General features: G+C 71.2%; 40 protein-coding genes (1 of these 40 running past the window's edge). 28 read left to right on the forward strand and 12 right to left on the reverse strand.

Going from position 1 to position 50,426, the window contains the following annotated elements; all coding sequences use genetic code 11:
- The 3 genes in view from DEJ02_RS10750 to DEJ02_RS10760 are tightly spaced (at most 24 nt apart) and all read left to right on the forward strand, a layout consistent with a single transcriptional unit that may run on beyond the window.
- Nucleotides 1-1,361, forward strand: partial view of an ABC transporter ATP-binding protein gene (locus DEJ02_RS10750; protein WP_111022714.1) — the 3' portion only. 436 nt of this gene lie to the left of the window's left edge; only the last 1,361 of its 1,797 coding nucleotides appear in the window; its start codon lies off the left edge, out of view; the stop codon is at nucleotides 1,359-1,361.
- Nucleotides 1,358-2,230 (forward strand): alpha/beta fold hydrolase, encoded by an 873-nt coding sequence (locus DEJ02_RS10755; RefSeq protein ID WP_111033060.1) that lies wholly within the window; start codon nucleotides 1,358-1,360, stop codon nucleotides 2,228-2,230. Before DEJ02_RS10750 ends, DEJ02_RS10755 begins: the two co-directional genes overlap by 4 nt.
- Nucleotides 2,231-2,254: 24 nt before the next feature.
- Entirely contained in the window at nucleotides 2,255-3,451 is a 1,197-nt protein-coding gene (locus tag DEJ02_RS10760; protein ID WP_111033061.1) for a glycoside hydrolase family 1 protein, read from the forward strand.
- A 107-nt stretch (nucleotides 3,452-3,558) separates the two neighbouring features.
- On the opposite strand, the gene DEJ02_RS10765 is transcribed toward DEJ02_RS10760, so the two are convergent.
- The gene (locus tag DEJ02_RS10765) at nucleotides 3,559-4,746 is read right to left on the reverse strand and encodes an ankyrin repeat domain-containing protein (protein WP_146249265.1); all 1,188 of its coding nucleotides are present in this window, start codon (nucleotides 4,744-4,746) and stop codon (nucleotides 3,559-3,561) included.
- Between the two features lie 144 nt (nucleotides 4,747-4,890).
- Here DEJ02_RS10765 and DEJ02_RS10770 point away from each other — a divergent pair, with 144 nt between their 5' ends.
- From DEJ02_RS10770 to DEJ02_RS10800, 7 genes are all read left to right on the forward strand, one after another.
- On the forward strand, nucleotides 4,891-5,511 hold the full coding sequence (locus DEJ02_RS10770; protein WP_111033063.1) for an acyltransferase: 621 nt from the start codon (nucleotides 4,891-4,893) through the stop codon (nucleotides 5,509-5,511).
- The gene (locus DEJ02_RS10775) at nucleotides 5,508-6,605 is read left to right on the forward strand and encodes a DegT/DnrJ/EryC1/StrS aminotransferase family protein (RefSeq protein ID WP_111033064.1); all 1,098 of its coding nucleotides are present in this window, start codon (nucleotides 5,508-5,510) and stop codon (nucleotides 6,603-6,605) included. Before DEJ02_RS10770 ends, DEJ02_RS10775 begins: the two co-directional genes overlap by 4 nt.
- Entirely contained in the window at nucleotides 6,602-7,618 is a 1,017-nt protein-coding gene (locus tag DEJ02_RS10780) for a Gfo/Idh/MocA family protein (RefSeq protein WP_111033065.1), read from the forward strand. Before DEJ02_RS10775 ends, DEJ02_RS10780 begins: the two co-directional genes overlap by 4 nt.
- Nucleotides 7,615-8,922 carry a nucleotide sugar dehydrogenase gene (locus DEJ02_RS10785; RefSeq protein WP_111033066.1) on the forward strand — a complete coding sequence of 436 codons (1,308 nt, stop codon included), beginning with the start codon at nucleotides 7,615-7,617 and terminating at the stop codon, nucleotides 8,920-8,922. Before DEJ02_RS10780 ends, DEJ02_RS10785 begins: the two co-directional genes overlap by 4 nt.
- A 4-nt stretch (nucleotides 8,923-8,926) precedes the next feature.
- Nucleotides 8,927-10,192, forward strand: a complete 1,266-nt coding sequence (locus DEJ02_RS10790; RefSeq protein ID WP_181440326.1) for a lipopolysaccharide biosynthesis protein — start codon at nucleotides 8,927-8,929, stop codon at nucleotides 10,190-10,192.
- A gap of 72 nt (nucleotides 10,193-10,264) precedes the next feature.
- On the forward strand, nucleotides 10,265-11,443 hold the full coding sequence (locus DEJ02_RS10795; protein ID WP_111033068.1) for a glycosyltransferase: 1,179 nt from the start codon (nucleotides 10,265-10,267) through the stop codon (nucleotides 11,441-11,443).
- Between the two features lie 26 nt (nucleotides 11,444-11,469).
- Nucleotides 11,470-12,849, forward strand: coding sequence for a right-handed parallel beta-helix repeat-containing protein (locus DEJ02_RS10800; RefSeq protein ID WP_146249266.1), 1,380 nt, complete (start codon nucleotides 11,470-11,472; stop codon nucleotides 12,847-12,849).
- Nucleotides 12,850-14,416: 1,567 nt separating this feature from the next.
- Here DEJ02_RS10800 and DEJ02_RS10805 read toward each other — a convergent pair.
- The 6 genes from DEJ02_RS10805 to DEJ02_RS10830 all read right to left on the reverse strand — a co-directional run bounded on the left by DEJ02_RS10805 (nucleotide 14,417) and on the right by DEJ02_RS10830 (nucleotide 21,710).
- A complete protein-coding gene (locus DEJ02_RS10805) occupies nucleotides 14,417-15,559 on the reverse strand; it encodes a glycosyltransferase (RefSeq protein ID WP_111033070.1) in 1,143 nt (380 codons plus the stop codon).
- Nucleotides 15,560-15,601: 42 nt separating this feature from the next.
- Nucleotides 15,602-16,915: a glycosyltransferase family 4 protein gene (locus tag DEJ02_RS10810; RefSeq protein ID WP_181440327.1), complete on the reverse strand. Its 1,314-nt coding sequence runs from the start codon at nucleotides 16,913-16,915 to the stop codon at nucleotides 15,602-15,604.
- The gene (locus tag DEJ02_RS10815) at nucleotides 16,912-17,553 is read right to left on the reverse strand and encodes a sugar transferase (protein WP_111033072.1); all 642 of its coding nucleotides are present in this window, start codon (nucleotides 17,551-17,553) and stop codon (nucleotides 16,912-16,914) included. Before DEJ02_RS10815 ends, DEJ02_RS10810 begins: the two co-directional genes overlap by 4 nt.
- 14 nt (nucleotides 17,554-17,567) lie before the next feature.
- Nucleotides 17,568-18,932, reverse strand: coding sequence for a polysaccharide biosynthesis tyrosine autokinase (locus tag DEJ02_RS10820; protein ID WP_111033073.1), 1,365 nt, complete (start codon nucleotides 18,930-18,932; stop codon nucleotides 17,568-17,570).
- Between the two features lie 124 nt (nucleotides 18,933-19,056).
- A complete protein-coding gene (locus DEJ02_RS10825; protein WP_111033074.1) occupies nucleotides 19,057-19,485 on the reverse strand; it encodes a DUF3060 domain-containing protein in 429 nt (142 codons plus the stop codon).
- A 92-nt stretch (nucleotides 19,486-19,577) separates the two neighbouring features.
- Nucleotides 19,578-21,710 (reverse strand): hypothetical protein, encoded by a 2,133-nt coding sequence (locus tag DEJ02_RS10830; RefSeq protein WP_146249267.1) that lies wholly within the window; start codon nucleotides 21,708-21,710, stop codon nucleotides 19,578-19,580.
- Between the two features lie 675 nt (nucleotides 21,711-22,385).
- On the opposite strand from DEJ02_RS10830, the gene dnaK reads away from it, so the two are divergent.
- The 4 genes from dnaK to DEJ02_RS10850 all read left to right on the forward strand — a co-directional run bounded on the left by dnaK (nucleotide 22,386) and on the right by DEJ02_RS10850 (nucleotide 26,496).
- Entirely contained in the window at nucleotides 22,386-24,251 is a 1,866-nt protein-coding gene (gene dnaK, locus DEJ02_RS10835) for a molecular chaperone DnaK (RefSeq protein ID WP_071246129.1), read from the forward strand.
- A 2-nt stretch (nucleotides 24,252-24,253) separates the two neighbouring features.
- The gene (locus tag DEJ02_RS10840) at nucleotides 24,254-24,913 is read left to right on the forward strand and encodes a nucleotide exchange factor GrpE (RefSeq protein WP_111033076.1); all 660 of its coding nucleotides are present in this window, start codon (nucleotides 24,254-24,256) and stop codon (nucleotides 24,911-24,913) included.
- A gap of 41 nt (nucleotides 24,914-24,954) precedes the next feature.
- On the forward strand, nucleotides 24,955-25,959 hold the full coding sequence (locus DEJ02_RS10845) for a DnaJ C-terminal domain-containing protein (protein WP_017886377.1): 1,005 nt from the start codon (nucleotides 24,955-24,957) through the stop codon (nucleotides 25,957-25,959).
- Nucleotides 25,960-26,085: 126 nt separating this feature from the next.
- Nucleotides 26,086-26,496 carry a heat shock protein transcriptional repressor HspR gene (locus tag DEJ02_RS10850; protein ID WP_027464889.1) on the forward strand — a complete coding sequence of 137 codons (411 nt, stop codon included), beginning with the start codon at nucleotides 26,086-26,088 and terminating at the stop codon, nucleotides 26,494-26,496.
- A 75-nt stretch (nucleotides 26,497-26,571) separates the two neighbouring features.
- Here the strand turns inward: DEJ02_RS10850 and DEJ02_RS10855 are convergent, their stop codons facing one another.
- Both DEJ02_RS10855 and DEJ02_RS10860 read right to left on the reverse strand, forming a co-directional pair.
- A complete protein-coding gene (locus tag DEJ02_RS10855) occupies nucleotides 26,572-27,096 on the reverse strand; it encodes a hypothetical protein (protein WP_111033077.1) in 525 nt (174 codons plus the stop codon).
- A gap of 80 nt (nucleotides 27,097-27,176) precedes the next feature.
- Nucleotides 27,177-29,054, reverse strand: coding sequence for a hypothetical protein (locus DEJ02_RS10860; protein WP_111033078.1), 1,878 nt, complete (start codon nucleotides 29,052-29,054; stop codon nucleotides 27,177-27,179).
- 270 nt (nucleotides 29,055-29,324) lie between these two features.
- Between DEJ02_RS10860 and DEJ02_RS10865 the strand changes: the two genes are divergently transcribed.
- Nucleotides 29,325-30,683, forward strand: coding sequence for a right-handed parallel beta-helix repeat-containing protein (locus DEJ02_RS10865; RefSeq protein ID WP_111033079.1), 1,359 nt, complete (start codon nucleotides 29,325-29,327; stop codon nucleotides 30,681-30,683).
- Nucleotides 30,684-30,761: 78 nt separating this feature from the next.
- Here the strand turns inward: DEJ02_RS10865 and DEJ02_RS18755 are convergent, their stop codons facing one another.
- The gene (locus tag DEJ02_RS18755) at nucleotides 30,762-32,813 is read right to left on the reverse strand and encodes a hypothetical protein (protein WP_309147168.1); all 2,052 of its coding nucleotides are present in this window, start codon (nucleotides 32,811-32,813) and stop codon (nucleotides 30,762-30,764) included.
- A 122-nt stretch (nucleotides 32,814-32,935) separates the two neighbouring features.
- On the opposite strand from DEJ02_RS18755, the gene DEJ02_RS10870 reads away from it, so the two are divergent.
- On the forward strand, nucleotides 32,936-34,081 hold the full coding sequence (locus DEJ02_RS10870; RefSeq protein ID WP_071404391.1) for a class I SAM-dependent methyltransferase: 1,146 nt from the start codon (nucleotides 32,936-32,938) through the stop codon (nucleotides 34,079-34,081).
- A 61-nt stretch (nucleotides 34,082-34,142) separates the two neighbouring features.
- Here DEJ02_RS10870 and DEJ02_RS10875 read toward each other — a convergent pair whose 3' ends face one another.
- Complete coding sequence (locus tag DEJ02_RS10875) at nucleotides 34,143-34,973, reverse strand: aldo/keto reductase (RefSeq protein WP_111033081.1); 831 nt, start codon at nucleotides 34,971-34,973, stop codon at nucleotides 34,143-34,145.
- Nucleotides 34,974-35,046: 73 nt separating this feature from the next.
- Entirely contained in the window at nucleotides 35,047-35,466 is a 420-nt protein-coding gene (locus DEJ02_RS10880) for a hypothetical protein (RefSeq protein ID WP_027464885.1), read from the reverse strand.
- A 238-nt stretch (nucleotides 35,467-35,704) separates the two neighbouring features.
- Between DEJ02_RS10880 and DEJ02_RS10885 the strand changes: the two genes are divergently transcribed.
- The 12 genes from DEJ02_RS10885 to DEJ02_RS10940 all read left to right on the forward strand — a co-directional run bounded on the left by DEJ02_RS10885 (nucleotide 35,705) and on the right by DEJ02_RS10940 (nucleotide 50,339).
- Nucleotides 35,705-38,419 carry a glycoside hydrolase family 2 protein gene (locus DEJ02_RS10885; protein ID WP_111033082.1) on the forward strand — a complete coding sequence of 905 codons (2,715 nt, stop codon included), beginning with the start codon at nucleotides 35,705-35,707 and terminating at the stop codon, nucleotides 38,417-38,419.
- Between the two features lie 151 nt (nucleotides 38,420-38,570).
- Nucleotides 38,571-38,855, forward strand: coding sequence for a twin-arginine translocase TatA/TatE family subunit (gene tatA / locus DEJ02_RS10890; RefSeq protein WP_111033093.1), 285 nt, complete (start codon nucleotides 38,571-38,573; stop codon nucleotides 38,853-38,855).
- 104 nt (nucleotides 38,856-38,959) lie between these two features.
- Nucleotides 38,960-40,378, forward strand: coding sequence for an MFS transporter (locus DEJ02_RS10895; RefSeq protein ID WP_111033083.1), 1,419 nt, complete (start codon nucleotides 38,960-38,962; stop codon nucleotides 40,376-40,378).
- 53 nt (nucleotides 40,379-40,431) lie between these two features.
- Nucleotides 40,432-42,600, forward strand: a complete 2,169-nt coding sequence (locus DEJ02_RS10900; protein ID WP_084740532.1) for an ATP-dependent Clp protease ATP-binding subunit — start codon at nucleotides 40,432-40,434, stop codon at nucleotides 42,598-42,600.
- 74 nt (nucleotides 42,601-42,674) lie between these two features.
- On the forward strand, nucleotides 42,675-43,229 hold the full coding sequence (locus DEJ02_RS10905) for a DUF2231 domain-containing protein (RefSeq protein ID WP_071404319.1): 555 nt from the start codon (nucleotides 42,675-42,677) through the stop codon (nucleotides 43,227-43,229).
- 45 nt (nucleotides 43,230-43,274) lie between these two features.
- Nucleotides 43,275-43,928: a response regulator transcription factor gene (locus tag DEJ02_RS10910; protein ID WP_111033084.1), complete on the forward strand. Its 654-nt coding sequence runs from the start codon at nucleotides 43,275-43,277 to the stop codon at nucleotides 43,926-43,928.
- On the forward strand, nucleotides 43,925-45,130 hold the full coding sequence (locus tag DEJ02_RS10915; RefSeq protein ID WP_111033085.1) for a HAMP domain-containing sensor histidine kinase: 1,206 nt from the start codon (nucleotides 43,925-43,927) through the stop codon (nucleotides 45,128-45,130). The genes DEJ02_RS10910 and DEJ02_RS10915 overlap by 4 nt, the downstream gene beginning before the upstream one ends.
- On the forward strand, nucleotides 45,127-45,645 hold the full coding sequence (locus DEJ02_RS10920; RefSeq protein WP_111033086.1) for a hypothetical protein: 519 nt from the start codon (nucleotides 45,127-45,129) through the stop codon (nucleotides 45,643-45,645). The genes DEJ02_RS10915 and DEJ02_RS10920 overlap by 4 nt, the downstream gene beginning before the upstream one ends.
- Nucleotides 45,642-46,778 carry a peptidoglycan-binding protein gene (locus DEJ02_RS10925; RefSeq protein WP_111033087.1) on the forward strand — a complete coding sequence of 379 codons (1,137 nt, stop codon included), beginning with the start codon at nucleotides 45,642-45,644 and terminating at the stop codon, nucleotides 46,776-46,778. The genes DEJ02_RS10920 and DEJ02_RS10925 overlap by 4 nt, the downstream gene beginning before the upstream one ends.
- Nucleotides 46,775-47,542 carry an ABC transporter ATP-binding protein gene (locus DEJ02_RS10930; RefSeq protein ID WP_258378720.1) on the forward strand — a complete coding sequence of 256 codons (768 nt, stop codon included), beginning with the start codon at nucleotides 46,775-46,777 and terminating at the stop codon, nucleotides 47,540-47,542. Before DEJ02_RS10925 ends, DEJ02_RS10930 begins: the two co-directional genes overlap by 4 nt.
- Nucleotides 47,539-48,726, forward strand: coding sequence for an ABC transporter permease (locus tag DEJ02_RS10935; protein ID WP_181440328.1), 1,188 nt, complete (start codon nucleotides 47,539-47,541; stop codon nucleotides 48,724-48,726). Before DEJ02_RS10930 ends, DEJ02_RS10935 begins: the two co-directional genes overlap by 4 nt.
- 287 nt (nucleotides 48,727-49,013) lie before the next feature.
- The gene (locus tag DEJ02_RS10940) at nucleotides 49,014-50,339 is read left to right on the forward strand and encodes a sugar ABC transporter substrate-binding protein (protein ID WP_220038379.1); all 1,326 of its coding nucleotides are present in this window, start codon (nucleotides 49,014-49,016) and stop codon (nucleotides 50,337-50,339) included.
- Nucleotides 50,340-50,426: the final 87 nt, after the last annotated feature.

A 50,426-nucleotide genomic window follows, 5' to 3' on the forward strand; every position in this document is an offset into this window, starting at 1 on the left:
ACTTCATCGACGTCTTCAAGGCGCACGGCCACGTGTCGCGCGACCGCTGGGACGCCCGGATGAAGGAGCTCATCGAGAAGGTGAAGCTGCCGACCTCGATGCTCGCCCGGTTCCCCGGGGAGCTCTCCGGCGGCATGCGGCAGCGCGTCTCCATCGCCCTGGCGCTCTCGCTCGAGCCGCAGCTCATGGTGTTCGACGAGCCGACGACGGCGCTCGACGTGCTCGTGCAGCACGCCGTGATGGACACGATCATCGAGCTCCAGCGCACCGAGGGCTTCACGGCGATCCTGATCAGCCACGACCTCGGCATCGTCCTCGAGGCCACCGAGCGCGTCCTCGTCATGCACGAGGGCCGGATCGTCGAGGACGGCGGCTCCCGCGAGATCCTCCGCGACCCGCAGGACGAGTACACGCAGATGCTCCTGTCGCACTACGCCGACCCCCGCGCCGAGGTGGTGTCGCTGCCGGGCTTCCCGGACCGCTCGCTCCGTGCCGAGGCCGGCGAGAAGCGGCAGGAGACGACCTCGTCGTTTAGCACCGTCGGCTCCCGCGAGCGCAGTGCCGCCCGCAACCCGATCGTCGTCGACCACATCGTGAAGACCTACCCGGCTCCCCGCCGCGGTGAGCAGCCGGTGCAGGCCGTGCGCGACGTGTCGTTCACCCTGGAGCCCGGGCAGTCGCTCGCCCTGGTCGGCCAGTCCGGTTCGGGCAAGTCGACCATCGCGAAGCTGCTCACCGGCGTCGAGAAGCCGACCACCGGCACGGTCCGGTTCGGGGACCTCGACGTCGCCCGCCTCGGCAAGCGCGGCCTGCGGGACCTCCGCTCCGAGGTCCAGATGGTGTTCCAGGACCCGTACTCGGCGCTCAACCCGCTGCACACGGTCGAGTACACGCTGTCCCGGCCCATCGCGAACTACACCGGGCTGACCGGGCGCGATGCCCGACGCCGGGTGCTCGAGCTGCTCGAGACGGTCGGGCTCACCCCGGTCGAGCAGTTCGCGCAGAAGCTCCCGCACCAGCTCTCCGGCGGGCAGCGGCAGCGTGTGGTGATCGCCCGGGCGCTCGCGAGTGACCCGCAGGTGATCATCGCCGACGAGCCGGTCTCGATGCTCGACGTGACGCTGCGCGCCGGTGTGCTCGCGCTGCTCGAGGACCTCCGCGAGCAGTGGGGCGTCTCGCTCCTCTACATCACGCACGACCTGCTGAGTGCGCGGCTCATCACGGACGACATCATGGTGCTCCACGAGGGCGCCGTGGTCGAGCGGGGTCACACGGCCCAGGTGCTGCAGGACCCGCAGGACCCGTACACGATCGCCCTCCTCGACGCCGTTCCCAACCCGCGGAGGACCCTGCGCGCATGACGAACCTGCACGACTTCCCGACGGTCCCGCCGTTCGGGCACCTGCCCACCCCGGACGGCGTCGACGTCGTCGGGATCGACGTCCCGGTCGGGCGGCTCACGGCCTACCGGATCGTGCCCGAGGGGGTGTCGAAGGGCACCGTGCTCATCGTCCCCGGGTACACCGGCTCGAAGGAGGACTGGCGGACCTTCCTGCCCGTGCTCCGCGACGCCGGGTGGACCGCGGTCGCGATCAGCCGGCGTGGTCAGGCCGACTCGGCAGCGCCGACCGAGCCGCGGGACTACTCCCTCGACGAAGAAGCCGCCGACGTCGTCCGGGTCGCGCGCCTGCTCGACGACGGTGCCCCCGTGCACCTGGTCGGACACTCGCTCGGCGGTGTGATCGTCCGGGCCGCCGCGCTCCAGGACCCGACGGCGTTCCGCGACGTCGTGCAGTTCTGCTCCGGGCCGCACGGGTGGCCGTACCGCAAGGTCGCCGAGCTGACGATCCTGCACGACACCGGCGGGAACCTCCGGCAGCTGTTCGACTCGACGAACCCGCTCTGGGCGTACCGCCCCGACGCTGAGCTGCCCGACGACGTCCGGATGGTGCGCGACCGCTTCGACGCGACGAGCCCGCTCAGCGTCGTCGCCGGTGGCCACATCCTCGAGGACCACACCGACGCCTCCGACGCCCTGCGCGCCACGGGCCTGCCGGTCCTCGTCGCCCACGGCGAGTGGGACAACGCCTGGCCGATCCCGTGGCAGCGGGCGATGGCCGAGCAGACCGGCGCCGAGTACGTCGTCATCCCCGCGAGCTACCACGGCCCCCAGGTCGAGAACCCGCTCGGGACGGTCGCCGTCTTCGACGCATTCCTGAGCCAGCACTGACTCGAACAAGCACTGAAAGGCACCATCATCTCCACGCTGCAGTTCCCCGACGGCTTCCTCTGGGGTGCCGCCACCGCCGCCCACCAGATCGAGGGCAACAACGTCAACAGCAACTGGTGGGTGCACGAGCACGAGCCGGACACCACGATCGTCGAGCCCTCGGGTGACGCGGCGGACAGCTACCACCGGTACCGCGAGGACATCCGCATCGCGGCCGAGCTCGGGCTGAACTCCTACCGGTTCAGCATCGAGTGGGCCCGCATCGAGCCCGAGCGCGGGTTCGTCAGCCGTGCCGAGGTCGACCACTACCGCCGCATGGTCGACGCCTGCCACGAGTTCGGCATCGAGCCGATCGTCACCCTCATGCACTTCACGGTGCCGCGCTGGTTCGAACGCGACGGCTTCTGGCGGGCACCCGACGCCGCCGACCTGTTCGCCCGCTACACCGAGGCCGCGCTCCCCGTGGTGCAGGACGGTGTCCGCTACGTCTGCACGATCAACGAGCCGAACATCGCGGCCATGCTCGCGGGCGGCGAGGACGCGGCCAACCTGGTGGCCTTCGGTCTGCCGAACCCGGACCTGGGGGTCGCCGACGCCCTGCTGGCCAGCCACAAGCGGTCGCGCGAGGTCCTGTCACAGGTGTCGGGCCTCCAGTCGGGGTGGACCATCGCGACCCAGGCCTTCAAGTCGTCCGGCGAGCCCGGGGCGGACGCCATGCTCCGCGAGTACGGGTACCCGCGCGACGACTGGTACCTCGAGCAGGCCGCCGGCGACGACTTCCTGGGCGTGCAGGCCTACACCCGCACGTTCATCGGTCCGGACGGGCCCCTGCCCGTGACGGACGACGTCGAGACGACCCTCACCGGCTGGGAGTTCTACCCCGAGGCCTCGGCCGACGGGCTCCGCAGCGCGTGGGAGCTCTCCGGCGGCGTCCCGCTGATGATCACCGAGAACGGCATCGCCACCGCCGACGACTCCCGCCGACAGGCCTACACGCAGGGCGCCCTCGAGGGCATCCACCGCTGCATCGAGGACGGCATCGAGGTCCTCGGCTACCAGCACTGGTCGCTCCTGGACAACTACGAGTGGGCCTCCGGCTTCCGCCCGACGTTCGGGTTGGTCGCGTGGAACCGCGAGACCTTCGAGCGCACGCCGAAGGACTCCGCCCGCTGGTACGGGCGGGTCGCGCAGGCGAACGCCATCGAGCAGGTCACCGTCTAGGACGGTCGACCCCGCAGGCGCGCGGCGGACGGGAGGCCCTGCTCCCGTCCGCCGCGCATCGTCACGTCCGGCGCGGGGCGACCCACGGGCCGTGGTGCGGACTGCGCTCAGGCAGCGGCGAGCAGGTCGGCGACGGCCGTCTCGCGGAGCAGCTCCGCGCGGTCCGCAGCGGTCGAGCCCTCGTCGTCGACGGCGTCCCGGTCGACGTCGAGCGACAGCACGACCCGGACCGTGCCGAGGTCGCCGGAGTCGACGGCCGCGATCAGCAGCGTCGCGCCCCGTGACCCGCGCGCCCTGGTGTCCGCACCCGCGGTGGCGAGGGCACGCACGATCGCGGCGTGCCCACCCCACGCGGCGCGGACGATCGGGGTGTTGCCGTCGCCGTCACGGGCCTCCAGGTCGGCACCCGCTCCGACCAGCACGTCGACCGCCCGTCGCGCGTCACGGTCGATCGCCAGCGTCAGCGGCGTCCGCCCCTCGGTGTCCTCCAGCTGCAGGGTCGCGCCGCGGCGCAGGAGCTCCTCGAGCATCTCGGGGTGGTCGAACCACGCGGCGGCGTGCAGCGGGGCGAAGCCCCAGCGGGGGTCGACGTCGTCGACGTCGCTCGCGTCGTCGGCCAGGTGCAGTCCGCCGAGGTCGCCGTAGGCCGCTGCCCGCACCACCTCGGTCGTCCACTCGACCCAGCCGTCCGGCACCGGGCCGTGCCAGCCGCGTGCCGGGCGCGCCTCGAGGTCGGCGTACACGCTCTCGGCGACGCTCCGGATCGCCACCCGGACGCCCCGGAACCGGATCGCGACCTCGCCGACGGGGGAGATCAGCAGGCGGAGTTCCCAGGCGTCGTGCTCGTTCAGGTACTCGAGCTCGCCCCGGGCGACGTGCGCGTCACCGGCGAGCAGTGCTGCGGGATCGACACCCGGCGGGTCGATGACGGCGTCCCGGAGCCGGAGCGACACCCTGGCGTGGTTCCAGCGACGCCACAGGCCGCTCGGGGTGTCGAGGACCTCGTCGTTGCGCACCACGATGTCGGCGTGCACGACGACCGGGTCGGGCACACCGTGCCCCGGCAGGTCGACGGGGGTCGTCACGTCGTCCTCGTCGGCGTCCGGGTCGACGACCGCGTCGGCGGACTCCACGACCCAGCGTTCGATCCGCGAGTCGGTCCACTTGACGGTCAGGAGCGCGGCGATCGTGGGCGGGGCGTCCTCGAGCAACCGGGTCACGTGTTCGCGCTGGCCGTCGAAGTCCTCGAGGGAGACGTAGCCAACGGAGGGCCAGTTCACTCGACTCCATCGCACGGGACGACACTACCGGCGTCCGGCGGCAGGGCTGCGGTGCTATTGCATCGCACTCGCGATCATCACACTTGATATGTCGTACCGGTATATCGTATGGTGGTCCGGCAGCGGAGGTCCCGCCGCGCCTGATCCGGAAGCGCACCCATGACCCCCAGTCCCACTCTCCCGACGGCGTTCATCGCCCCGGCAGCAGTCGTGTCGCCCTCGGCGGCCGTCGCTCCCGGGGTCCGCATCTGGGACGACTCCCACGTCGAGGCACACGCGTCCGTGGGCAGCGAGACCCTCGTCGGCCGCGGCGTCACGATCGGCGCCGGCGTTCGCATCGGTGCGCGCTGCAAGATCCAGAACAGCGCCCTCGTCTACGGACCGGCGGTCGTCGGCGACGGAGTCTTCATCGGCCCAGGTGCCGTCCTCACCAACGACAACACGCCGCGGGCGATCAACCCGGACGGCTCCGTGCAGGACGCCGACGACTGGCGGCCCACGGCCGTCGTCGTCGAGCACGGCGCGTCGATCGGCGCCGGGGCGCTCTGCGTCGCCCCCATCCGCATCGGCCGGTGGGCGATGGTCGCGGCCGGCGCCGTCGTCGTCCACGACGTCCCGGACCACGCGCTCGTCGCCGGGGTCCCCGCCCGCCGCATCGGCTGGGTGAGCCGGACCGGCCGACGGCTGGCGCAGGTCGACGACCGCACGCTGGTCTGCACCGAGACCGGTGACCGCTTCCTCCACTCCGAGACCACCGACACGATCGAGGCGATCCGTTGACCACCACACTCGAACTCATCCCCGCGGCGAAGCCCCTCATCGGCCTCGAAGAACGCCGCGCCGTCGATGCCGTGCTCGAAGGCGGCGGGCTCGCACAGGGCCCCGAGGTCGCCGCGTTCGAGCACGAGTTCGGCGATGTCCTCGTCGACGGCGCCTCGGTCACCGCGGTCAACAGCGGCACCGCTGCACTGCACCTGGCGCTCGTCGCGCTCGGCATCGGTCCGGGTGACGAGGTCATCGTCCCCTCGTTCACCTTCGCGGCGACGGCGAACGCGGTCCGACTCGTCGGCGCCGAGCCGGTGTTCGTCGACATCGATCCCCTGACCTACTGCTTGGACCCGGCGGCTGTCCGGGCCGCGGTCACCCCGGCCACGCGGGCGATCATGCCGGTGCACCTCTACGGGCACCCGGCCGACATGACCGCGATCGCCCGGATCGCCGAGGAGCACGACCTGCTCGTCGTCGAGGACGCTGCGCAGGCGCACGGTGCCCGGTGGGCCGGCACGCGCGTCGGCAGCTCGTCCGACGCCGCGGCGTTCAGCCTCTACCCCACCAAGAACATGACCGCGGGCGAAGGGGGCATGGTCTCGACCCGCGACGCCGCGGTGGACCGGATGCTCCGGCTGCTCCGGAACCAGGGCATGGAGCAGCGCTACGCGAACGAGGTCATCGGCTTCAACGCGCGGATGACCGACATCCACGCCGCGATCGGGCGGGTGCAGCTCCGCAAGGTGCTCGGGTGGACCGCACAGCGCCAGGCGAACGCGGCCTACTTCAGCCGTGAACTCGACGGGGTGGTGACACCGACGACCGACCCCCGAGCCGAGCACGTCTTCCACCAGTACGTCGTGCGGGTGCCGTCCGACCGCGACGGCTTCGCGGCGGCGCTGCGCTCCGAGTTCGGCATCGGGACCGGGGTCTACTACCCGACGCCCGTCCACCGCCTCCCGTCGTTCGCACACGACCTCGACCTGCCCGAGACCGAGCGTGCCGCGTCCGAGGTCCTCGCGCTCCCCGTCTACCCGACCCTGACGCTCTCGCAGCTCGACCGCGTCGTCGAGGCCGTCAACACCCTCGCCGGGGCCGGACGATGAGCGGCGTGCTGCGGGCCGGGGTCATCGGCCTCGGGATGATGGGGCGGCACCACGCCCGGGTCCTGCGCTCGCTCGAGGGGGTCGAGCTCGTCGGCGTCGCCGATGCCCTCGGTGACCAGCACGACGTCGCCCAGGGCGTGCCGGTCGTCCGGTCCGTCGGTGAGCTCGTCGCACTCGGCGTCGACACCGCGGTCGTCGCGGTCCCCACGGCGCACCACGAAGCCGTCGGTCTGGAACTCGCCGCGGCGGGGGTGCACGCCCTGATCGAGAAGCCCGTCGCGGTCGACGGTCCGGCTGCCTCGCGCCTCGTGGCCGCCTTCGACCGCGCAGGACTCGTCGGCGCGGTGGGGCACATCGAGCGGTACAACCCGGCGTTGCAGGCACTGCGGCAGCGGCTCGACGCCGGCGAGCTGGGCGACGTCTACCAGATCGTCACGCGTCGACAGGGGCCCTTCCCCGCACGGATCGCGGACGTCGGTGTGGTGAAGGACCTCGCCACGCACGACATCGACTCGACGTCGTGGATCGCCCGGTCACCGTTCGTCCACGTCGGAGCGCTCGCGGGCACCAAGAGCGGGCGTCCCCACGAGGACCTCGTCACCGTCACCGGACGCCTGGCCGACGGCACCCTGACCTCGCACCTCGTGAACTGGCTCACCCCGTACAAGGAACGCCTGTTGATCGTCACCGGTGACCGCGGCACGTTCGTCGCCGACACCCTCACCGCCGACCTGACCTTCCACGCGAACGGCACCGTCCAGACCGAGTGGGACCAGGTCGCGGCGTTCCGGGGTGTGTCCGAGGGGGCCAGCACCCGGTTCGCCATCACCAAGCGCGAGCCGCTCCTGGTCGAGCACGAGGCGTTCCGCGACGCCGTGCTCGGGCGGCCGTCGGACATCGTCACCCTCCGCGACGGTCTCCGGACGGTGCTCGTCGCCGAGGCCGTCCTCGAGTCCTCGCGGATCCAGCAGACCGTGCAGCTCGGCACGGACGCCGAAGGAGCAGCAGCATGAACGTCGTCGTCGTCGGTCTCGGCAAGATCGGGCTCCCGCTCGCCGTCCAGTACGCACGGTCCGGTGCACACGTCACGGGCCTCGACGTCGCGAGCGGGGTGGTCGACGCCGTGAACGCTGCGACCGAGCCCTTCCCCGGCGAGCACGGGCTCGCCGACGGCCTGCGTGAGGTGGTCCCCGCAGGGATGCTCCGCGCGACCACGGACGCCGCGGCAGCGATCCCCGGCGCCGACGTCGTCGTGGTCGTCGTGCCGCTCTTCGTCGATGCCGACGGCATCCCCGACTTCGGCTGGATGGACGCCGCCACCGACACGATCGGCGACCACCTGCGACCCGGCACCCTGGTCGCGTACGAGACGACGCTGCCGGTCGGGACGACCCGTGGCCGCTGGGCACCCCGGCTCGAGGCCCGCTCCGGACTCGTCGAGGGGCAGGACTTCCACGTGGTGTTCTCGCCGGAGCGGGTCCTGACCGGCCGCGTGTTCGCCGACCTCCGGCGCTACCCGAAGCTCGTCGGTGGTCTCTCCGACCAGGGCTCGGCGCGCGGCCGGGCCTTCTACGAAGCGGTGCTGCAGTTCGACGAGCGCGACGACCTCGGTCGGCCGAACGGCGTCTGGGACCTCCGCACCGCCGAGGCCGCCGAGCTCGCGAAGCTCGCCGAGACCACCTACCGCGACGTCAACATCGCGCTGGCGAACGAGTTCGCCCGGTTCGCCGAACGGCAGTCCATCGACATCGCCGCGGTCATCGACGCCTGCAACTCGCAGCCGTACAGCCACATCCACCGCCCCGGGATCGCGGTCGGCGGTCACTGCATCCCGGTGTACCCGCGGCTGTACCTCTGGAACGACCCGGAGGCCACGGTCGTCCGTGCCGCTCGTGCCAGGAACGCCGCGATGCCGGCCCACGCGGTCGACCTCCTCGAGCGCCTGCACGGCGACCTGCGGGGCCAGCGCGTCGTCGTCCTCGGCGCGGCGTACCGCGGCGGGGTGAAGGAGACCGCCTTCTCCGGAGTGTTCGGCACGGTCGACGCACTCCGGGCGCACGGCGCGCTCGTGACGGTCTCCGACCCGCTCTACTCCGACGACGAACTCCGCCGTCTCGGCTTCGAGCCACACACCGACGGCGACCCGGTCGACGCCGCGGTCGTGCAGGCCGACCACGCCGAGTACGCGACGTGGGACGAGTCCCGGCTCCCCGGCGTCCGCACGGTCGTCGACGGCCGACGGGTCCTCGACGTCGAACGGTGGGCGTCCACCACGGTGACCGCGATCGGTGCTCCGCCCGTGGTCCCCGTGGCCTGACACCGTGCGGTCCTCGCCCCGTCGGCGCCTCCCGGCGATCGCGACGATCCTCGTGGGCACGGTCCTCGGACAGGGCCTGGTCGTGGCGATCTCACCGCTGCTGACCCGGCTCTACACCCCGGCGGACTTCGGCACGCTCGCGGTCGTCACGGCGGTCGCGAGCATCCTCGGAGCCGGAGCGACGCTCGGTACCGACCGCGCGCTGGTCGTCGCACACGACCGGGCGACGACCGACGCGCTGGTCACACTCGGTCTGCTCTCGACGCTGGTCGTCGGTGCAGGCACCGCCTGGGCTGCCTGGGGCCTCCGCGGTGACGCGGCACGGTGGTTCACCGCGCCGGCCCTCGAGGACCTGTGGTGGACCGTGCCCGTGACGGTCGTCGCGGTGGGGGCGCAACGGATCGCCTCGGCCGTGCTCGCGCGACGGCAGCAGCACCGGTCCATCGCTGTGCGCAACGCCTGCCAGGGCATCGGCCAGTCCGTCTGGAACCTGGCGATGGCCGCGGCCGGTCCGGTCGGGCTGGTGGGTGGCCTGGCGGTCGGCCGGATCGCGGCCGTGCTCGGGATGGTCCGGTTCCGGCGGGGCGACGGCGAGCGGATCACCCCTCGGGCGCTCTCGTCCGCCGCCCGTCACCACCGGCGGTTCCTCGTCATCACGCCGTGGTCCTCGATGCTGAACGTCGTCGGCCAGCAGGCGCCGGGCCTGCTCATCGCGGCCCTGCACGGCAGCGTCGCCGCAGGCTTCGTCGCCCTCACGATGCGGGTGCTCGGTGCGCCCGTCGGCATGGTGGCCGACGCGACCGCGCAGTACGCCGCCGGGGCGTTCGGACTCCGCATCCGCTCCGGTGATCCCGTGCGCCGGCTCGTCCTGCGGCTCGTCGTGCGTCTCGCCACCGCGGGTGCGGTCGCGGTACTCGTCGTCGTGCTGCTCGGACCCGCCGTGTTCTCGACCGTGTTCGGTGCGGAGTGGGCCGTCTCCGGCACCTACGCCCAGGTCCTCGTCCCGGCGTTCGCGGTCCAGGTCGCCGCATCGCCGGTCACGCAGGTGCTGTCGATGCTGCAGCGGCAGGGCGCACAGCTGACGTGGGACGCATCGCGTCTCGTGGTGTGCGCCGCCGCGGTGCTCGTGCCGTCGGTGCTCGGGGCCCCCATGCCGGTCGTGCTCGTCGCGCTCGCCTCGGCGATGACCGTCTCCTACGCGGCGGTCCTGCTGCTCGTGGTGCGAGCGACCCGCCGTCACGACGACCATCTGCTCGACGGATCGTACTGAACGGACGAGCGTACCGGAATGCAACATGTATATAACTCGCGCGGGAGCCGCGGCGCCCCGTAGTTTCGCTGCATGGCCCCTCGACCCCGCCCGTTCGACATCGTCCACGTCTCGAGCGCCCACCCGTGGACCGACAACCGAGTGCACCTCCGCGCTGCGGCGAGCGCAGCGCGTGCCGGGTACCGCACGGCGTTGGTCGCCGTCGCTGCCGCCGGTGCCGGCGCTGATCCGGACTGGCACCTGCCCGATCCCGACACGGGTGTGTACGTCCGACGCATCCCGGCTCGGCGTCGCGGGCGACGGGTCCTGGTGTCCTCGGTACAGGTCATCGGGGCGGCACTCTCGTCACGGGCGCCGATCGTGCACCTGCACGACCCCGAACTGTTGTGGGCGCTCCCGCTCCTGCGTGTGCTGCACCGGACGGTGGTGTACGACGCCCATGAAGACCTGCCGGAGCAGGTGCGGGGGAAGGAATACCTCGGCCCCGTCACCCGCCGTGGCAGCACGGTGGCGGCGCACGCGGCAGTGGCCCTGGCACGCCGGTCACGCACCGTGGTGGCCGCGACGCCGACCATCGCGCGCCGCTTCCGCGCCGACCGGACCGTCCTGGTCCGGAACGTCCCACGGCTCCGTGCCCAGGACACCGACGCCCCGCCGGCCGCTGCTCGTGGTCAGGTGGCTGTCTACCTCGGGTCGATGAGCCGCGACCGGGGGATCGACGTCCTGACCGGCGTCGCGGCCTCGCCCGGACTCCCGGATGGCTGGCGTGTGGTCACCGCCGGTCCGATCGACTCGGCGGTCGACCGCGGAGCGTTCGACGCACTGGTCGACACCGGGCACATCGATCACCGGGGCGTCCTGGCACCGCACGCGGCCCGCGACCTGTTGGTGACCGCCCGCGTCGGGCTCCTCCCGCTCCTGCCGACGCCGGCCTACGCGGCGTCGATCCCCACGAAGCTCTTCGAGTACCTGGCGGCGGGACTGGCGGTCGTCGCCACCGACGTCCCGCTCTGGCGGGAGCTGCTCGACGGCGCCGACTGCGCGACGTGGGTCCCACCGGGCGACCCGGAAGCCGTCGTGGCAGCACTCCGCCAGTACGACAGCGACCCTGACCTGCTGCGACGGCACGCCGAAGCCGGCCGCGCCCTCGTGCTCGAACGCTTCCGGTGGGACCACGAAGAGCACGTCCTGCTCGACCTGTACCGCTCGCTGTCCGGCGCCTCGCCGATGCCGGAAGCCGTCGGGCGGTGACGCCGCTCGGGACACCCCGGGCGGTCGTGAGCCGACGGGGTGCGCTGTTCGGCGCGGCCGGAGCGATCCCCGCAGCACTGCTCGCCACCGACACCCGGGCGGCCGCCGCGTCCGGCCGCTCGAGTCCCGCTCCAGCTGACACGGCACAGACGGTGACCGACACCGGGGTCGCCCGCTTGCAGGACGCCGTCGCGGCCACCGACGCGGGTGCCGTGCTCGTCGTGACCCGGCACTGGGTGCTGTCCGAACCGCTGCGCATCGACCGCGCGGTGACGATCCGGTTCGTCGGCGGATCGCTCTCCACCACGCTCGACATCGACATGGTCGTCGTCGCCGCGTCGGACGTCATCATCATCGACGCGGTCCTCCGGGGTTCCGGGTCGGACCACTCCGGGCTCGGTCGGGGTGTCCACGTCGTCGGCACCGTCACCCGGCCGTTCCGCGACGTCCGGATCCTCGGCGCCGACATCCGCGACTTCTCCCACGACGGTGTCCTGCTCGACCACTGCGCGGCGTTCACCGTCGAGGACTGCGTCATCGCCGACGTCGGCTACGCCGGGGTGCTCATGTTCTCCTGCACCGACGGCACGGTGCGCGGCAACCGCATCGCCCGGGTGACCCAGCCTGCGCCGTACGTGAACTCGTACGGCATCGAGGCCGTCCGCGCGACCACCACCGGACTCCTCGGCGCACCACGTTCGGCCCGGATCGTCATCGCGGACAACCACGTCTCCGACGTCCCCGCGTGGGAAGGCATCGACACCCACGGCGGGCAGTCCATCGCGATCCTCCGCAACCTCGTCGAGAACTGCCGGGTGGGGATCGCCGTCGTCCCCTCGAAGGACGAGTCGGACGCCGGCGCCACGAAGTACGCGCCCCTCGACTGCTCGGTCATCGACAACGTCGTCCGCCGCACGACGTCCGGCCCCGGGTCCGGCATCGTCATCCGCGGCGCGGGCGAGACCGTCGGTGACCCCGCCGAACGGGCGAACGGCATCGTCCTCCGCAACACCGTGTCGGGGTACGGGGACGGCGACCGCGACGGGGCCGTGCTCGTCTACCTGACGCGGCACCTGATCGTCGCGCACAACCACTGCCCGGGTGGAGTCCGTCGCGGGCTCTCCCTGTACCACTCGAACGACGGCATCACCCTCGTCGGCAACCGGATCGCGGGGCTGCGGCGCCAGGGCACGGCGACGTCGGTCGCGATCGACGTCCGCGCCACCGAGAACCGCGGGCACCTGGTGGGCAACCGGTACGAGGGCAGCGTCGAGAGCGGTGCCGTCTACGGGGTGCTGTGCCGCCAGACGGCCAACGACCTGGTGCTCGTGGACAACGACTGGGCCGCTGCGACGACGGCGGTCGTGGCCGGTGCCGGCGCGGTGCTCCGGGTCCGAGAGCGCTGAGCTGCCCGACGGCCGGGCACCTTCCGCCGGCCGGTCCGGCCAGCGGTCCGCGCACGTGCTGCAGCATCGCGGCGCCCAGCACCCTGCACCGGTGCCGCTGCCTGCGTCAGCGCGGGTGCGGGTGCTCCGCCCACGAGTGCCGAGCGGCGGCCGGCCCGGGATCGTGCTCGCAGCCGATCGTCGCCCGGAACGGTGGGCCGTCGTCTGGGCGAGGCGCGCTCCCAGCCACTGCGCGGGGCGATCAGCAGGATCAGCGTCCCCATCAGCAGCCCGTGCGAGAGCATCGCCGTGAAGATGGACGTGTTGGACAGCATGATGCTCGGCATCACCACCGCCATCGCCGCGACCCGCATCGGGAGCCCCCGGCTCGCGCCGTCGAGGAACCGCAGCCAGACGAACAGCGCAGCCGCCGCGACGAAGATCCCGATCCACCCCAGGTTCGCGAACCCGTCGGCGAACAGGTTGGCGTTCGCGTAGCCCACCGACCCGGGCACCAGGTAGTCGGAGATCCGTTTCGGCGGCGGCAGATCGTACGGGTACTCGATCCAGGGGCTGAGGAACGAGTACCCGTACCGGGCGACGGGGTTGTCGGAGAAGTAGTCGACGTACACCGAGGACAGCAGCCCCGGCGTCAGCATGAAGCGGCGGGTGAACACCGACGTCCAGGTGATGCCGCCCTGCACCTCGTCGGCGACCGCGGAGACGATCATGATCGCGAGGGGCGCACCGAGGAAGGCGAGCGAACGCGCCGGCTTCGCGCCCCGGAACAGCACCGCCATCCCGAGGACGGCGATGAACGAGAACAGGACCGCCTTGAACCCGGTGCTCGAGTACAGCAGGAACTGCCCGGCCAGGGCGAGGACCACCAGGGACGGGCGGCGACGGAAGATGCCGCGCGCGAGGACCAGCGGGTTGATCACGTACGCCTGACCGGTCAACAGGTACCCGAGGGCACCGCCGGTCCCGACGTCGGCCGAGTAGTCGGCACGCACCTCGTAGATGTCGTCGAGTGCCAGGAACCGGATGTGGATGCCGACCGTCGCCGCCATCAGGCCGTACGTGACGAGGGAGTAGAGGCCGCACACCAGCCAGGTGAGCGTGCCACGGTCGATCCGCCGCGCGCCGATGACCAGCACGTCGTCCGCCGCCTCGACCCGGGCTGCCGGAGCAGTCGCGCCGCTCGGCGTGGCCAGGCTGACCAGTGCGAACGCCGTCCCGACCGCGGCACTCAGCGCGATCGCCGTGGCGGTGGACACGTACCCGGTCGAGATGCTCATGATCATCGTCGGGCTGACGCACACCACGAAGATCGTCCAGAGCACGACGTGCGACGGCGGGACGAGCACCCGGGGGAGCGTCAGCGCCACCCCGGTCGTCAGCACGATGACGACGAGCAGCGCCTGCCAGGGCGCGGGGACGTAGCCGTACCCCAGGTACGAGAAGATCGGTGCGACGAGGTTCGCCGAGATCCAGTTCATCGTGAGGCCGAGGAGCGCGACCGCGACGAACACGCCCGTCACCCGTCCGACCGGACGTGCGAGCTCGGCCCGGTCGATCGTCGCCCGCGTCACCGGGTGGCCGTCGGCGTCGGTCGCGCTGCTCGGACGCCGGGCAGGAGTTCGTCGTACATCTCGACCAGCCGCTCGGCCTCCGGCGCCCAGGTGAACCGCGCGGCAGCCCGTCGGGCCTCGGCGCCGTGCCGCTCGAGGAGCGCGGGGTCGTCCGCGTACCGGCGGATCGCCTCGGCGATGGCCGCGGGGTCGTCAGCGGGGACGAAGGTCACGCACTCGACCCCGCGCAACAGGTGCCGCCACAGGGGGATGTCGGTGGCGATGACGGCGAGTCCGGCCGCGAGGTACTCGAACAGCTTCGTCGGGAAGATCTGGTCGGTGACGGGCGTCCGACGGAAGGGGACCACGCCGATCCGGGCGCGGAGGAGCAGGTCGCGCGCCTCCATGGGACCGACGACGCCGCCGTGCACAGCACGGCCGGTGGCCTCGGCGGCACGCAACCGCTCCGTCGACGTCGCCCGGTCGATCGAGCCGACCATCTCGACCCGCCATCCTGCCGGGAACGACGGTTCCTCGACGACGGACGCGAGCACGTCGATGCCACGGTCGTGACTCAGGACGCCGACGTGCGCGACCAGGGTGGGCCGCGCCTCCAGGCCGACCTGGGCGTCGTCTTCCGGACGCGCGAAGGGGAAGTTGTGGATCGCGATCCTGCGCGGTGCCGGGAACCGGCGTCCGGTCCACTCGGTCGCGGTGACCACCCGGTTCGCCGTCCCGGCCACGCGGAGCAGCCCGTGCGAGAGCCACGCGAACACGGCACGCTGCCGGTGGGTCAGGTAGTCCTTGCCCCAGACCTGGTCGGGCAGGTCCTCGTGCGCGTCGTAGACGACGGTGCGGCCGGCCAACCGGAGCACCGGGATGGTCCAGATGAGCTCGGGATCGTGCAGGTGCACCACCCGGGCACGTGACCGCAGGGCGAGGGTGAGCGCCTGCGTCGTCGACACGACCATGCGCCGGACACGCGCACGCCGTGGGATCCGCACCACCTCGACGGCCGTGGGTGGGGCGCCGAGGTCGGACTCGACCGCGATGAGGCGGACGCGGTAACCGGCGTCGGCGGCTGCCGCGGCCTCCCGCAGGTGGACGCGGTTGTCGACCCAAGGGTGGGCGCTGGAGACGTGGACGATGTCGGGGAGCATGCTCGGGTTTCCTCGGACGGGACGGGACGGGACAGGGGAAGGTCAGGCGGCGACGGTGTCGTCGAGGACGCCGGCCAGGACGCCGGCCAGCCGGCGGTAGTCGTGCTCGCGCACGACGTGGTCGCGGCCGCGGGCACCCATGGCCTCGCGTTCGGCGGCGGGCATCGCCGCGAGCGTGAGGATGCCCTCGGCGATCGCCTCGGGGTCGTCCGGCCGGACGTGCAGTCCGCTGGCCGAAGCGGCCACCGGTTCGAGCGTGACGGGTGCTCCGACGAGCAACGGGCGGCCGAACAGCATGTACTCGTACTGCTTGTTCATCGAGACACCGTGTCGGTAGAGCGGCAGGTCGTGCATGTTGACGACCAGGCAGTCCGCTCGGCGTCCGATGCGGCGGGCGTCGTCCTGCGGCACCCGTCCGTCCCAGGTCACGTCCACGCCGGCCTGGAGGCGCGACGCACGTTCCCGGAGCGCACTGACGTCCGATCCGTCCCCGACCATGCGGAGCACCAGACGCGGGCCGCCGCTCGCGGCGGCCCGGCGGGCGGCGAGGTCGAAGCCGTCGAGGACGGCTTCGAGCGCGTTCGCCGGCCCCATCGAGCCGATGTAGGTGACCGTGAAGCGGTCGTCAGCGGTCTCGGGCGCGGGCGCGAGTGCGGTGTCGGGCTCGTCCGCGGGTTCTTCGGGTGCGTCGGGTTCACCGGGCTCGCCGGGTTCGACGGCTTGCTCGTCGAGCGCGACACCGTTCGGGACCCAGGTGAAGGGCGTGGGCTGACCGCGGTCGGCGTAGTACCGGCCGACGCCTTCGAGCGGGGAGACGATGTGCGCTGCCCGACGGACGATGGTCCGTTCCAGCCGTCGGAGCAGCCGGACCACCGCGTGCCGTTCGGTCATGCCCGCCAGCCCGAGGGCTGACTCCGGCCAGAGGTCGCGCGGCTCGAAGACGAACGGCACGCCCATCCGTCGAGCGAGCACCGAGGCGCCCCACGCGGCCAGGGGATGGAAGGACCCACCGATCACCACGTCCGGTCGGGGGAGCCCTCGGAGCGAGCCCGGCTGGAGCAGCAGCGCGGTGAACAGGCCGATGTCGGCGATGCGACGGATCGCCCGGCGGGCGCCCGCACCACGGTGGTCGACTCCGCGGAGCCAGCAGAACTCGTACCCGTCGCCGGTCCAGCGCTCGCGCAGCGTCGTCCCGTGCAAGTGGGAGCGGCCGGAGGGATGGTCCGTGCCGGCGGCGATGACCACCGTGCGCCACCCGTGCTCGGTCAGGCCCGCGGCGAGGTGCTGGTGCCGGGTCGCGCGGCCGTCCCGCTCGCGGTGGTGCGCGTAGTGGTTGACGATCCAGACGGTCCTCACCGTGATCCACCCGTCATCGCTGCGGTCCCCTCGAAGACGTCGGAACTGACGTGGCCCGGCGCGGCGATGCCCTCGCGTCGGAGCACGACGACGACCGTGCGGAGCAGGATGCGGAGGTCGAGGCCGAGGGTCACGGTGTCGACGTACTCGACGTCCGACCGGAGCCGCTCGGGCCACGGGAGGGCGTTGCGGCCACGGACCTGGGCGAGACCGGTCAGACCGGGCAGGACGTCGTGTCGGCGGGACTCCTCGGCGGTGTAGAGGTCGAGGTACCGGCAGAGGGTCGGGCGGGGGCCGACGAAGCTCATGTCACCCCGCAGGATGTTCCAGAGGCTGGGGAGCTCGTCCAGGCTCGTCGACCGCAGGAACGAACCGAACGGCGTGAGACGGTCGCTGTCGCTGACGAGTCCGGCCGCGGGGTCCGGCTCGAGCATCGTGCGGAACTTCAGGATGGTGAACGTCTTGCCGTGGAGCCCAGGGCGGGGCTGCCGGAACAGCACGGGACGACCGAGCCGAGCCGCGACCAGGACGGCGACGACGGCGAGCACCGGAGCGAGTGCGACGAGCGCGAGGGAGGCGCCGACGATGTCGGAGCAGCGCTTGGCGCGGAGCGTGCGCGTGCGGCGGGGGGACTGCATGGGTCGTGTCCTTGTCATCGGTCAGAAGGGCGAGCGCTCTTGTACTCGGAGCGGTAGTAGGCACTCCGGGACGCCTTGTGCTTGGTCTTGGTGAGGACGATGCCGGCGACCTGCTGGCCGACGCGCGCCAGTGCCTCGATCGCGAGTCGGACGTCGGAACGCTTCGTCTGGTTGGCGGCGGTGACCAGCAGAGTGGTCGACACGAGCGTGCTGACGAGTGCCGAGTCGGTGACCGCGAGGACCGGCGGTGTGTCGACCAGGACGACGTCGTAGCTGGAGGCCAACTCGGCGAGGACCCGTGCCATCGCCTCGGAACCGATGAGTTCGCTGGGGTTCGGGGGGATCGTGCCGGCGGGCAGGACCGAGAGGCCGTCGAGGCCCCAGTCCTGCAGGACGTCGTCGAGCTCGACGCGGCCGACGAGCAGGTCGGTGAGCCCGACGGCGCCTTCGAGGCTCATCACGGCGGCGACGTTCGGGCGACGGAGGTCGGCATCGATGATGACGGTCCGCATGCCGCTCTTGCTCAGGGCGATCGCGAGGTTCGCGGTGGTGGTCGTCTTGCCCTCGGACGGCCTGGCGCTGGTCACGGCGATGGTCGGTGCGCCGCTGGTCCGGAGGAACTGGATGTTCGTGCGGAGGCTGCGGAAGGCCTCGGACCGCGCCGAGTTCACCTCGTCCCGGATGATCAGTGGGTGCCGGGCAGCGTCGGGGTCGAACGCGATGTCGCCGACCACGGGGACGTCCCCGTCCAGGTCCTCGCTGGAGCGGACGCGCGTGTCGACCGCAGCGCGGAGCAGCGCGAGTGCCGCGCCCGCTGCGAGCCCGCCGAGCAGACCGAGTGCGAGGTCGGCGGCCTTCCGCGGGGCGATGGGACTCAGCGGTCGGGACGCGGGCGTGACCTCTTCAAGCCTGACGGAGGGCGCTTGGTCGGCGCCGGCGGGCTCGATCTCCTGCACGACCGTGGCGAGGCTCTTGCCGATCTGCTCGGCGATCGTGGCCGCTGCCTTGGCGGACCCGTCCTGCACGGCGATCTTGATGATCACGGTGCCGGCGTCGACCGAGGTGGTGACCTGGGAGGCGAGTGCCGCGGGGGTGGTGTCGAGGTCGAGTTCGTCGATGACGCCCTGCAGCACGCGGGGAGAGGTCGCGAGTTGCATGTACGACTTGATCTTCTGCTGCGCGGCGGTCGACCCCTGTGCGATCTCGCCCGCGGTCGCCGAGGTGTCGCCGGCGACCGAGACGTAGTACGAGGTCGACGCCTCGTAGGTGGGAGGGGTGACGCTCGTGACGACGAGGGATGCACCGGCTCCGAGGAGCGTTGCACCGGCGATGATCCACCAGCCCGAGAGGAGGGCGCGGATGACGGCGAGGTAGTTCAAGAGGAGCCTCCGGTCGGGTTGCTGGACCAGTGTAAAACATCACATCTGAAAGAACAATACGGCGCGCAGAAGGGGACGGGAAGACTTGCTCCCGTCCCCTTCTCGGTGCCGTCGGCGGTCGGACTCAGCCCGCTGCGGTGATGGTGTTCCCCTTGCCCTGGTCGTCGACCTTGGGCGCCTCGCCCTTGTAGGTGAGCGTGTTGTTCGACCCGCTGAAGAAGACCTTCTTCGTCGAGGAGACCGAGATCGTGGCGTTGCTCGCCTCGACCGTGATGGTGCCGATCGTGCCGAGGTCGTAGGTGCGGTCCGAGCTGATGAGGTTCGCCGCTGCGCAGTCGTCGGTCGTGATCGTCTTGTCCGAGTCCTCGTCCTCGTCCCAGAGCTGCACGGCCCCGTCGATGCACTCGTTGTAGGTGGTCTGCGCCGCCTTCGTGGTGCTCGAGGCGGTCGGGGTGGGGTCCTTCGTGTCGGACGAGCTGCACGCCGTGACGCCGAGCGCGGCGACGAGGGCGATGGATGCTGCGGCGAGACCGCGGCGGATCGTGGTGTTCATCGGGTTTCCTCTCCGAGGAGTTCGTTCGGCGGTGACGCCGTGCGGAAGAAGGGGAGGCCCCTCCCGTCGCGCGGACGGGAGGGGCCAGGGTGCTACTTGGTGTCGGCCGGCAGGGTGAAGTGCTCGCTGAGCTCCGTCTTGCCGTTCTTGGTCTGCTCGAGAGCGAAGCGGAACTCGGTCGCGCCGCGGGAGACCGCGCGGTCGAAGGTCCAGTTGCCCTGGGCGTCGACCTCGAACGTGCCGGGGACGATCTGCGTGCCGGTGATGTTGAGCACGCGGTAGCTCGCGCCGGGCTCACCGGTGCCGGTGAAGGTGTTCACGGCACCCGGGGTCACCGACCGGTTGGCCACGGTCACCTGGGCGAAGTCCGCGGCGTTGATCGTGAACAGCTCGGACTTCTCGGTCTGGCCGTTCTTGCTCTGCTCGATCACGAAGCGGAAGTTCGACGCACCGTTCGAGACGACACGGTCGAAGGTCCAGTTGCCCTGGGCGTCGACCTCGTGGGTACCGGGGACGATCTGCGTGCCCGAGATGTTCAGGACACGGAACGTCGCACCGGGCTCACCGGTTCCGGTGAAGGTGTTCGAGCGGCCCGGGGTGACGCGCTCCGGCGTGGTGACGGTCACCGGGGCGAGTGCCGCGGCGTTGATCGTGAACAGCTCGGACTTCTCGGTCTGGCCGTTCTTCGTCTGCTCGATGACGAACCGGAAGTTCGACGCACCGTTGGAGACGACGCGGTTGAACGACCAGTTGCCCTGCGCGTCGACCTCGAACGTCCCGGGGACGATCTGGGTGCCGGAGACGTTGAGCACGCGGAACGTGGCGCCGGGCTCGGCCGTGCCGGTGAAGGTGTTCGTCAGGCCCGGACGGACGGCGGCCGGCGTGGTGACGGTCACCGGTGCGAGGGCGGACGCGTTCACCGTGAACAGCTCGGACTTCGCGACCTGGCCGTTCTTGGTCTGCTCGATCACGAAGCGGAAGTTCGACGCACCGTTGGAGACGACGCGGTCGAAGCTCCAGCGGCCGTCGGCGCCGACCTCGAAGGTCCCGGGGACGATCTGGGTGCCGGAGACGTTGAGCACGCGGAACGTGGCGCCGGGCTCGGCCGTGCCGGTGAAGGTGTTCGAGCGGCCCGGGGTGACCGAGGTCGGACCCGACAGCGTGATCGGGGCCAGCTCCGTGCGGCCCTCGACCGTCGCGGTGACGGTCTTGCGGTCGATCTCGCGGTCGTTGATCTTCTGGATGACGACGAGGGCGTTGTCGCCGACCTCGAGGTCGCCGACCGTGATGGACCAGGCGCCGGTGGTGGCGTCGGCCTTGGCCGTCTCGTCACCGATCGAGATGTCGGCACCGGGGGTGGCCGTGCCGGACACGACGGCGGAGCGGGCGTCGTTGTCGACCGACTCGACCTCGGCGGTCAGGTCCACGACCGAGGTGCCGATGGTGGTGGACGTCGAGCCCTGGGCGCGGAAGTCGTTCGTGCTGCTCGTTCCGCTGAAGTCGAACTCCATGGCGCTCGGAGTTTCGGGCGCATCCGCCGCAGCGGTGACGTCGATCATGAAGCGGTACTGCTGGTCCGCGGGCCGCTCGCTGGTCCAGTCCGCGTCGAACGTCAGCGTCGTGTTGTCGTTCGACAGGCGGCCGTTGGTGAGCGGGATGGACGTGGAAGCGTTCCACGCGGTGTTGCCGACGCGACGCCACGAGCCCTGGACAGTGTCCTGCTCGGAGAAGGTCGCACCGTCCGGAGCGGTCAGCACCACGGTGCCCTTGGTGTTCGTGCGGGAGACGCGGTTCTCGACGACGAACGGGACCTGGGTGGCCTCGCCGCGCTCGAGTTCGACGGGGCCCTGGTCGACGCCGAAGAGGCCGCCGCCCTCGACGATCGTGACCGAGACGTTCTGGCGGTCGATCTCCGTGGTGCCGCGCTTCTGGATGGCCACGAGCGAGTTCGCGCCGTTCGCGAGGCCGTTGACCGTCATGGTCCACTTGCCGTCCGCGTTCACGTTGACGGTCTTGGAGCCGATCGTCACGGTCTGGTTCGGGGTCGCCGTTCCGGAGATGACCGCCGACTTGTTGATGTTGCTCGTGCTCGAAACGTTGGCGACCAGCGGCTTGTTGATCGATGCGACGATCTCGTCGTAGGTTGCGAGCGTTGTGCCGCTGCCGTAACCGAGTGCATAACCGAACTGGGTTCGGTAGACCATGAGCCCCAGGTTTTTGCTCATGGTGAATTGACTCGGAGCGGCGCAGGACCCCCAACCCGCGTAGTTGAGGCCCGGGGACACCAGACACTGCCCTCGAGAGTTCTTGATCGGTCCGCGTGTCCCGGGAGCGGGAAATTCCACCCGAGCTGCCCGGCTGCGAGCCTCATCCAATGAACTGCGAAGGTAAACAATTGCCCCAGCTGGGCTGCCCTTCTCATTCGTCTCGGTGGCGGCTCCGTAGTAGTCACCGGATTTCAAAATCAACTGGCCACTCACGCGTTCGTCGGTCGTCGTCGACATTTCAGGAGCGGCAGCGCCAGTGGCGGTTGCGGGAGCGGCGCCGAAGGACAGGCCGCTGACGATGGTGGCTGCGGCCAGCCCGGCCGCACCCATGGACTTGAGGGCGAAGGAAGCCCTCTTCTTGTGAGACATGTGCATCTTTCAGGACAGGCCGCGGACAGCGGCTGTGCGGGAAGGGACACGCCCGTCGAGGTACTCCAACGGCGCATGTACATCCAGAATATCATGTGAAATACCAACATACGAACGTGCTAGTGCCGTAAGGCTGCGCCTGGGAGTTGAGTGGGATTGGCGCAGGTTTGTAACGCCTGAAGTTGACTCCAGCCGACTCAGGAGTAGAGTTGAGCCCATCGGACGCAAGTCCAACGACTTACCCCCAAGCAAGAGGAGCAACACATGGGACGTGCAGTAGGCATCGACCTCGGAACCACCAACTCCGTCGTCTCCGTACTCGAAGGTGGCGAGCCCACCGTCATCGCAAACGCCGAGGGCATGCGCACGACGCCGTCGATCGTGGCGTTCACGAAGGACGGCGAGGTCCTGGTCGGCGAGACCGCCAAGCGTCAGGCCGTGACGAACGTCGACCGCACCATCGCGTCGGTCAAGCGGCACGTCGGCACCGACTGGACCACCGAGATCGACGGCAAGAAGTACACGCCGCAGGAGATCTCGGCTCGCACCCTCGGCAAGCTCAAGCGCGACGCCGAGCAGTACCTCGGCGAAGACGTCACGGACGCGGTCATCACCGTGCCGGCGTACTTCAACGACGCCGAGCGCCAGGCCACGAAGGACGCCGGTGAGATCGCTGGCCTCAACGTCCTCCGCATCATCAACGAGCCGACCGCGGCCGCCCTGGCCTACGGCCTCGACAAGGGCAAGGAAGACGAGCTCATCCTGGTCTTCGACCTCGGTGGCGGCACGTTCGACGTCTCCCTGCTCGAGGTGGGCAAGGACGACGACTTCTCGACGATCCAGGTCCGCGCGACCTCCGGTGACAACCGCCTCGGTGGTGACGACTGGGACCAGCGCATCGTCGACTACCTCGTCAAGAAGTTCAAGGACGAGCACGGCGTCGACCTGTCCACGGACAAGATCGCCAAGCAGCGTCTGAAGGAAGCGGCTGAGCAGGCCAAGAAGGAGCTGTCGTCGCAGATGTCGGCGAACATCCAGCTCCCGTACCTGACGCTCACCGCCGAGGGCCCGCTGAACCTGGACGAGACCATCTCGCGCGCACAGTTCGAGCAGATGACCTCCGACCTGCTCGACCGCACCAAGAAGCCGTTCAACGACGTCATCAAGGAAGCCGGTGTCTCGGTCAACGACATCGCGCACGTGGTGCTCGTCGGCGGCTCGACCCGCATGCCCGCCGTGGCCGAGGTCGTCAAGTCGCTGACCGGTGGCAAGTCCCCGAACCAGGGCGTCAACCCGGACGAGGTCGTCGCCGTCGGCGCCGCACTGCAGGCCGGTGTGCTGAAGGGCGAGCGCAAGGACGTCCTGCTCATCGACGTCACGCCGCTGTCGCTCGGCATCGAGACCAAGGGCGGCCTGATGACGAAGCTCATCGACCGCAACACCGCGATCCCGACCAAGCGGAGCGAGACCTTCACGACCGCTGACGACAACCAGCCGTCGGTCGCCATCCAGGTCTTCCAGGGCGAGCGCGAGTTCACCCGCGACAACAAGCCGCTCGGCACCTTCGAGCTCACCGGCATCGCACCGGCTCCCCGTGGCGTCCCGCAGGTCGAGGTCACCTTCGACATCGACGCCAACGGCATCGTGCACGTGTCCGCCAAGGACAAGGGCACCGGCAAGGAGCAGTCGATGGTCATCTCAGGCGGTTCTTCGCTGCCGAAGGAGGACATCGAGCGCATGGTCCGCGAAGCCGAGGAGCACGCCGCCGAGGACAAGGCCCGTCGCGAGGCCAACGAGCGTCGCAACCAGGCCGAGCAGCTCGTCTACTCGATCGAGAAGCTCATCAAGGAGAACGACGAGAAGCTCCCCGCGGACGTCAAGTCCGAGGTGCAGGCCGACGTCGACGCGCTCAAGTCCGCACTCGCGGGCGAGGACGACGACGCCGTGAAGTCCGCCTTCGACAAGCTCAACGAGTCGCAGGGCAAGCTCGGCCAGGCCATCTACAGCCAGCAGGACGCAGCAGCCGGCACCGCCGGTGGCGAGCAGCCCGCGGGTGAGCAGCCGGCCGACGACGAGGACATCGTCGACGCCGAGGTCGTGGACGACGAGGACGACAAGGACAAGAAGTAACGATGACGGATCCCAAGGACAACGCGCCCCACGAGGACGAGCCCCAGGTCGAGGGCGACGCCACGAACGCGGCCGATCCCGAGGACCTCATCGAGGCGGAGGGGCCCGACGTCGAAGTACCGACGGACGGCCCCGCAGCCGGGGGACCGGCGGCCGATGCAGCGAACGACCTCTCCCCGGAGGACGAAGCGCTGCTCGCCGACGCCGCCCGCGGCATCGCCGAGGACAAGCTGAGCACCGAGGACCGCGACCTCGTCGCCGAGATGCGTGCGGACATGCTCCGAGCGCAGGCCGAGCTGGTGAACTTCCGGAAGCGCGTCGAGCGTGACCGTGAGGCCAACCGCGAGGTCGCCATCGCCGAAGTGGTGCGGGCCCTGCTGCCAGCGCTCGACGACCTCACCCGGGCCGAGGCCCACGGTGACCTCGCCGAGGGCCCGATGCAGGTCATCGGCCAGAAGATCCGCGGGGGCTTCGAGAAGTTCAAGCTCGTGCAGATCGGCGAGAAGGGCGAGGCGTTCGACCCGAACATCCACGAGGCGATCGTCCAGCTCCCCACCCCTGGTGCCACCGGACAGACCGTCGCGGACGTCGTCGAGCCGGGCTACAAGCTCGGTGAGCGGGTCCTCCGCGCGGCCAAGGTCGCGGTGGCGGTCCCGGCCTGAGCCGGGTCCCCACGGTGACGACAGAAGAAGGCAGGTGATCCATGGCCAGTCAGGATTGGTTCGACAAGGACTTCTACAAGGTCCTCGGCGTGTCCAAGGACGCCTCCGACGCCGAGCTGAAGAAGACGTACCGGAAGCTCGCGCGGCAGTTCCACCCGGACTCCAACCCGGGTGACGCTGCCGCCGAGAACCGCTTCAAGGAGATCAGCGAGGCGTACTCGGTGCTCTCCGACAAGGAGCAGCGCCAGGAGTACGACCAGGTCCGCGCCATGGGCTCCGGCGCTCGCTTCACGGCGGGCGGCGGGGGCCAGGGCGGGTTCGAGGACGTCTTCGGCGGGATGTTCGGACAGCAGGGTGGTGGCGGACAGCGCGTCCGCTTCGGCCAGGGTGGCCCGGGCGGTGCCGGCGGTTTCGAGGACATCCTCGGCGGGATGTTCGGCGGGGGCGGTGGCTTCGGCCAGACCTCCGGCGGCTACCGCGGCTTCGGCGGGCCGACGAAGGGCCGCGACGTCACGGCATCGACGACCCTCGACTTCACCACGGCGATCGCCGGTGACACCGTCAAGCTGTCGCAGGGCAACGGGCGCCCGGTGAACGTCCGCATCCCCGCGGGCGTCGCCGACGGTCAGAAGATCCGTCTGCGCGGCCGCGGCGAACCCTCGCCCGACGGCGGAGAGGCCGGTGACCTCGTAGTCGCCGTGTCGGTGCGGAAGCACCCGGTGTTCGAGCGCGACGGGCTCAACCTGCGCGTGGACGTCCCCGTGACGTTCACCGAGGCAGCGCTCGGCGCGACGATCGAGGTCCCGACGCTCGGCGGTTCGCCCGTGAAGCTCAAGGTCGCCCCCGGCACGCCGTCGGGTCGCGTCCTGCGCGTCAAGGGCCGCGGCGTCACGACGAAGAACGGCACGGGCGACCTGCTCGCGACCGTCCAGGTCGCGGTGCCGTCGCACCTGTCGGACAAGCAGCGCGAGGCCGTCGAGGCACTCGCGGCTGCGCTGCCCGACGAGAACCCCCGCGAGGACCTCCTCGCCAAGGCGCGCGACTAGCGTCGCGCACGCAATGCAGTAGACCCGGCCTGGAGGAACGGCGCGGCTTCCTGACGGACGCTCGCTGAGCCTCCAGGCTGGTTTTCACCCAACGCGGACGACGGAAAGGAACGCGCCATGACCGACATGGACGAGAACTCGCCCGTCTTCGCGATCGCGGTCGCTGCGGAGCTCGCCGAGATGCACCCGCAGACGCTGCGGCAGTACGACCGGCTCGGCCTGGTCGTGCCGGGTCGCACCCGAGGTGGGTCGCGGCGGTACTCGATGCGTGATGTCGTGCAGTTGCGCGAGATCGCGCGCCTCGGCTCCGAGGGGGTGTCGCTGGAGGGCATCCGGCGGGTGCTCGACCTGGAGAACGAGAACAAGGCGCTGCGCGACCGGGTGCGCGAACTCGAGTCGGCGTTGGCCGACCAGCTCATCAACCGGCCGGGCGCGCGGGTCTTCGCCGCCACCGCGAGTGGTGCGGCGATCTCGCTCAAGGCGGGGTCGCGGCCGCAGCGGAACACACAGATCGTCCTGTACCGCGGGCCGCGCTGACGCGGGTGCTCGTGCCGACGACAGACAGCGGACGCCTCCTGCTCGGAGGCGTCCGCTGTCGGTTCGTGGGGGTTCTCAGCGGGCGGGTGCGACGCCGACCGGGTACTCGAAACCGGTGACGGCCCGGGCCGTGATCGTGTTCGCGTTGCCGAAGTACTCGAGTGCGCGAGCGGGAGTCCCGGTGACCCGCAGGGCTCCCGACTCCGTTCGAGTCCACAGGGTGCGCGCGGCGTCGCACGAGTTCGAGACGATGGTCCACCCGTTGCCGTTCGGACCGAAAGCCTGCAGGCACTTCCCGTTCTCGAACGTCACCTGACCCGTTTCGCCGACCGCGGGAGCGGTGACCGTCGCCGCGCGCGATGCGGCGCCCTCGAACGAGGTGAGGATGCCTGCGGACGCGACCACGGCGCCGTCCGGTCGGAGGTCGAACGGCATGTAGACGTCGGCCTGCCGTTCCACCACGAGCGGGATGCGTTCGGTGGCGTCGGGTGCGTCGTCGGTGGCAGCGTGAGCCGCCGTGGGGACCAGGGTGATCGCTGCGATGGCTGCGAGGGTGATGGACAGGGCCCGGAGGGGCCGGGCGTGCTGGAGCTTGTTCATCCCGCCAGCATATGCGTATCAATGTGAAATACGAAAAGGGCGCCCGGACAGAGCCAAGGCGCCCCTCTGTCAACCGGCGGTCACCGGGTGTTCGCGAAGATCTCCGCCAGCGTCGTCTCGTAGGTCGTCCCCGAGATCGACACCTCGAACTTGAACTGGAACTTCGTGGCGCCGCTGGAGACGACCCGCTCGAAGCTCCAGTTGCCCTCGGGGTCGACCGTGACGGTGCCGGGCACGATCTGTGTGCCCGATGCGTTGAGCACGACCATCGTCGCCCCGGCCGGCCCGGTGCCCTCGAACGTGTTCAGGACGCCGGGGTCGACGGCGCGCGTGGTGATCTCGACCGGCGCGAAGCCCTCGTTGGCAGCGATCGTGAAGAGCTCGGACGGCTCCGGTCCCTGTTCGCCCTTCGTCTGTTCGATGACGAACCGCAAGCTCTCGGCGCCGTTCGACACCACCCGGTCGAAGGACCAGTTGCCCTCGTCGTCGACCTGGCGCGTGCCGGGTACGAGCTCCGCGCCCGAGACGTTCAGGACGCGGTAGCTCGCGCCGGGTTCGCCGGTCCCGGAGATCCGGTTCGACACCCCGGGCGTGACGGTCTCCGGGCCGGTCAGTCGTACCTGCGTCAGACGGCCGGTCTCGCCGGGGTTGACCGTGACCTGCGCAGTGGTGGTGTTGTCGCCCTTCGAGCCCTGGACCACGCGCAGGACGTGCTCGGCTCGGTCCAGCGAGTTCGTGTCGACGAACCAGCGGCCGCTGGGCAGGACCCCCTCGGCGCTGCGGCCGACCGTGCGCTCGCCGTCGGCGGTCACCTCGACCACCTCGATGGTGGACCCCGGTTCGCCACTGCCCGACATCGAGACCGAACCGCCAGCGTGGGCGGCGCCCTCGGCCGGGGTGGCGATGCTCACCGCGGCGCCGTAGTCGACCTCGCGGGTCACCTCGTTCGCGGTGTCGCGGATGCCGTCGACGAACTGTGCGGCAGTGATCCGGAGGACACCACCGGCATCGGGTGCGGGGATCGTCGTCTCCCACGCTCCGTTCGGACCTGCCGTGACCGTGTCGCCGAGCTGGTTCCCCGCGGCGTCGTAGAGGCGGACCGCGGCCTCGGGCTGCGCGCTCCCACTGGCCGTCACCGGATCGGACAGGGCGTCGGCGAAGGTCGTCTCGAACGTGAGCGGTGCCACCGTCAGCGTGATCTCGAGCTCGGCGGTGCCGGTGCGTTCGGTGCCCTCGTACTGCTCGAGCTCGAGGGTGCTGGTGCCGAGGGGCAGGTTCGTGACGCGGGCCGTCCAGCGACCGTCGGGCCCGACGACCTGCGGGTTCCGCCCGTCGATGAGCACCGTCGCATCGGGTGTGCCCGTGCCGGAGACCTGGGCGCTCCGCGTCGTGACGTCGGTGGAGTCCACTCGTGCGGTGAACGACGGCGTGAAGTCCTCGGTGTTCGGCAGTCGGTCGGCGACGTTCTGGGACTGCAGGCGCATCACCCGGTCGGTGTTGAACAGGCCGAGGAACCCGCGGTTGTAGGTCGACTGCAGGCCGGTGCCGATCGGGTTGTTCGAGCCGGTGTTCGCCGCGGTGCGGAACTGCTGCTTGGCGTCACCGTCGACGCACGTCTCGAGGGTGACGGGCGAGTAGCTCGTGATCGAGGCCGTGGCGGCGGTGAGGCACAGGTCGGGGTCCGACAACGGTCGCACGGTGGTGACCGCTCCGGGCTGCGGGATGGACCACCGCACGGCGGCCGCGCGGGCGGCCGCCAGCGTGGTGGCGCGGTTCGCCGGGATCTCTGCGCCGGCCGCGGCCGCCGAGGGGGCGCTGTACCGCGGGGTGGACGGGTCACCGGCGAACGCCGAGGTCTCGGTGACGAGCGGGCCGACCAGGGTCAGCTCCGACTCGTCGAGCTCGGCCGCGGCGGCCGGGGACAGCCCGGCGGTCGCAGCGATCGTCAGGACCGTCATGCCGGTTGCCGTGCGCGCGGTGGTCCTGCGGGAGTGTCTCGTCATCGATGTCTCTCTCTCGTCTCTGAGGGCGGACGGTCGGTGCCGTCCGTGTCCGGTCGACCCGGCTGGAACGCAACATATCAGCACCCTTGAAGCCATCGACCATGCGGCAATGCGAGATACAGAATGGCCCTCGTATGGTGGAATACCAGGACGTGGACGGTGTGATCGCGGCGCCGTACGGTTGCGCCGACACGGCGGGGCGATCGGCACGACGAGGGGGCAGGGATGGGCGACCGAGGGCGACCGGAGGAACGTGTTCGACGTCGTGTGCTGATCGCTGCGGTGCTCGGCGGAGTCGGCCTGGCCGCGACCGTGGTCCTCGGGCGACGCCCCGGGTCGACCGAAGCGGCCGACGACCCGGACGGCGACCAGCTGCAGGCGGCACTGGACGCGGTGCCCTCCGGAGGGGAGTACGTGATCGACCGGGTCTGGGCGCGCTCGCGGAGTCTCGTCGTCCGGAGTCCACTGCGACTGCGGTTCACCGGCGGCGGTGCCCTCCGCATGACGACTGCGTCGACCGCCCTCCTGGTGCAGGCGTCCGACGTCGAGGTCGTGGACGCCGTGATCACGGGAGCCGGTGCCGACAGCGGGGGCCTCGGTCACGGGATCGCGGTGATGGGACTCCGCGGCGGTCCGCTGCACGGGATCACCGTGCGACGCGGTCACTTCCGGGACATCCCGCACGACGGAGTGCACCTGGAGTACTGCGACCGATTCGAGATCACCGGGACGACGATGGAGCGCCTCGGCTACGCGGGCATCGTCGGGGTCGGGGTCGTCGACGGGATCATCGACGGCAACACGGTGCGGGACGTCCGGCAGCCCGCGCGTCGGGTCAACTCGTACGGCATCTCCCTGACGCGCGACGCCCGGTACACCCCCTCGGACGCCCGCCGGTCGGCTCGGGTCCGCGTGACGGGCAACCGGATCGACGGCGTCCCCGCATGGGAGGGCATCGACACGCACGCCGGCGAGGACATCGAGATCCGCAGCAACGTCGTGACGGGCTGCCGGGTCGGCATCGCCGCCGTGCCGTCGAAGGACCCCGCCGATCGGGAACGGACCAGCGTGGCGCCGATCGGACTGGTCATCGCGGACAACACCGTGACCAGGCCGCCCGGGCTCGCGCCGGGGTCCGCGATCATCGTGAGCGGTGCCGGAACGACCGTCGGGTCCACCCAGCCGCGCGCGACCGGGGTGGTCTCGGGCAACGTCGTGACGGGCGGCGGTGGATCCTCCGGTGAGGCCGGCATCCTGCTCAAGCTGACACGGGGGATGGTGGTCGCCCGCAACCGGATCGAGGCGAGCGTCGAGAACGCCGTCTGCCTCGCGCACTCGAACGCGGCCGTCACCGTCCGCGCGAACCGCATCGTGGGCGTCGGTGGCGCCGGGATCGGCGTGAACGTCCGCGCGGGAGCGAACCACGGCGCGATCACGCGCAACCACTTCGAGTCCGCGCCGCACGCACTGGCCGTGGCCGTCCGGTTCGGGGATGCGGACAACCGGTTCGTCGTCCGGCGCAACACGTGGGGGACGGCGCGGGTCCGGATCGCCCACGGCGGAGCGACGGTGACGACCGGCTGAGCTCACCCCCCCGGACGCCGCAGCACCCCCGGAGCCTCGTGGGCCCGGGGGTGCTGTGGTTCATCGGTGGAGCGGCGATCAGCTCGCGGCGAGGGAGAAGGTGCCGGACTTCTTCGCGGTGCCGTTGACGGTCTGCTCGATGACGATGTCGAGCTTGGTGGCGCCCTTGGAGACGACGCGGTCGAACGACCAGGTGCCGTCGGTGGCGACCTGGTGGGTGCCGGGGACGATCTGGGTGCCGCTCGGGTTGAGGACCCGGATGGTGGCACCGGGGGTGGCGGTGCCGGTGATGTGGTTCGAGACTCCGGCGGTGACGGTCTTGGTCGTCACGGTGACGTTCCGTTCCGCGGACGCGGTCAGCGAGAAGGTGCCGGACTTCTTCGCGGTGCCGTTGACGGTCTGCTCGATGACGATGTCGAGCTTGGCGGCGCCCTTGGAGACGACGCGGTCGAACGACCAGGAGCCGTCGGTGGCGACCGTGTGGGTGCCCGGGACGATCTGGGTGCCGCTCGGGTTGAGGACGCGGAAGGTCGCGCCGGGGGTGGCGGTGCCGGTGATGTGGTTCGAGACGCCCGCGGTCACCGTCTTCGTGGTGACCGTGACCGGCTCGACGGTCTGTGCCTCGGCGTCGAACGCGATGTTCCGCATCACCGACGTCCGGCCGTCGGCGGTCTTCTGCGTGAAGGTGAGCTCGTACCCGGCTGCGCTGGTCAGGTCGGCCGAGGCCTTCCAGGTCCCGACGCCGGAGCGCGTACCGGTCACCGGTGCCGTGAAGAGCTTGCGGCCGCGCTGGTCGGTCGCGGTGATCGTCGCGCCGGCCTCGGCGGTGCCGGCGAAGGCGCGTGCGCCCGGCGTGTAGGTGTTCTCGTCCGCGAGGCCGTCGACCTGCAGGAGGCGGGGGAGTGCCACACGCTCGGACAGGGACGAGAAGCCCTTGCCGTCGAAGCCGACGTTGGCGATCTCGAGCTGCTTGCCGGTCTCCTGCGCACGGATGACGTAGCTCCAGATCTCGTTGTGCCCGACGCCGGCGACGACGCGGTCGCCGTCGAGGATCCAGAGCGCCGCAGCGCCGTCCGGTTCGCCGACGACCTGCACCCGGCCGTCGGTGTGGACGTACACGGAGCTCACCGTCGGCTTCGGCACCGAAGTGTCGGTGGGGAGCTGCGCCAGCGGGGCTGCGGTTCGGCTCGAAGGCGTGCCGTCGGCGGCCTTCGCGACGACGTAGACGGTCGAGCCGAGGCGGTCCTGGGGGACCCGGGCGATGTAGCTGGTCTCCTCGAGCGTCGCGTCGGCGATCGTGGCGCCGGCTGCGTCCTGGACGACGACCGAGTCCACGGCGTCGTCGTACTTGCCGGTCAGCACGAAGGAGCCGTCGAGCCGCCGTTCGGTCGTCTGGAGGGTGGGTGCGGTCGGCCCGTCGGACGCGGCCGGCGAGAACCGGACGTCGCGGAGCTCGTTCGTCCGGCCGTCGGTCGTCGTCTGCGTGAGGGTGATCACGTGGTCGGTGTCGGCGAGGTCGGCATCGGCGCTCCAGGTGCCGGTCCCGTTGCGTGCCCCGCTGACGTCGGTCGTGAACAGGGTGGCGCCCGAGGTGGTGTCCTTCGCGACGATGGTGGCTCCGGCGGTCGCACTGCCGGCGAAGTGGGTGGTGCCGGGCGTGAACGTGTTCTGCTCCTGCAGCCCGTCGACACGGATGCTCCGCGGCATCGGGATGCGCTCACCCCGGGTCTGGGTGCCGTCGGCGGCGGTGTGGACCCGGATCACCTCGAGTCCGGCGTCCTGGTGTCGGTCCTGCACGTTCAGGAAGAACAGACCGCCCCCGGTGGAGCGGTCGTAGGCGGTGTTGCCGATGACGAGCCAGATGTCGTCGCCGCCGGCATCCCCGACGACGACGCGGGAGCCGAACGGCGTGCTCCAGTCCTGGTGGAACTTCGGGGCTGTCAGCGAGGGATCGACGGGGAGGGAGTCGAAGTCGGGATTGGCCTCCTGCGCCGTGGAGTCCGACGATGACGCGGCTGCGGGAGTGGTGGTGGCAGCGGTGGCGACGGCCGGCGTCAGCAGGCCGAAGCCGAGGGAGGCGGTCAGGACGCCGCAGACGACTGCGGCGCTCCGGAACGTGGTGGGGGCCATTGGGGGGCTCCTTCTGTGGGGGACCCTCAGGGTACCGACATGTGAAATACACAGCCTGTTCGCATCGTGAGTGCGATGCCCTCCTTGCTTCGGAGGCCGCCGCCGCCGGGTACGCTGACGCGGTGCCAGACTTCGCCGACCTCTTCCGTCGACGCGACGACGACGCGCCGGACCTCATCGCGATCGACGGCACCGACCGCTTCCTGCTCGACGAAGCCCCGCACGTGCACGGCGACGCGCTCCGCCAGCCCGGCGAGGTCGCGGTCGTCGACGATCGGTACGGGGTGCTGACGCTCGGCCTCATCACGCAGTACGGCGCGAGCGACATCCGGGTCGTCCAGGACTCCCTGGTCGGGGAACGGGCGCTCGAGGCCAACGCCGGCACGTTCGGGCTGCGCGGCTTCCACCACCCCGACTCGCTCGAGGACGCCTTCCGTGACGTGCGGCTCGTGGTGCTGCGGCTGTCGAAGTCGCACGACCGGCTCGACGAGATCGCCCGCGCGGTCGCCCGGTTCGCGGCGCCCGACGTGGTGCTCCTCTGCGGCGGCAACGTGAAGTACATGCACGTGACGCAGAACGACGTGCTCCGGCGCTCGTTCGGCGAGGTCACGGCATCACGAGGCCGTGGCAAGTCGCGACTGCTCATCGCGCAGGACCCGCTCCGCGCACAGGCGAACCGCGCCGCGACGACGAACCCCTGGCCGCGGTCGGTGCACGTCGACGACCTCGGCATGACCCTGGTCGCCCACGGTGGCGTGTTCGCCGGGACGTCGCTCGACCAGGGCACGCGGGTGCTGCTCGACGCGATGGACCAGGCGGTCCCGACCGCGCGCACGATCGTGGACCTGGGGAGCGGCAACGGCGTCATCGCGGCTGCGGTCGCTCGTCGGCGACCGTCGGTGCGGGTGATCGCCACCGACGTGTCCCGGATCGCGGTCGAGTCGACGCGCGCGACGGCGGAGGCCAACGGCGTTGCCGACCGGGTGACGGTGCTGCGGACCGACGCGGGCGACGAGCTGGCCGAGGGGTCCGCACAGCTCGTCCTCTGCAACCCGCCGTTCCACGCGGACACCACTGTGACCACGGACACGGCCGAGGCGATGTTCCGGAACGCGGCCACGATCCTCCAGGCCGGCGGTGAACTGTGGTGCGTCTGGAACACGCACCTGCGTTACCGGCCGGTGCTCTCGCGCCTGGTCGGGCCGACCCGGGAGGTCGTCCGGACCCCCAAGTTCACGGTCACGGCCTCGGTCGCGACCAACCGCTGACGGCGAGAGCCGCCCGGGCTGACCCGGACGGCTCTCGCGACGTGGTGCGGTGGGGGACCGATCAGGCCGGCACGTAGTCGAACGTGTCGGGGTCGGGGCCCGTGCGGTGACCCTTGTCGAGGGCCGTGATGTCCGTCATGTCCTCGTCCGACAGCTCGAAGTCGAAGATCGCGAAGTTCTCCTCGACGCGAGCCCGGGTGACCGACTTCGGGAACACGATGTCGCCGCGCTGGATGTGCCAGCGGAGGACGACCTGCGCCGGGGACTTGCCGACCGACGCGGCGACGCGGGTGATGGTCTCGTCGTCGAGGACGAGGCCCTGCGCGATCGGGGACCACGCCTCGGTCGCGATGCCGAGCTCGCGGTTCACGGCGCGGAGCTCGTCCTGCGCGAGGTACGGGTGCACCTCGATCTGGTTGACCGACGGCGGGACGTCGGTCTCGGCACGCAGGCGGTGCAGGTGGTGCGCCTGGAAGTTCGAGACACCGATCGAGCGGGCGGTGCCGGCGTGGTACAGCTCCTCGAGGGCCTTCCACGTCGGGACGAAGTCCGAGACGGTGGGCAGCGGCCAGTGGATGAGGAACAGGTCGGTGTAGCCGCCGAGCAGGTCGGCCGACTTCTTGCCGTTCTCCAGCGCCGCCTCGGGGGCGTGGAAGCCGTTGTTGAGCTTGGAGGTGACGAAGATCTCGGAACGGTCGATGCCGGACTCGGCGATCGCCTCACCGACCTCCTTCTCGTTGCCGTACATCTCGGCGGTGTCGATGTGGCGGTAGCCGACCTCGAGCGCGGCCAGTGTGGCGGCCTTCGTCTCGGAGGGGTCGATCTGGAAGACACCGAAGCCGAGCTGCGGGATGGTCTTGCCGTCGTTCAGGGTGATGTTCGGAACGGTCATGGTGTCATGCAACCAAACGCCCCTCAGCGCCCATTCCGCCAACACCCAGGAACGGCGACCCCGGGCGCGCCGTTCAGGCGAGCGCAGCCGTGATGTAGGCCTGGAGCGCCTGGCCGTACGCGATCGCCGGGACCTCGGACGCGAAGCTGCGGTCGGCCCCGCCGATCGTCGCCGTCACGGTGAAGACCACGCGACCCCCGACCTGCACGCGGGTCAGTCCGATGAACGACGGCCCGAGCAGTTCGCGCAGCTGGTCCTCACGGGGCAGCCAGAGCGACTCGGTGGCGGTGACCGAGTCGAGCGCCCACTCGGTGGTGCCGTTGAAGCCGAGGATCGTGCCGGTGGGGGAGTCGTGCCGTTCGACGGTCATCTCGGACACCGTGTAGACGTCGTCGTCGATGCCGGGCTTGTCGATCACGAACCGGTCCCCGGTCTCGGGGTGCCAGCGGAGGCCGGCGTCACGGAGGGACCTGGCGAGTTCGACGGTGATCACGTTCCCACCTTGCCCGCGCGACCCGCCCCTGTCACCACCTAGGTTGCCGAAAGCATCCCGTACTAGCATCGCCGAGCACCCCTCGCGCGAGCGCAACCCGTTCGTGCGCGCGACGTGACGACGCCCGGGCAACCGGTGCCGTGCCTCCAGGCCGTGGGAACCGGCCGCGGGTCGGACCGCCGGTCGGCGTCCCCGACCGAGGCCGACGGACACCCTGCCGCCGAAGAGAAGGACCCGCATGACCCTCGAACGCGAGGAACTCCGCGACGACTGGACCGTGACGATGGCCGGAGGAACCGGTGCGCCGGACGGCGTCGCGGGCCGCACCATCCCGGCGACGGTGCCGGGCCAGGTCCACACCGACCTGGAGCGGGAGGGGCTGCTGCCGGACCCGACGTTCCACCTGAACGAGCAGGCAGCGAAGTGGGTCGGCCGCGCCGACTGGGCCTACCGCCGCACGGTCGACGTCGACCCGCGGGGGCACGAGCGCGTCGACCTGGTCTGCGACGGTCTCGACACGGTCGCGGAACTCAGCCTGGACGGCGTCGTCGTGGGCACGACCCGCAACATGCACCGCCGGTACCGGTTCGACGCCCGCGTGCAGACGGGGTCCGGTGGCACCACGAAGGACCTCGAGATCCTGTTCGAGTCGCCGTACCGCGAGGCCGGCCGGGTGGCCGCGAAGGCCGGCAGCATGCCGGGCCCGTACGACGAACCGTTCCCGTACGTCCGCAAGATGGCGTCGAACTTCGGCTGGGACTGGGGCCTGACCGCAGTCACGAGCGGCCCCTGGCGGCCGGTCGCGATCGAGCGCTGGTCGACCGCGCGCCTGCGCGAGGTGCGTCCACTCGTCGACGTCGAGGCCGGTGAGGGCGTGCTCGACGCCCACATCACCGTCGAGCGTTCGGGGATGAACGACCTGGACCAGGACGGCGAGGACGACGACCTGGTGCTCGTCGTCACCGTGAGCGGCGAGACCGAGGACGGCGCCACCACGCGTCAGCGCTCCCGCGCGCAGCTGACCCCGAAGGACGACGAGACCGTCGTCACCGTGCGCGTCCCCGAGGCGCGGCGCTGGTGGCCGCGCGGCTACGGCGCGCAGCCGCAGTACGACGTCGTGGTCGAGCTGCAGACCGTCGACGGCGAGGTGCTCGACCGCGACACGTTCCGCACCGGGTTCCGGTCCACCCGCATCGAGACCCAGGTCGACGGCATCGGCCGCCCCTTCGCCGTGCACGTCAACGGCACGCTCATCGACGTCCGGGGCGTCAACTGGATCCCCGACGACGTCATCGTCTCGCGCGTCGACCGCGTCCGACTGGAGTCCCGGCTGGGTGCCGCGGCCTCGCTCGGCACGAACCTCGTGCGCGTCTGGGGCGGCGGAGTGTACGAATCGCGCGACTTCTACGAGGTCTGCGACGAACTCGGTCTGCTCGTCTGGCAGGACTTCCCGTTCGCGTGCTCGGCCTACCCCGAGGTCGAGCCGATCCGCAGCGAGGTCATCGCCGAGGCGCGGGACAACGTCGCCCGGCTCGCCCGCCACCCCTCGCTGGTGGTCTGGAACGGCAACAACGAGAACATCTGGCTGCACGACGCCGACGGCTGGGGCGCGGAGCTGGGCGATCGCGGCTGGGGACTCGACTACTACCTCGACCTGCTGCCGACCATCGTCGACGCGGTCGACCCGTCGCGCTTCTACACGGTCGCGTCGCCGTGGTCCGGCTCCGAGTCGCTGCCCGCGAACGAGGTCGACCACGAGACGCACCACTCGTGGGACGTCTGGAACCGGCTGCCCGACACCGCCTACCGCGAGTCGGTGCCGCGCTTCGTGTCGGAGTTCGGCTGGCAGGCGCCGCCCGCCTGGCGCACGCTGCGCGAGGCGGTCACGGACGCGCCGCTGCGGGTCGACTCGCCCGGTGTGGTCCACCACCAGAAGGCGGCGGACGGGATGGCCAAGCTGGCCCGCGGGCTGGAGCCGCGCTTCGGCGCGGTCGACCCGGCCTCGTTCGACGCCTGGCACTACCTGACGCAGCTGCAGCAGGCGCGGGCGATCGCGACCGGCGTCGAGCACTGGCGCACGCACTGGCCGCGCAACACCGGTGTCGTGGTGTGGCAGCTGAACGACCTGTGGCCGGTGTCGTCGTGGTCGGCGATCGACTCGGCGGGGCGGCTGAAGCCGCTGGCGCACGAGCTGCGCCGCCTGTACGACGACGTGCTGCTGACGATCCGTCCGGTGTCGTCGGTGGCGGTGACGCCGGGTGCGGCCGGTACCGCTGGTGCGTCGGGTGCGCTCGCCGCGTCGGGTGCGTCGGGACCGTCGGGTGCGGAGCGGACTGGAGGCCCGGATCACCCGGGTGCGTCGCCTGCGGTCGGCGAGACGGCTGACCTGGGCGAGCTCGCGGACACGCTCTCGCTGGGCGTCTCGCCCGGTGCGTTCGGGTCCTCGCCCGTCGAGGTGGCCGTCCGGTCGACCCGCACCGGGCACGACAGCGTGGTGCGGGTGCGCCGGATCACCACGGCCGGCACGATCCTGGCCGAGGCGTCGCTGCCGGTCCGGCTGTCGTCCGCCGGCGTCGCGGTCGTCGCCCTGCCCGAGTCGGTCGGTGTCGTCGACGACCCGGCCAACGAGCTCATCATCGCGGACATGGACTGGCGCCGCGCGGTCTGGACTCCCGGTCCCGACGCCGCGATGCGGTGGGAGCCCGCGCGCTACCGGACCTCGTTCGCGGTGGTCGACGGTGGTCTGGACCTGACCGTCGAGGCCGACTCGCTCGTCCGCGACCTGCTGGTGCAGCCCGACCGGGTCGCGGCCGGTGGAACGGTCGACCGCGGGTTCATGACGCTGCTGCCCGGCGAGCGAGTGGTGTTCCGGCTCGGCGGTGTGACCGAGGCCGACATCCCGGCGCTCCGTGAGGCGCCGGTGCTGTGGAGCATCGACGGCGTCCTGCGGTGACCGGAGCGCTTCCCTGGACGAACGGTGTCCGTTCCGAGGACCGGCCTGGGCATCCAGGGACGGGGGAGTTACCATGGGGGGACACGGACTTCCGCCGCGGTGATCGACGACGATCAGCGGACGGCGACCAGTTCCAGATCAAGGAGTCATGATGATTGGTAACCTGACCGGCCTTCACCTGCTGATCATCCTCGGGATCGTCATCCTGCTGTTCGGCGCGACCAAGCTCCCGGCGCTCGCCAAGGGCCTCGGCCAGTCGATCAACATCTTCAAGAAGGAGATGTCCGACGACGAGAAGAAGGCCCAGGCCAACGGCACGGCTCCGGACGGCACGGTGCAGAACAGCACCGTCCAGAACGTCCCCACCGAGCCCGCCGCCGGTCCGGTCCTGAACCCGGGGTCGACCGCGCAGCCGAACACCGACTCCCGGCGTTAGGACACCCAGCCCCGTCCTGTCGGCAGCCCCCGCGACCACATCGGTCGCGGGGGCTTCGTCGTGCGGGATCGACCGCGGGGTACCCGGTGCCGCAGGATGAGCACATGACCGCTCCCGTTCCCGTTCCGGCGCCCGTGCCGCACGGTGTCGCGCCGCTCCGGGACGACCGGCGGATCGTGCTGGTGGTGGCGATCCTGGCGTCGTTCGTCGTCGGGCTCGACTCGAGCGTCGTGAACGTCGCACTCCCCGCTATCCGGCAGGAGCTCGGCGGCGGACTCGTCGTGCAGCAGTGGGTCGTCGACGCGTACCTGGTCACCCTCGGCTCGCTCATCCTGGTCGCCGGCAGCCTGTCCGACCTGTTCGGCCGCGTCCGGATCATCACGTGGGGGCTCGTGGTCTTCGGCATCGCGTCCGTGGTGTGCGCGATCGCCCCGAACGGCGAGGTGCTCATCGTCGCCCGGGCGCTGCAGGGCGTCGGCGGGGCGCTGGTCATGCCGAGCGCGCTCGCCCTCATCGTCGCGGCGTTCCGCGGGGCGGCGCAGGCGAAGGCCATCGGCACGTGGACGGCGTGGTCGAGCGCGGCCACGATCCTCGGCCCCGTGGTCGGCGGGCTGGTGGTGGACGGTATCGGGTGGCGGTGGGTCTTCGTGCTCACCGCGGTGCCGATCGCCGTGACGATCCCGCTGGTCCTGCGCATCACCGGTGACGTGCACCCCGCCGTCCGCCCGCGCATCGACGTCGTCGGGGCCGTGCTCGCCGTGGTGGGTGTCGGCGGTGTCGTGCTCGGGCTCATCGAACAGGAGCGGCTCGGGTGGGGGGCGCCCGTGGTGGTCGGCGCGCTCGTGCTCGGCGCCGCCGCACTGGTGGCGTTCGTGCCGTGGGAACTGCGGGTGACACGGACGACGGGTTCGCCGCTCGTGCCGCTCGAGCTGTTCCGGGCGCGGAACTTCACGGTCGGCAACCTCGCGACGCTGTCCATCTACGGGGCGCTCGGCATGGTGTTCTTCGTCGTCACCCTGTTCCTGCAGGAGGTCTGGCGGTTCCCGGCCTGGCTCGCCGGCCTCGCGACGCTGCCGCCGACGATCATGCTGCTCGCGCTGTCCACCGCCGTCGGGTCCGCGGCCGGTCGGTACGGCCCGCGGTGGTTCATGGCCGCGGGGCCGGCGGTCGGCGCGGTCGGGGCGCTCCTGCTGCTGCTCGCCGGCGACGACCCGAACGGCTACTGGTGGTCGGTGTTCCCCGGACTGGTGCTGATCGGCGTGGGCATCGCCCTGATGGTCACACCCCTGACCAGTGCGGTGCTCGGATCGGTGCCGCAGTCCGAGGCCGGGTCCGGTTCGGCCGTGAACAACGCGGTCGCGCGGATCGCCGGGCTCGTCACGGTGGCACTGGCCGGCGTGGTGCTCGGCGGTGAGGTGAGCGTCGACGGGCTGCACCGGGCCATGGTGGTGATGGCGCTCCTGCTGGCGGCCGGTGCCGTCGTCTGCGCCGTCGGGATCCGGAATGTCCCGGAGCGCACGTAAGTTGAGTGGAGTAGACTCAACTCCAGGACCACCGCAACGAAAGGACGGAACGCATGGCGAACCTCCAGGGCGCTCCTGACTCGCAAGAACGACAGAAGACCGCCCTCGAGCAGTACGGCATCGACCTCACGGCGATCGCCCGCAGCGGCAAGCTCGACCCCGTGATCGGCCGCGACTCCGAGATCCGGCGCGTCTCCCAGGTGCTGACGCGCCGCACCAAGAACAACCCCGTGCTCATCGGCGAGCCCGGCGTGGGCAAGACCGCCGTCGTCGAGGGGCTCGCGCAGCGCATCGTCGCCGGGGACGTCGCCGACTCCCTCAAGGACAAGCGGCTCATCTCGCTCGACATCTCCGCCCTCATCGCCGGCGCCAAGTACCGCGGCGAGTTCGAGGAGCGGCTCAAGGCCGTGCTCAAGGAGATCAACGACTCCGACGGGCAGGTCATCACGTTCATCGACGAGCTGCACACCCTGATGGGTGCCGGGGGCGGCGAGGGGTCCGTCGCGGCGTCGAACATGCTCAAGCCGATGCTCGCCCGCGGTGAGCTCCGGCTCATCGGCGCGACGACCCTCGACGAGTACCGCGAGTACATCGAGAAGGACGCCGCGCTCGAGCGTCGCTTCCAGCAGGTCTACGTCGGTGAGCCGAGCGTCGAGGACGCCGTGGCGATCCTCCGCGGGCTCAAGGAGCGCTACGAGGCGCACCACAAGGTGACGATCAACGACTCCGCGCTGGTCGCGGCCGCGAGCCTGTCGAACCGGTACATCTCCGGCCGGCAGCTGCCCGACAAGGCCATCGACCTGATCGACGAGGCCGCGAGCCGACTCCGCATGGAGATCGACTCCAGCCCGGTCGAGATCGACGAGCTGAAGCGGAACGTCGACCGTCTGCGTGTCGAGGAGTTCGCGCTCAAGCAGGAGAAGGACGACGCCTCCAAGGCCCGCCTCGAGACCCTGCGCAACGAGCTGCGCACCCGCGAGGAACGGCTGGCCGAGCTCGAGCAGCGCTGGCAGGCCGAGCGCGCGAGCCTCAACCGCATCGGTGAACTCAAGCAGCAGCTCGACGACCTGAACATGCGGTCGCAGCGCGCCCAGCGCGAGGCCGACTACGAACTCGTCTCCCGCCTGGAGTACGGCGAGAAGCCCCGCATCGAGGCCGAGCTCGCCGCCGCCGAACAGGCCGAGAGCGCCGACCGGATGGTGAACGACAGCGTCACCGACGAGGACATCGCCGCCGTCATCGCGCAGTGGACGGGCATCCCGCTCGGCCGGCTGCTCCAGGGCGAGACCGAGAAGCTCCTGCACCTGGAGAGCGAGCTCGGCCGCCGCATCATCGGGCAGCGCACCGCCGTGACCACCGTGTCCGAGGCCGTCCGTCGCACCCGCGCCGGCATCTCCGACCCGGACCGCCCGACCGGTTCGTTCCTGTTCCTCGGCCCGACGGGCGTCGGCAAGACCGAGCTGGCCAAGGCGCTCGCGGAGTTCCTGTTCGACGACGAGAAGGCCCTCGTCCGCATCGACATGAGCGAGTACGGCGAGAAGCACTCCGTGGCCCGCCTGATCGGTGCCCCGCCCGGGTACGTCGGGTACGAGGCCGGTGGACAGCTCACCGAGGCGGTCCGCCGCCGTCCGTACTCGGTGATCCTGCTCGACGAGATCGAGAAGGCGCACCCCGAGGTGTTCGACGTGCTGCTCCAGGTGCTCGACGACGGCCGGCTGACCGACGGCCAGGGGCGCACGGTCGACTTCCGGAACACGATCCTCGTGCTCACGTCGAACCTGGGGTCGCAGTTCATGACGGACCTGTCCCTGAGCGACGCGCAGCGGGAAGAGGCGGTCCGTGAACTCGTGCAGCAGGCGTTCCGGCCGGAGTTCATCAACCGCCTCGACGACATCGTGGTGTTCCAGGCCCTGACGGCCGACGACCTCGGGCAGATCGTGTCGCTCTACGTCGACCGGTTGGCTCGTCGCCTGACCGACCGCCGACTCGAGCTCGCCGTCACCCCCGAGGCACGCGGCTGGCTGGCCGAGCGCGGGTACGACCCGCTCTACGGTGCGCGGCCCCTGCGTCGCCTGATGCAGCGGCAGATCGACGACCGGTTGGCCCGCGCGATCCTGTCGGGTGACGTCCGTGACGGCGACACCGTCCGGGTGGACGTCGCCGCGGACGGCGACGGCCTGACGGTCGAGCCCTTCGAGCTGGCCGAGATCGTCGAGGAGTAGTCCACCACGACGGACGGGAGGCCCGTCACCGGTTCCTGGGACCGGTGGCGGGCCGTTCGTCTACCGTCCACGGCATGCCTGAGATCCGCGCGATCCGTCGCCTCACCGACGCCGTCGAGCACGCGAGCGTGCTCGACAAGGCCGTCGACATCGACCGTGCCGTCGTGAACGCCCTCGCCAAGCCGAAGGCCCTGCGCCAGCTGCTGCACGGCGTGCCGTTCGGTCACCCGATCCACCCGCTCATGGTGCAGGTGCCCCTCGGTGCCTGGATCTCCGCCGCGGTGCTCGACCTGGTCGGCGGGAAGGGCAACGCGAAGGCCGCCAAGACCCTGGTCGGCGTCGGGGTCGTCTCGGCGAGCAGTGCCTCGGTCGCCGGCTACGTCGACTGGTCCGAACTGAACCGCGAGCAGCTCCGCACCGGATGGGTGCACCAGGCCGTGAACTGGACCGGTCTGTCGCTGTACGGCCTGTCGTGGCTGCAGCGGAAGCGCGGCAACCACGGTGCCGGCAAGCTGCTCGGCTTCGCGGGTCTCGCCGTCGTCAGTGTCGGCGGGTACCTCGGTGGGCACCTGTCCTACCGCCAGCGCGCCGGCGTGAGTGACCACGGCGAGGTGCCGTTCGACGCCTGATCCGGCTCCCAGGTCCGGCAGAGGTACGTCACGTGTGATGTATCGATGCGCGTACTCGTGGTGGACGACGAACGAGCCCTCGCCGACTTGATCGCGACGGGCCTGACACGGCAGGACATGGCGGTGGACGTCGCCTACCGCGGCGACGACGCCGACGAGCTGCTGGCGGTGCACGACTACGACGTCGTCGTGCTCGACCGTGACGTCCCCGGGCTGCACGGCGACGAGGTCGCACGGCGGCTCACCGCGCGCGGAGCCCTCACACGGATCCTCCTGCTCACGGCCGCGACGACGTTGAGCGACCGTGTGCACGGGCTCGAGCTCGGTGCCGACGACTACCTGACCAAGCCGTTCGAGTACCCGGAACTCGTCGCCCGGGTCCGCGCACTCGGTCGGCGGAGCGTCGCACCCGTCGCCCCGGTGCTCGAGCGTGCGGGGTTCGTCGTCGACACGAACCGGCGGATGGCCACGCGCGACGGACGGCCGCTCGACCTGACCTCGAAGGAACTCGGGGTGCTCGAGACCCTCCTCCGCGCGGACGGTCGGATCGTCTCCGCCGAACACCTGCTCGAGAAGGTCTGGGACGTGAACACCGACCCCTTCACCGCCGCGGTCCGTGTGACGATGTCGAAGCTCCGCCGGAAGCTCGGGGACCCGGACCCGATCCGGACGGTGCCCGGCCAGGGCTACGCGCTGTGAGCCGGTGGGCCAATGGCTGGAGCATCCGGACCCGGACGGCCCTGACGTTCGCGCTCGCGGCCATGGCGCTGGCGACCGGGGTCGTCGTCTTCACGAACACCATGTCGCTGGCCGGTGTCGGTGCCGGCCTCGACACCGCGGCCGTGCAGCGCCCGCCGTCCGGGTCGCCGGGTACCACGACCGCTCCGGCCCCGATCGAGGTCGACGGAACCGACGACGGTGCGGTGGCGGTGATCCGGTTGGTGGCCGTGCAGCAGTGGCAGTGGTCCGCGATCGGGATCGCGGGCGCCGGGCTCGCGGCCGGGGGCATCGGCTGGCTCGTCAGCCGCCGGGTCCTCCGGCCCATCGACCGGATCACCGCGACCACGAATCGCATCTCGGCGTCGAACCTGCACGAGCGCATCGCGCTGGACGGTCCCGACGACGAGCTCCGGCGGCTCTCGCGCACCGTCGACGACCTGCTGGCCCGCCTGGAGACCGCGTTCGAGAGTCAGCGCCGGTTCGTCGCCCAGGCGTCCCACGAACTCCGGACGCCGCTCGCGGTGCAGCGCGCAGCGGTGCAGATCGGCCTGCACGACGACGCCGACCCCGCGGACGTCCGAGCGGTCCGGGCGGAGCTGCTGGAGCAGAACCGCCGGACCGAGCGGTTGGTCGAGTCGTTGCTCGTGCTCGCCGAGGCCGATCGTGGCCTGGCGGGCGCGACGCGCGCCGTCGACATCGACGAGGTGACCGCCGAGGTCGTCGCGAGGGCGGCCCGTGACGCGGCCGAGGCGGGGGTGACCCTGACCCACGAGCGCCGCACCGGGCCTCCCGGCCTGGTCGTCCCGGGGGAGCCGACGCTGCTGCGGCAGCTGCTCGGCAACCTGGTGGGCAACGCCGTCGAGTACAACGAACCCGGCGGCGCCGTCCTGGTGGCCACGGAGCCGGACGGGTTCGTCGTCGAGAACGGTGGACCGGTGGTCCCGGCGGACGAGGCGGGGCTGCTCGTGGAGCCGTTCCGCCGCGGCGGGACCGACGACGCACGCGGGCAGCACAGCGGTCTCGGGCTGTCGATCGTCGCCGCGATCGTGCACGCGCACGGGTGGCAGCTGTCGATCGCCGCACGGCCGACCGGCGGGCTGCTCGTGCGGGTCCGTGTTTCGTCGGTGCAACCCGACGTGCACGCGGGGCGAAACAGCCGTTCCGGTGTGCTGGAGGCATGAACCACACCTCGAAGACGACCACCCGTCGCACCCGGTCCCTGATGAGCGCGGCTGCGGCCGTCGTCCTGCTGCCCCTGTTCCTGGTCGGCTGCTCCGACGCGTCACCGGACGCCGGCAGGACGGCGGCGTCCGGCGGTGCGGCACCCGGCGTCGCCCTCGCCGAGTGCATGCGGGACCGCGGCTACGACATGCCCGACCCGGGCACCGGCGGCGGGTCGATGCAGCTCAGCGCACCCGACGGCGCTGATCCCGAGCGGTACCAGGAGGACCTCACGGGCTGCCTCGACGACTCTGCGGCGGCCGGCGACGCGCAGGCCGCGCAGCCGATGCCGGGCAGCGAGGAGATCGCCCGGAAGACGGCAGAGTGCCTGCGCGAGCAGGGGTTCCCGGACTTCCCGGACGACCAGGAGGCGCAGAACCGGTTCCAGCCCGACGACCAAGAGGCGTTCGACGAGGCCGCCCACACCTGCACCGACGCGGCCTTCGAGGCCGTCCAGGGCGGAGCCCGGTCGTGACCCACCGTCGCGTCCGTCGCCGGGTGATCGTGTCGGTGTGCCTCGTCGCGGCGGTGGCCGCGGGGGCCGGGACGTGGGCCCTCGCCACGGTGCCGAGCGGTCCGGGAGCCTCGGCCAGCAGCGGGTCGCGAGGCGACACCGCGCCGACCGGAGCCACCGCCGCGGTCACGCGCGGCGACCTGACCGACTCGAAGGTGTTCGCCGGGACGCTCGGGTACGGCGCGGCGACAGGGGTCCCCGGTGCCGCCGCCGGCACGATCACCTGGCTGCCCCGGGCCGGTGACGTCATCGAACGCGACGGGGCCCTGTACGCCGTCGACGAGCGGGACGTCCGGTCGATGTACGGCACCGTGCCGCTCTGGCGGGACCTGGAGCGTGGGCTGCAGGGCGCCGACGTGCGGCAGCTCAACGAGAACCTGGCCGCGCTCGGGTACGACGTGTCGGTCGACGACCGGTTCGGCCCCCGGACCGAGCGGGCCGTCCGGCAGTGGCAGCAGGACCGCGGACACGAGGTGACCGCGGTGCTGACGGGGGACGACGTCGCCTTCGTGGACGGCGCGGTCCGGGTCGCCTCGGTCGACGGTCGGCTCGGGGAACGGATCGCCGGCGGAGCCGGAGCGGGAGCGGGTGCCGGTGGCGCTGGTGGTGGCGCTGGTGCGGCGGCCGGCGCGGGTGCGGCGGCCGACGTCCTGCAGGTCACGAGCACCCGGCGTGTCGTCACGGCGACCGTTCCCCAGCGCGATGCGGAGCGGCTCGCGGTCGGCACCGACGTCGAGGTCCGGGTGAACGGCGCCGGGGCGGCGATGCCCGGTTCCGTCGTCGACGTGCAGCCGACGACGAGCGAGGACGGCGGGACGTCCGTCGACGTCTCGGTGTCGTTCGACCCGGGGAAGCGCACGCTGCCCGCGGCAGCGTCCGCGCAGGTCGACGCGAAGGGCACCACCGAGCACGACGTCCTGTCCGTGCCGGTCGCCGCACTCGTCGCGGGCGCCGGTGGTCGGTACGCCGTCGACGTCGTGCAGCGGGACGGCACGACGGAGCGGGTCCGGGTCGAGCCCGGCTTCAGTGCGGACGGGCGGATCGCGGTGACGGGTGACCTTGCCGCCGGCGACCGCGTGGTGGTGCCCGGATGAGCGCCGCCGTGCTGCCACCCGCCGCGGTGCTGCCGTCCGCCGCCGTGCGGCCCACCGCCGCCGTGCTGTCGCCCGACTCCGTCCTGTCGCTCCGGGATGTCACGAAGACCTACGGCGACGTCGGAGCCCTGCGCGGGGTGTCGCTCGAGGTCACCGCCGGCGAACTCGTCGCGGTCGTCGGCCCGTCGGGGTCGGGCAAGTCGACGATGCTCAACGTCGTCGGGACCCTCGACCGCCCCACGTCCGGCACGGTGACGATCGCCGGCAACGACGTCGCGACGATGTCCGACGACGCCCTGTCCGGACTCCGTGCCGACCACATCGGGTTCGTCTTCCAGCACTTCCACCTGCAGGCCGGCGCGACCGCCACCGAGAACGTCGCCGACGGCCTGCTCTACCAGGGCGTACCCCGACGCGAGCGGCACCGACTGGCGGTCGAGGCCCTGGGACGAGTCGGCCTGGCGCACCGGGTGGACCACCGACCGCACCAGCTCTCCGGCGGGGAACGCCAACGCGTCGCCATCGCGCGGGCCGTCGTCGGCGACCCGACGATCCTGCTCGCCGATGAACCGACGGGTGCACTCGACACGGCGTCCGGTGCCGCGGTGGTCCAACTCCTGCGCGAGCTCAACGCGGCGGGCACGACGGTCGTGGTCATCACGCACGACCTCGACCTGGCGGCGTCGCTGCCCCGGCAGGTCCGGATGCGCGACGGCATGATCGAGCCCGAGGTCGCGCCGGTCGTCGACGAGGTCGCCCGATGAGCCGGCGTCGGTCCGTGGGCGCGGTCGACCTGCTCCGCCTCGGCGTCTTCGGGCTGCGGACCCGGCCCGGACGTGTCGTGCTGTCGGCGCTCGGCATCGCGATCGGCATCGCGGCGATGCTCGCGGTCGTCGGGATCTCGTCGTCGAGCAAGGCGGAGGTCGACCAGGTGCTCGACACCCTCGGCACGAACGTGCTCACCCTCACCCAGGCGCAGGGCCTCGGCGAACCGGTCCCGTTGCCGTCCACCGCACTCGAGTCGGTGCTGCGGCAGGACGACGTCGAGTCGGCCGCCGCCGTCGGCACCGTGCCGGACACCGGCGTGTACCGGAACGACCGCGTGCCGGCGCCCGAGACGAAGGGCCTCGGGGTGCTCGCCGCGTGGGGCGACGTGCCACGGGTCCTCGGCGGGCAGCTCGCAGCCGGGCGGTGGATCGACGACGCCGCCGGGGCGCCGCCGCAGGTCGTGCTGGGGGCACGGGCGGCCGCGGTCCTCGGCATGGAGGACCTGCATCCGGACAGCCGGGTCTGGATCGGCGGTCGGTGGGTGCAGGTCGTCGGGGTGCTCGACCCCGTCGCGCTCGCCGAGGACCTCGACTCGCGGGTGTTCGTGCCCCGCGGGTTCGCCGGGCAGCTGGGCTTCGACGGGGCCCCGACCGCGGTCTACACCCGCGTCGACCCGGAGCACGTCGAACGGTCGAGGGACCTGCTCGCCGGTGCGGTCCGACCCGGGGCACCGCAGGACGTCGGCGTGACACGGCCGTCGGACGCGTTGGCCGCGAAGGACGCCACGGACGACTCCTTCACCGGGCTGCTGGTCGGCATCGGTGGGGTGGCGCTGCTCGTCGGTGGCATCGGGGTGGCGAACACGATGGTGATCACCGTCCTGGAACGCCGTGCCGAGGTCGGCGTCCGCCGTGCGCTGGGGGCTCGTCGTCGGAACATCCGCGACCAGTTCCTGGTCGAGTCCTTGCTGCTGTCGTTCCTCGGCGGGCTGGCCGGCGTCGTGCTCGGCGTCGCGGTGACGGTCGTCTTCGCGGTCACGCAGGGCTGGCCGGTCGCACTGCCGGTGTGGGCCGTCGTCGGGGGACTCGGCGCCACGGTCGTCATCGGCGGGGTCTCCGGGCTCTACCCGGCGGCACGCGCGGCGCGGATCCCGCCGACGTCCGCCCTGGCGGCCGTCTGACGCGTGCGGTGGACGCGCGCACTGGAGGCCCGGTGCCGGTCCGGCGGACCGGCACCGGGCCTCCAGGCGGTCGCTTCCCCACACCGGACGCGAGTCGCAGATCATGCCTGGTCATGACCACCTGGTCAAGCATCTGCGTCGATCTGTTCGACATCCGTGATGCCCCGGAAACACGCGGATCGAAAGCGGTCACAGGGACCGATCCAACGGTTGACAAGGGGCCGTGCAGGGTCTTCTATTGCGAATACGCAACGTCCTTTCATAAAGGTCGGACCAAGGGAGTCATCGTGACACGAACGCGTTTCGCCGCACTCGGTGCGCTCGCCCTCGCAGGCGCGCTCGCCCTCACCGGGTGCTCCGCCGGGAGCAACGCCGCTTCCGACGGCGGCACGAAGTCCATCGGCACACCCGATGGCAAGGGCAAGACCATCACCGTCTGGATGATGAACGGCGACCTGAGCGACAAGGTGCTCGACGCCGCCGGCAAGCAGTTCACCGCCGACACCGGGGCGAAGGTGAAGATCCAGACCCAGCAGTGGGACGGGATCACCACCAAGCTCACCACGGCGCTCGCGCAGAGCGACGCCCCCGACGTCGTCGACCTCGGCAACACGCAGGTGCCGGTCTACGCGGCAGCCGGCGGGTTGACCGACCTGACGCCGTACCGCGACGAGCTCAAGGACGGCCAGACCTGGCTCACCGGGCTCGAGGGCCCCGCCACCGTCGACGGCAAGCTCTACGGGGCACCGCTGTTCGCCGGCAACCGGGCCGTGGTCTACGACAAGAAGGTCTGGAAGGACGCCGGTGTGACCGACGTGCCGACCACCTACGACGAGCTCACCGCTGACCTCGACAAGGTCAAGGCCGCCAACCCGGCCAGTGACTTCTCCGCCTTCTACATGCCCGGGCAGTACTGGTACGGCGGGCTGCAGTGGGTCTGGGACGCCGGCGGCGAGATCGCCACGGACAAGGGCGGCAAGTGGACCGGCACGCTCGACTCCGCGGACGCGGTGAAGGGCCTGACCGCCTGGAAGGGCTTCCAGAACGCGTACTCGGCGAAGTCCACCCAGGACATCAACACCGACAAGCCCTCGCAGAGCGACGTCTTCGCACAGGGCAACACCTCGGCGTTCCTCGGGTCCGCCTGGGAGATCGGCTCGATCACCACGGCGAAGCCGGAGCTCGCCGATCGCATCGGCACGTTCCCGATGCCGTCGTCCACGGCGGGGAAGACGCAGCCGGTGTTCCTCGGTGGCTCCGACCTGGGGATCCCGGCCAAGGCGGAGAACCAGGAGCTCGCGCTGTACTACCTGAAGATCCTGACCTCGAAGGAGTTCCAGCAGGACCAGGTGTTCGGGGTCGACGGCTGGGAGCCGAACTCCACCGAGATGCTCGACGCGGTCGCCGGCGACGTCGACGAGCTGCACAAGCCGTACTTCGAGGCGGCCGGTACGAGCCGACCGACCCCGGCCACCCCGGGCTGGGCCACCATCGAGGGTGACGCCTCGTTCCAGTCGATGTTCGCCGACGTCGCCACCGGCCGGAAGTCGCCGGAGCAGGCCGCCGAGGGCTTCTCGAAGCACCTCACGACCGCGCTGAACGCGCAGCCGTAGGCGATGACGTCCACTGCGGAGCCGGTGACCGACGCGGAGCAGTCCGCGCCGGTCACCGGCTCCGCAGTGGACGTCATCGCCTACGGC

It is taken from the genome of Curtobacterium sp. MCLR17_042, assembly GCF_003234695.1.
GTDB classification, from domain to species: domain Bacteria; phylum Actinomycetota; class Actinomycetes; order Actinomycetales; family Microbacteriaceae; genus Curtobacterium; species Curtobacterium flaccumfaciens.

What these genes read in the sequence shown, in the direction of transcription:
- DEJ02_RS10755 (WP_111033060.1), top strand. Translation starts at nt 1,358, where the DNA reads ATGACGAACCTGCACGACTTCCCGACGGTCCCGCCGTTCGGGCACCTG.
- DEJ02_RS10770 (WP_111033063.1), top strand. Translation starts at nt 4,891, where the DNA reads ATGACCCCCAGTCCCACTCTCCCGACGGCGTTCATCGCCCCGGCAGCA.
- DEJ02_RS10780 (WP_111033065.1), top strand. Translation starts at nt 6,602, where the DNA reads ATGAGCGGCGTGCTGCGGGCCGGGGTCATCGGCCTCGGGATGATGGGG.
- DEJ02_RS10785 (WP_111033066.1), top strand. Translation starts at nt 7,615, where the DNA reads ATGAACGTCGTCGTCGTCGGTCTCGGCAAGATCGGGCTCCCGCTCGCC.
- DEJ02_RS10795 (WP_111033068.1), top strand. Translation starts at nt 10,265, where the DNA reads ATGGCCCCTCGACCCCGCCCGTTCGACATCGTCCACGTCTCGAGCGCC.
- DEJ02_RS10805 (WP_111033070.1), bottom strand. Translation starts at nt 15,559, where the DNA reads ATGCTCCCCGACATCGTCCACGTCTCCAGCGCCCACCCTTGGGTCGAC.
- DEJ02_RS10815 (WP_111033072.1), bottom strand. Translation starts at nt 17,553, where the DNA reads ATGCAGTCCCCCCGCCGCACGCGCACGCTCCGCGCCAAGCGCTGCTCC.
- DEJ02_RS10825 (WP_111033074.1), bottom strand. Translation starts at nt 19,485, where the DNA reads ATGAACACCACGATCCGCCGCGGTCTCGCCGCAGCATCCATCGCCCTC.
- DEJ02_RS10830 (WP_146249267.1), bottom strand. Translation starts at nt 21,710, where the DNA reads ATGAGCAAAAACCTGGGGCTCATGGTCTACCGAACCCAGTTCGGTTAT.
- dnaK (WP_071246129.1), top strand. Translation starts at nt 22,386, where the DNA reads ATGGGACGTGCAGTAGGCATCGACCTCGGAACCACCAACTCCGTCGTC.
- DEJ02_RS10840 (WP_111033076.1), top strand. Translation starts at nt 24,254, where the DNA reads ATGACGGATCCCAAGGACAACGCGCCCCACGAGGACGAGCCCCAGGTC.
- DEJ02_RS10845 (WP_017886377.1), top strand. Translation starts at nt 24,955, where the DNA reads ATGGCCAGTCAGGATTGGTTCGACAAGGACTTCTACAAGGTCCTCGGC.
- DEJ02_RS10850 (WP_027464889.1), top strand. Translation starts at nt 26,086, where the DNA reads ATGGACGAGAACTCGCCCGTCTTCGCGATCGCGGTCGCTGCGGAGCTC.
- DEJ02_RS10855 (WP_111033077.1), bottom strand. Translation starts at nt 27,096, where the DNA reads ATGAACAAGCTCCAGCACGCCCGGCCCCTCCGGGCCCTGTCCATCACC.
- DEJ02_RS10860 (WP_111033078.1), bottom strand. Translation starts at nt 29,054, where the DNA reads ATGACGGTCCTGACGATCGCTGCGACCGCCGGGCTGTCCCCGGCCGCC.
- DEJ02_RS10865 (WP_111033079.1), top strand. Translation starts at nt 29,325, where the DNA reads ATGGGCGACCGAGGGCGACCGGAGGAACGTGTTCGACGTCGTGTGCTG.
- DEJ02_RS18755 (WP_309147168.1), bottom strand. Translation starts at nt 32,813, where the DNA reads ATGGCCCCCACCACGTTCCGGAGCGCCGCAGTCGTCTGCGGCGTCCTG.
- DEJ02_RS10875 (WP_111033081.1), bottom strand. Translation starts at nt 34,973, where the DNA reads ATGACCGTTCCGAACATCACCCTGAACGACGGCAAGACCATCCCGCAG.
- DEJ02_RS10885 (WP_111033082.1), top strand. Translation starts at nt 35,705, where the DNA reads ATGACCCTCGAACGCGAGGAACTCCGCGACGACTGGACCGTGACGATG.
- tatA (WP_111033093.1), top strand. Translation starts at nt 38,571, where the DNA reads ATGATTGGTAACCTGACCGGCCTTCACCTGCTGATCATCCTCGGGATC.
- DEJ02_RS10895 (WP_111033083.1), top strand. Translation starts at nt 38,960, where the DNA reads ATGACCGCTCCCGTTCCCGTTCCGGCGCCCGTGCCGCACGGTGTCGCG.
- DEJ02_RS10900 (WP_084740532.1), top strand. Translation starts at nt 40,432, where the DNA reads ATGGCGAACCTCCAGGGCGCTCCTGACTCGCAAGAACGACAGAAGACC.
- DEJ02_RS10905 (WP_071404319.1), top strand. Translation starts at nt 42,675, where the DNA reads ATGCCTGAGATCCGCGCGATCCGTCGCCTCACCGACGCCGTCGAGCAC.
- DEJ02_RS10910 (WP_111033084.1), top strand. Translation starts at nt 43,275, where the DNA reads ATGCGCGTACTCGTGGTGGACGACGAACGAGCCCTCGCCGACTTGATC.
- DEJ02_RS10920 (WP_111033086.1), top strand. Translation starts at nt 45,127, where the DNA reads ATGAACCACACCTCGAAGACGACCACCCGTCGCACCCGGTCCCTGATG.
- DEJ02_RS10930 (WP_258378720.1), top strand. Translation starts at nt 46,775, where the DNA reads ATGAGCGCCGCCGTGCTGCCACCCGCCGCGGTGCTGCCGTCCGCCGCC.
- DEJ02_RS10935 (WP_181440328.1), top strand. Translation starts at nt 47,539, where the DNA reads ATGAGCCGGCGTCGGTCCGTGGGCGCGGTCGACCTGCTCCGCCTCGGC.